The sequence below is a fragment of the Streptomyces sp. NPDC002536 genome (assembly GCF_053594995.1).
Window position 1 is genome coordinate 1 of the sequence record NZ_JBSFWU010000010.1, and the last position, 57671, is coordinate 57671.

Consider the following 57671-nt stretch of genomic DNA (forward strand, 5'->3'; position numbering starts at 1 on the left):
GCAGGCCCGTGGCGGTGGAGAGCCGGTTGCGCAGCTCGACGGCCGTCAGCGAGTCGAAGCCCAGGTCGTTGAACTCCCGCCGGACATCGATCGACTTGGCCGACGCATGCCCCAGCACCGCCGCGGCCTCGCCCCGCACGAGGTCGGTCATCAGACGCGTGCGCTCCTCCGGGCGTGCCTCGCGCAGCTTCTGGACGAGCGCCGCGGCGGCTTCGGCGCCGCCGGTGGAGCCGGCGGCCGCACGGCGACCGCCCTTGACCAGGCCCCGCAGCACCGGCGGCACGCTGCCGCGGTTCTGGGCACCGGTGGCGACCGGGCCGAGGGGGACGAGGTGGGTCGCGTCGGTCGCGGTGGCCGCGTCGAACAACGCCAGGCCCTGCTCGACGGTCAGCGGCGAGGCCCCGGAAGAGGTGATCCGCTGCACGTCCACGTCGGACAAGGTGGCGGTCATCCCGCCGCTCTGGGCCCAGGCGCCCCAGGCGAGGGACTGGGCGGCCAGACCCTGCGCCGCACGGTGCCGGGCCAGCGTGTCCAGGAAGACGTTGCCCGCAGCGTAGTTGCCCTGACCGGCGGTACCGAGAACACCCGAGACCGACGAGTACATGACGAACGCCGCCAGATCGAGCTCCTTGGTGGCCTCGTGCAGATGCCAGGCCGCATCCACCTTCGGACGCAGCACAGCCGACAACTGCTCAGGAGTCAGCGACGAGATCACGCCGTCGGCGAGGACTCCGGCCGTGTGGATCACGGCGGTCAGCGGGTGCTCCGCGGGAACCGAACCCACCGCCGCAGCCACCGCTTCACCGTCGGCCACGTCACAGGCGAGGACGTTCACCTCGGCACCCTGCTCGGCCAGTTCCGCACGCAGCTCGCCCACACCCGGCGCATCCGGACCGCTGCGGCTCACCAGCAACAGGTGCCGCATGCCGCGCTCGGCCACCAGATGCCGGGCCAGCTCGCTGCCCAGACCACCCGTACCACCGGTGATCAGGACCGTGCCCTCCGGGTCCCAGGCGCGCGGCAAGGTCAGCACGATCTTGCCGATGTGCTGGGCCCGGCTCATGTACCGGAACGCCTCCGGCGCCCGCCGCACGTCCCAGGTCGCCACCGGCAGCGTGTTCAACGCCTCGGCGGCGAAGAGCTCCAGCAGTTCGGTGAGCATCTCCTGCACCCGGTCCGGGCCCGCGTCGGCGAGGTCGAACGCGTGGTAGTGCACCGGTGCCGTGGACTCGGGGTCCCGGATGTCGGTCTTGCCCATCTCCAGGAAACAGCCACCGGCGGCGGTCAGCCGCAGCGAGGCGTCGACGAACTCGCCGGCGAGGGCGTTGAGGACGACGTCCACGCCGCGGCCGTCCGTGACGGCGAGGAAGCGCTGCTCGAACTCGGTGGTGCGGGACGAGGCGATGTGGTCGTCGGCAACGCCCAGTTCGCGCAGGGTGTCCCACTTGCCCTCACTGGCCGTGGCGAACACTTCGGCGCCCAGGTGCTTCGCCAGCTGGATCGCCGCCATGCCGACGCCACCGGCACCGGCGTGGATGAGGATCGACTGGCCCGGCCGCAGGCCGGCGAGGTCCTTCAGTGCGTAGAGCGCGGTCAGGAAGACCAGCGGCACGGACGCCGCGCGGGCGGCCGACCAGTCCTCGGGCATACGGGTCAGGAGTCGCTGGTCGGTCACGGCCACCGGGCCGTAGCCGCCGAAGACCATGCCCATCACCCGGTCGCCCGGGCGGAACCCGCTCACCCCTGGCCCGGTCCCGGTCACCACACCGGCCGCTTCGGCGCCCAGCAGTCCGGCTTCGCCCGGGTACATGCCCAGGGCGTTGAGCACGTCGCGGAAGTTCACACCGGCGGCCTCGACCTGAATACGGACCTGCCCCGGCGTGAGGGGCTCCAGGATCTCCGGGCAGGGCGCGAGTTCCAGGTTGTCCAGGCTGCCCTTGGCGGAGCTGTCCAGGCGCCACGGCACGTCGGCGGGCGGGAGCAGTCCTGCGCTGCTGCCCAGTTGGGCCAGTCGCGCTATGCGGACCTCGCCGTCGCGTACGACGAACTGGGCGTCCCCGGTCGCCAGCAGACCCGGCAGAACCCCCAGTACCTCCGCGAAGTCCGCGGTTTCGTCCTGCAGGTCGACCAGTGCGAACCGGCCCGGGTTCTCCGACTGCGCGGACCGCACCAGGCCCCACACCGCACCGGCAGCGACATCCCCCACCGGCTCACCCTCACGAGCCGACACGCCACCACGCGTCACGAACACCAGACGCGACCCGTCGGACTCCTCCCGACCGGTCCACTCCTGGACCAGGCCGAGCACCCGGGCCGTCAACTCATGGGCAGCCGCAGGGACATCACCATCGGCGCCGCCGGACACGAAGGCCACCACCAGATCCTCGTCACCCGAGAGATCCGCCAGCGACGCAACCGACGCACCCACGCCCAACTCGTCGGCGCCCAACGCCACACACCGCGACCCGGTGGACGCCACCTCGGCAGCCGCCACCCAGTCCAGCGACAACAGCGCACCGTTCTCCGCGGCACGCTGCGCCGCCGACTGGCCGGCTGCGGGGGCCTGGTAGGCCCGCATCACCATGGCCTCGGCGGAGAGCACGGGGGCGCCTTCGACGTCGACGGCCGCGATGGACACCGAGTCGTCACCGGTCCTCATCACCCGGGCCCGCACCACCGATGCGCCTCCGGCGTGCAGCGACACGCCTCGCCAGGCGAACGGCAGGAACTGGTCGCCCTCGGTGCCGACGCCGGCCATCCGGTGGGACTGGAGCACCGCGTCCAGCAGCGCCGGGTGGATCCCGAAGGACTCGGCGTCCTCCGCGACCAGGTCCGGCAGCGCGACCTCGATGCAGGCACCGCCCTCGCACTGCCAGACCGAGCGCAGCCCCTGGAAGGCGGGGCCGTAACCGGTCCCGTCGTAGAAGCCCTCCAGGTCGACGGCCACCGCATCCTGCGGCGGCCAGACCTGGGAGCCGAAGTCCCCGATCCGCTCCCCCGTGGTCAGCGTGCCGTGCGCGTGCTGCGCCCACGGCTGCTCGACGGCCCCGTCGGGGCGCGAGTACACCGAGAGGGAACGGGCGCCCGTCTCGTCGGCGGGCGCGATCAGCACCTGGACCTGGGCGGCACCCTCCTCCGTGAGCACCAGCGGGGTGAGCAGGAGGAATTCCTCGACCCGGTCGCAGCCGACCTGGTCGCCCGCGCGCAGCGCCAGCTCCAGGAAACCGGTCGCCGGGAAGAGCACGCTGCCGCCCATGACATGGTCGGCGAGCCACGGATGCGTCTGCAACGACAGCCTGCCCGTGAACACCACCTCGCCGGAGTCCGCGAGCGCGAGCGTCGCACCCAGCAACGGGTGCTCGGCGGGCCGGAGGCCCGCACCGGTGACGTCGCCCGACAGTGCGGCGGGCCGAGGCCAGTAACGCTCGTGCTGGAACGGGTAGGTCGGCAGATCGACGCGACGGGCACCCGTGCCGGCGAACCAGGCCTCCCAGTCGACCTCGACGCCGGCCACGTACAGGCGCGCGAGGGCGGTGAGCAGGGCCGTCTCCTCGGAACGGTCCTTGCGCAGAGCGGACACCGCGAGAGGGGCGCCGTCCAGGCTGTGCTGGGCCATCGCCGTCAGCACACCATCCGGACCCAACTCCAGGAACACCGTCGCGCCTTCGGCCTCCAGCGCACGCACACCGTCGGCGAACCGCACGGTCTCCCGCACATGCCGGACCCAGTACTCCACCGAGCACAGCAGCTCCGCGGAAGCGAGCTCACCTGTCACATTCGACACGACCGGAATCTGCGGGACGCCGAAGGACAAGCCCTCCACGACCCGGCGGAAGTCCGCCAGCATCGGCTCCATCAGCGACGAATGGAAGGCGTGACTCACCGACAGACGCTGCGTCTTGCGCCCCTCACCGGCCAGCTCCTCCGCAACGCGCAGCACCGCCGCCTCGTCACCGGCGATCACCACCGCCTGCGGGCCGTTGACCGCAGCAATCGACACACCGTCGACCAGCCGGCCGGCCACCTCGTCCTCGGCAGCCTGAACAGCCACCATCGCACCACCCGCGGGCAGGGCGTTCATCAGCCGCGCCCGCGCCGCCACCAGAGTGCAGGCGTCCTCCAGCGAGAACACCCCGGCCACATGAGCCGCAGCAATCTCACCGATCGAATGACCGGCAACGAAGTCCGGACGGATCCCCCACGACTCGGCCAGCCGGAACAGCGCCACCTCGACCGCGAACAGCGCAGGCTGCGTGAACCCCGTCTCGTTCAGCCGCACTTCATCGGTGTCGGTGAACAGCACCTCACGCAGCTCACCGTCGAAGTGCGCCAGCACCGCATCCAGCGCCTCGGCGAACACCGGGAACCGGCCGTACAACTCCCGGCCCATCCCCACCCGCTGCGCACCCTGACCCGAGAACAACACCGCCAGTTGGCGGCCGGTCTCCGCGCGGCCCCGGGCCGGCTCGGAGAGTTCGCCGTCGGGGCCCTGCGCCAGCAGCACCGCCCGGTGTTCGAACGTCGAACGGCCCGCGGCGAGCGAGTACCCCACGTCCACCGGTGACGACGTGCCCCGCAGTGCGGAGATCTGCTCGATCTGTGCCGCCAGCGCCTCCTCGGACCGGCCCGAGACCGGCCACGGCACCAGGCCGGGCGCCGGCTCCGAACCGGTCTCCGGCTCCTCGGCCGGGTCCGCCTGTTCCAGGATCACGTGGGCGTTGGTGCCGCTGATGCCGAACGACGACACGCCCGCCCGCCACGGCCGGTCGGCCTTCGGCCATTCCCGGGGCTCCGTCAGCAGTTCCACCGCACCGGCCGACCAGTCCACATGGGACGACGGCGCGTCGACGTGCAGGGTCTGCGGCAGCACGCCGTGCTGCATCGCCATGACGGTCTTGATGATCCCCGCCACACCGGCCGCGGCCTGGGTGTGGCCGAGGTTGGACTTCACCGACCCGAGCAGCAGCGGCTGTTCGCGGTCCTGGCCGTAGGTGGCCAGCAGCGCCTGGGCCTCGATCGGGTCGCCGAGCGGCGTCCCGGTGCCGTGGGCCTCGACGGCGTCCACGTCCGGGGCCGTCAGCCCGGCGCTGGCCAGGGCCTGCTGGATCACCCGCTGCTGGGACGGGCCGTTGGGGGCGGTGAAGCCGTTGGACGCGCCGTCCTGGTTGACGGCCGAGCCGCGGACGACGGCCAGGACGGGGTGTCCGTTGCGGCGGGCGTCGCTCAGGCGCTCGACGAGGAGGACGCCCACGCCCTCGGACCATCCAGTGCCGTCGGCGGCGTCGGAGAACGCCTTGCACCGGCCGTTCGCCGCCAGTCCGCCCTGCCGGCTGAACTCCATCAGGGAGCCGGGGGACGACATGACGTTGACTCCGCCGACCAGGGCCAGCGAGCACTCGCCGGACCGGAGGGCCTGGGCCGCCGTGTGCAGGGCCACGAGCGAGGCCGAGCACGCGGTGTCGACGGTCACCGCCGGGCCTTCCAGGCCCAGGGTGTAGGACAGCCGCCCGGAGGTGGCGCTGGCGGCGATTCCGGTGCCGATGTCACCGGTGGCGTCCGCCAGGGAACGCACGAGCAGGTAGGCGTAGTCCTGTCCGTTCGTGCCGACGTACACGCCGGTGCGGCTGCCGCGCAGGGACACCGGGTCGATGCCGGCCCGCTCGATCGCCTCCCAGGAGGTCTCCAGCAGCAGGCGCTGCTGGGGGTCCATGGTGAGGGACTCGCGCGGGGAGATCCCGAAGAAGTCCGCGTCGAAGTCCCCCACGCCGTCGAGGAAGCCTCCTTCCTGGCTGACGGCGTTGCCGCGCCGGTCGACCCCGGCGTCCCGGAGGGCGTCCAGGTCCCAGCCGCGGTCCGTGGGGAACGGGCCGATCGCGTCCTTGCCGGCGGCCAGGAGCTCCCACAGGTCCTCGGGCGAGTGCACGCCACCGGGGTACCGGCAGCTCATCGCCACGATCGCGATCGGCTCCGTGGCCGCGGCGACGAGCTTGCGGTTCTGCCGGCGCAGGTGCTCGGTTTCCTTGAGCGAGGCTCGCAGGGCTGCGACGACGGTTTCGCTGGATGTGGTCATGGTCCGTTCTTTCAGCGCTCTTGGTGGGAATTGCCGTCGAGTGCCGCCTGCACCAGGCCGGCGACGTCCATCGCGTCGATCGACTCGTCGTAGGCGTCCGCCTCCGTCGTGGTGGTGGCTTCGGCGTCGGACTCCGCGGTCCGGGCGGCCGCGAGCTTGAGCAGGGGGTCCAGCACGCCGATCTCGCGCAGCTGGGCCATGGAGACGGAGGCGAGCAGGGCCCTGATGCGGGACTGGTCGAGGCCTTCGGCGTCCGTCTCCTGCGGCCCGCCCTCCGGAACGAGGAGGCCGAGGACGTGGCCTGCCAGGTCGGCGGGGCTGGGGTGGTCGAAGACGAGCGTGGCCGTGAGGTTCAGTCCCGTCGCGGCGTTGAGCTGGTTGCGCAGCTCGACCGCGCTGAGGGAGTCGAAGCCCAGGTCCCGGAACGCCCGGTCGGAGCCGACGGCGTCGGCCGTGGGATGTCCCAGCACGGCGGCGGCCCGGGTGCGTACCAGGTCCAGTACGGCCGCGGAGCGCTGTGTGGGAGACAGGCCCGTCAGCCGCTCGCGCAGGGCGGTGCCGGAGGTCTCCTCGTCCGGGTGTCCGGACGGGCGGGACCCGGTGCCGACGGACTGCTCCGCGAGGAGCGCGCTGGGGCGCACCGCGGTGAAGTGCCGGGCGAACGCCTCGTGTTCGACGTCGACGACGACCTCGGTGGGCCGGCCGTCCATGACGGCCCGGCGCAGTGCCGTGACGGCGAGGTCGGGGTCGAGCGGCCGGAGTCCGGTGCGCCGGGCCGCCTCGGCGGCCCGTCCCCCGGCGGCCATGCCGCCGCCGTTCCAGGGGCCCCAGGCGATCGAGGTCGCCGCGAGGCCGTCGGCCCGGCGCTGTTCGGCGAGGGCGTCCAGGACGGCGTTGGCCGCGGCGTAGCCGGCCTGGCCGGGGTTGCCGACGGCGCCGGACGTCGAGGAGAACAGGGCGAACACGGCCAGGTCCAGCTCGCGGGTGAGGTCGTGCAGGGCCAGGGCCGAGGCGGCCTTGGCGTGGAAGACGGCCTCGAAGCGGTCCGGGGTGAGGCTGTCGAGCACGCCGTCGTCGAGCACGCCCGCGGTGTGGACGACACCGGTGAGGGGAGCCTCCGCCGGGATGTCCGCGAGGACTCCGGCGAGCGCTTCCCGGTCGGCCGCGTCGCACGCGGTGAGCGTGACCTGCGCGCCCAGGGCGGTGAGTTCGGCCCGCAGTTCGTCCGCTCCGGGCGCGTCCGCGCCGCGGCGGCTGAGGAGCAGCAGGTGCTGCGCGCCCGCACGGGCCAGCTCGCGTGCCACGTGGGCGCCGAGTGCCCCGGTGCCGCCGGTGATCAGGACGGTGCCGGTGGGGTTCCACTCCTGTGCGGTCCGCCCGGCCGGTACGGGCACCAGCCTGCGGCCGAGGACGGACGAGGGCCGGATCGCGATCTGGTCCTCGCCGCCGGGGGCCGCGAGGAAGGCGCCGAGGCGGGCGGCGGTCCGCTCGTCGAGCGTCCCGGGCAGGTCGATCAGTCCGCCCCAGCGCTGCGGGTGTTCCAGGGCGGCGACGCGTCCCAGTCCCCACACGGCGGCCTGGACGAGTCCGGGCAGCGGCTCGGAGGGCGTGGCCGCGACCGCGCCGCGGGTGACGCACCACAGGGGTGCGGCGATGTCCGCGTCGCCGAGGGCCTGGACCAGGGTGGCGGTGAGGGCCGGCCCGGCGGGGGCGGGTGCCTCCGCGAGGGCGAGCAGGGAGACCACCCCGGTGAACCCGTGTCCGTCGGCGGTCTGCTTGCGCAGCAGTTCCGCCAGCGCGGCCCGGTCGGGGCCGGCCGTTTCCAGGCGCACGGTGTCCGGGCCCAGGGCGGCGACGGCGTCGGCGACCCAGGGGTCGTCGGCGTGTCCCGCGGGGATCACGGCGAGCCAGGTGCCCGTCGGGGCCTTGGCGGACCCGAGGGTCAGCGGCTTCCAGGTGATCTGCTGCCGCCAGCTGTCGACGGTGCCCAGGACGTTGCGGCGGCGGCGCCAGTCCGCGAGTGCAGGCAGGACCTTGGACAGTGCTTCGCCGTCGACGTTCAGGGTCGACTCCAGCGAGGCGAAGTCCTCGCCCTCCACGGCCGACCAGAAGCCGTCGTCCTGGCCGTCGGCCGTACCGGGGACGGCGGCCGGCTGCGACTCCGGCCAGAACCTCTGGCGCCGGAACGGGTAGGTGGGCAGGTCGGTGTGGCGGGAGGTGGTCCCGTCGGTTCCCAGCACGGCGTGCCAGTGCGGGGTCAGTCCGCCGACGTGCAGCCGGGCGAGCGCGGTGACCACGGAGGCCTCCTCGCCGCGGTCCTTGCGCAGGGCCGGTACGGTCACCGCCTGCGCGGACAGGGCGTCGAGGGTGTCCTGGGCCATGGCGCACAGCGAGCCGTCGGGGCCGAGTTCGAGGAAGACGGACACGCCGCGCTCGGCGAGGGTGCGTATGCCGTCGCCGAAGCGGACGGCCTCGCGGACGTGGCGCACCCAGTAGTCCGGGGAGCACACCTGCTGCTCGGTGGCCGTCTCGCCGGTCAGGTTGGAGACGAGCGGGATCACCGGGGCGTCGTAGGCGATGCTCCGGGCGACCCGTCGGAAGTCCTCGAGCATGGCGTCCATGTGCAGAGAGTGAAATGCATGGCTGACCCGCAAACGCCTAGTCTTGCGTCCGTCGGCCGTGAACTTCTCCGCGAGGGCGAGGACGGCGCTCTCGTCACCGGAGAGGACCACCGACTCCGGGCCGTTGACCGCGGCGATCGACACGCCGTCGGTCAGGTGCGCCAGTGCCTCCTCCTCGGTGGCCCGGACGGCGACCATGGCGCCGCCTGCGGGCAGGGCGTTCATGAGCCGCGCCCGTGCGGCCACCAGCCGGCACGCGTCCTCCAGCGAGAACACTCCGGCCACGTGGGCCGCCGCGATCTCGCCGACGGAGTGTCCGGCGACGAAGTCCGGGCGGACGCCCCAGGATTCGGCGAGCCGGAACAGTGCCACCTCGATGGCGAACAGTGCGGGCTGGGTGAAGCCGGTTTCGTTCAGCCGGTCCGCGTCGCCGAACATGACGTCCCGCAGGGGGCGTTCCAGCTCGGTGTCCAGTTGCGCGGTCACGGCGTCGAGGGCCTCGGCGAACGCCGGGAAGCGTGCGGCGAGTTCCTGTCCCATCCCGACGCGCTGCGAGCCCTGGCCGGAGAACAGCACCGCCAGCTTGCCGCGGCGCGTCTCCGTGCTGCCCCGCACGACCTGCGGCGTGTCGAGGCCGTCGGCCAGTGCGGCCAGGCCTTCGAGCAGGTCGTCGCGGCCGCCGGCGAGAACCGCGGCCCGGTGGGTGAAGGCCGACCGGGTCGTGGCCGTGGACAGGGCGAGTCCGGCGACGGTGAGTCCGGGGTGTCCGGCCACGTAGGCGTGCAGCTGCCGGGCCTGGTCCTGCAGCGCGTCCGGCGCGGCGGCCGAGACGGGCACGGGCAGCAGGCCGCGGGACTCGTCCGCGGTGCCGGCCGCCGCGTCCGCGGTGCCGGCCGGTGCGGGCTGCTCGATGATGACGTGGGAGTTGGTGCCGCTGGCGCCGAAGGCGGAGATGCCCGCCCGGCGCGGGCGGCCGGTCTCCGGCCATGCGGCCGCGTCGGCCAGGAGCTCGACGGCACCCGCGGTCCAGTCGACGTGCGTGGAGGGCTCGTCGAGGTGCAGGGTCCTGGGCAGGACGCCGTGGCGCATCGCCATCACCATCTTGATCACACCGGCAACACCGGCGGCCGCCTGGGTGTGTCCGAGGTTGGACTTCAACGAGCCCAGCAGCAGCGGCCGTTCGCGGTCCTGGCCGTAGGTGGCCAGCAGGGCCTGGGCCTCGATCGGGTCGCCCAGGGTGGTGCCCGTGCCGTGGGCCTCCACGGCGTCCACGTCGGCCGGCGCCAGGCCGGCGTCGGCCAGGGCCCGCCGGATGACACGGCGCTGCGAGGGGCCGTTGGGGGCGGTGATGCCGTTGCTGGCACCGTCCTGGTTGATCGCCGAGCCGCGCAGGACGGCGAGGACCTCATGCCCGTTGCGGCGGGCGTCCGAGAGGCGCTCCAGGACGAGGACGCCCACGCCCTCGGACCAGCCGGTGCCGCCGGCCGAGGCCGAGAAGGCCCGGCAGCGGCCGTCGGGCGAGAGGGCTCCCATCTCCCCGAACTCGACGAAGTTCACCGGGGTGGACATCACCGTCACACCGCCGGTGAGCGCGACCGCGCACTCGCCGTTGCGCAGGGCCTGGGCGGCCAGGTGGAGTGCCACCAGCGAGGACGAGCAGGCCGTGTCGACGCTGACGGAGGGGCCTTCCAGGCCGAGGGAGTAGGACACCCGGCCGGAGAGCAGGCTGGCCGACTGTGCGGTCTGGGCGTGGCCGAACTGGCCCGCATCGGGCCGGTAGTCGCCCGAGCCGCCGCCGATGAACACGCCGGTGTCACCGCCGCGCAGCCCGGCCGGGTCGATGCCGGTGCGCTCCAGGGCCTCCCAGGCGGCCTGCAACAGGATGCGCTGCTGCGGGTCCATCACGGTCGCCTCGCGCGGCGAGATCCCGAAGAAGCCGGGGTCGAAGTCCGCCACGTCGTAGAGGAATCCGCCTCCCTCGGCGATGGTGCGGCCGCGGCCGTCCCGGTCGCCGTGCAGCAGCCGGTCCAGGTCCCAGCCCCGGTCGGTGGGGAAGCCTCCGATGGCGTCCCCACCCGCGGCCACCAGCTCCCACAGGTCCTCGGGCGAGCGGACCCCGCCCGGGTAGCGGCAGCTCATGCCGACGATCACGATGGGATCGTCGTCCGCGGCGGCACCCCGCATCCGGGGAGCGCCCGTGCGGGACTGCTCGTCGCCGTCCTCGCCCAGGAGTTCGGCCTGGAGGTGGCCGGCCAGCGTCTCGGCCGTCGGGTAGTCGAAGACGAGCGTGGCGGGCAGGGACAGGCCCGTTGCGGTGGCGAGCTGGTTGCGGAGGTCGACGGCGGTCAGCGAGTCGAAGCCGAGGTCCCTGAAGGCCTGTCCGGTCGGGACGGCGTCGACGTCGGCGAAGCCGAGCACCGAGGCCACCTCGCGGCGGACCATGGCCAGCAGCTCCTCGGTCCGCTCCGCGGCCGGGCGGGCCGCGAGCCGGGCCCGGAGTGCGGACGCGGAGCCCGCCGTCTCCTGCCCGGCGCCGCCGGAGCCCGCCAGGGTCTCGCGGACCTCGGGCAGGTCCGCGAAGAGGGCACTGCGGCGGGTGCGGGTGAAGGCGGGGACGAACCGGTCCCACTGCACGTCGGCGACCGTCACCGAGGCGACGTCGTCACCGACACAGCGGGCGAGCGCGGTCAGGGCCTGCCGGGAGTCCATCGTGGGCAGGCCGTTGGCCCGCAGGTGCGCGGCCAGGGAGTCGTCGGTACCGCCCGTCCAGGCACCCCACGCGACCGTCAGGGCACGCAGTCCGCGTGCACGGTACTGCAGGGCCAGGGCGTCCAGCAGGGCTCCGGCCGCGGCGTCCGCTCCCCTGCCGCTCGCACCCCAGGTGCCGGCGATCGAGGAGAAGAGGACGAACGCGTCCAGGGGCCGGTCGCCGACTGCCGCTTCGGCCACGGCCGCCAGGCTCTCGGCGTCCGCGTGCAGCGCGGCCAGGGCCGCGCCCGGCTCGTCGGAGGAGGGTGCACCGTCCGCACCGGCGTACACCACCGCGGTCAGCGGGTGCTCCGCCGCGATCGGGGCGAGCGCGCCCAGCAGCGCCTCACCGTCGGTCGGGGCGCAGGTGACGACGGTCAACCCGGCGCCCATCGCGTCGAGTTCGGCGCCCAGTTCCGCCGCGTCCGGTGCGGCTGCACCGGCCAGCAGGACGTGCCGGGCTCCGTTCTCGGCGAGCCAGCGGGCGATGTGCCCGCCGGAGCCGGGTGCTGCGCCGGCGACCAGGACGGTGCCGGACGGCTGCCACGACGCCGAGCGGGCGTCCGCCGTGGCGTGCACCAGCCTGCGCCCGAAGGCGCCGGACGGCCGCAGCGCCACCTGGTCCTCGTCCGTACCGGACAGCACGGCGCGGAACCGGTCGGCCGAGCGCCGGTCGAGCACGTGCGCCACGTCGACGAGGCCGCCCCAGCGCTCCGGGTGCTCCAGGGCCGCCACCCGGCCGAGCCCCCAGACCGTGGCCTGGGCGGTGTCGACCTCGGTTTCCGAGCGGCCCACGGACACGGCGCCGCGGGTGATGCACCACAGCGGGGCGTCGACACCGGCATCGGCCAGCGCCTGCACCGTCTCGTCCGGCCGTGCCGGGCCGACGGGGACGGTGCCGGCGCCCGAGACCGCGAGCAGCGAGACGACACCGGCGAACCCGGTTCCCTCTGCGGCGAGTTCGGCAAGGCGTCCGGTCAGTGCGTCCCGGTCGGTGGCGGGCATCTCGACGCGCACGGCGTCGTCGCCGAGAGCGGCGACCACGGCGGCGGTCCACTCGTCGTCGGCGCTTTCCGCCGGGACGAGCGCCAGCCACGGTCCGGTGAGGGTGCCCGACGCGGTCCCGGTGAGCGGCTTCCACGTCACGTGGTAGCGCCAGCCGTCGACGGCCGAGCGCTCGGCGCGCTTGCGGCGCCAGGTGGACAGGGCGGGGACGAGGGCCGACAACGCGGCGTCGTCCAGGTCGAGATCGGCCGACAGCGACTCGAGGTCCTCGCGCTCCACCGCGGCCCAGAACTCGGCGTCCACGGTGTCGTCCGGACCGGCCTGGCCGTGCCCTGCGGGCGCGGCCTCCGGCCAGAACCACTCCTGCTGGAAGGGGTAGGTGGGCAGGTCGGTACGGCGGGCGCCGGTGCCGGTGAAGAACCCGGCCCAGTCCACCTCGACCCCCGCGACGTGAAGCCGCGCGAGGGCGGTGAGCAGGGCGGTCTCCTCGGAGCGGTCCTTGCGCAGGGCGGACACGGCCACCGCGGCGCCGTCCAGGCTGTGCTGGGCCATCGCCGTCAGCACACCGTCCGGACCCAACTCCAGGAACACCGACGCGCCTTCGGCCTCCAGCGCACGCACACCATCGGCGAACCGCACCGTCTCCCGCACATGCCGGACCCAGTACTCCACCGAGCACAGCAGCTCTGCGGAAGCCAGTTCACCCGTCACGTTGGACACGACCGGAATCTGCGGGGCACCGAAGGACAGGCCTTCGACGACCCGGCGGAAGTCCGCCAGCATCGGCTCCATCAGCGACGAGTGGAAGGCGTGACTCACCGACAGGCGCTGCGTCTTGCGCCCCTCACCGGCCAGCTTCTCCGCGACGCGCAGCACTGCCGCCTCGTCACCGGCGAGGACGACTGCCTGCGGGCCGTTGACCGCCGCGATCGACACACCGTCGACCAGTCGGCCGGCCACCTCGTTCTCGGCAGCCTGAACAGCCACCATGGCGCCGCCCGCGGGCAGGGCGTTCATCAGCCGTGCCCGGGCCGCCACCAGAGTGCAGGCGTCCTCCAGCGAGAACACTCCGGCCACATGCGCCGCAGCAATCTCACCGATCGAATGCCCGGCGACGAAGTCCGGTCGGATGCCCCAGGATTCGGCCAGCCGGAACAGCGCCACCTCGATGGCGAACAGGGCGGGCTGGGTGAAGCCCGTCTCGTCCAGACCGTCCGCTTCGCCGGACATGACGGCGTGCAGCGGGCGTTCCAGTTCGGCGTCGAAGTGGGCCGCCACCGCGTCGAGGGCCTCGGCGAACACCGGGAAGCGGCCGTACAGTTCCCGGCCCATTCCCACGCGCTGCGAGCCCTGGCCCGAGAAGAGCACGGCGAGCTTGCCGGCGACCTCCGGGGCGGTGCCGCGGGCGAGTTCCGTCATCTGTTCGCCGTCGGCCAGCAGTACCGCCCGGTGGGCGAACGCGGCCCTGCCGGTGGCCAGGGAGTACCCCACGTCGGCCGACGACCGGCCGGACAGTGCGGAGAGCTGCTCCAGCTGTGCCGCCAGCGCGGCCTCGGACTTGCCCGACACCGGCCAGGGCGCCAGGCCCGGCACCGTGGCGGGCTCGTCCGCGACGGGCGCAGCCGCCGGTGCCTGCTCGATGATGACGTGGGCGTTCGTGCCGCTGACGCCGAAGGCGGAGACGCCGGCCCGGCGGGCGTGCCCGGTCTCCGGCCACGCCTGCTGCTCCGTGATGAGCGAGACGGCGCCGTCCGACCAGTCGACGTGTGCGGACGGGGCGTCCACGTGCAGAGTCTTGGGCAGTGCGCCGTGGCGCATCGCCAGGACCATCTTGATGACGCCGGCGACACCGGCGGCGGCCTGGGTGTGGCCCAGGTTCGACTTGACCGCTCCGAGGAGCAGCGGGAGCTGCCGCTCCTTGCCGTAGGCGGCGATGAGGGCCTGGGCCTCGATGGGGTCGCCGAGCCGGGTGCCGGTGCCGTGCGCCTCGACGACGTCGACGTCGGCGGGGGTGAGGTCGGCGTCGGTGAGGGCCCGGCGGATGACCCGCTGCTGCGCCCTGCCGTTGGGGGCGGTCAGGCCGTTCGAGGCGCCGTCCTGGTTGACGGCGGTGCCGCGGACGATGCCCCAGACGTCGTGGCCGTTGCGGCGGGCGTCGGAGAGGCGCTCCAGGACGAGCACGCCCACGCCCTCGGACCAGCTCGTGCCGTCGGCCGCGTCGGCGAAGGCCTTGCAGCGGCCGTCGGGGGCCAGCCCGCCCTGGACCGTGAACTCGGTGAAGGCGTCGGGGCTGGACATGACCGAGACGCCGCCGGCCAGGGCGAGGGTGCACTCGCCGCTGCGCAGGGACTGTGCGGCCATGTGCAGGGCGACGAGCGAGGACGAGCAGGCGGTGTCGACGGTGACGGCCGGGCCCTCGAAGCCGAAGGCGTAGGAGAGCCGGCCGGACATGACGCTGGCGGAGATTCCGGTGGCGACGTGGCCGCGGACGTCGGCGGTGCCCTGGCGCAGGAGGGTGACGTAGTCCTGGCCGTTGGTGCCGACGAAGACGCCGGTGCGGCTGCCGCGCAGGGTGGTGGCGTCGATTCCGGCGCGCTCGAAGACCTCCCAGGAGGTCTCCAGCAGCAGGCGCTGCTGGGGGTCCATGGCGAGGGCCTCGCGCGGCGAGATGCCGAAGAAGCCGGCGTCGAACAGGCCGACGCCTTCGAGGAATCCGCCCTCGACGGTCGCCGAGGCTCCCCGGGCGAGCCCGTCGAGGTCCCAGCCGCGGTCCGCGGGGAATCCGGAGATCGCGTCCTCGCCGCGGACCAGCAGCTGCCAGAGGTCCTCGGGCGACCGGACGCCGCCGGGGAAGCGGCAGTTCATGCCGACGATGGCGATCGGGTCGTCGTCCGCCGCCCGGCCGGCCGGGGCCGGGGCGGCCCGGTCGGCGTCGTCGGGCAGGGTGTCGAGGAGTTCGGCCAGCAGGAAGTCGGCGAGGGCGTGCGGGGTCGGGTAGTCGTAGACGAGCGTCGGGGGCAGCTTGAGCCCGGTCGTGGACGTCAGGGCGTTGCGCAGTTCGACGATGGTCAGCGAGTCGAAGCCGAGGTTGCTGAAGGCCTGGTCGGCGCCGATGGTCTCGGCGCCGGAGTGCCCGAGGACCGCGGCCACGTGTCCGCGCAGGAGGTCCAGGACGAACCGGGGGCGTGCGGAGGCGTTCAGCCCGGCGAGCTGCCGGCGCAGCGCCGGTTCCCGCAGGCCCGCCTCCGGTGCCCCGGCCGGCTCCGCGGAGCCGGTGCGGCGCAGTTCGGGCAGGTCGCCGACGGCGGGGTTGGGGCGCAGTGCGGTGAAGGCCTCCGCGTAGCGTGCCCAGTCGATGTCGGCGAGGGTCAGCACGGTGGCGTCGTGCTCGATCGCCCGCTGCATCGCGGCGAGGGCCCTGTCGGGTGCCATGGGGGCGAAGCCCCCGCGGCGGACGCGGCTCTCGACACCGGTCGCGTCGACGGCCATGCCGCTCTCGGCCCAGGGACCCCAGGCGAGGGAGGTCGCGGGCAGGCCCGCCGCGCGGCGGTGCTCGGCGAAGGCGTCGAGGAAGGCGTTGGCGGCGGCGTAGTTGCCCTGGCCGGGGGCGCCGAGGGTGCCCGCGACGGAGGAGAAGAGCACGAAGGCGGTCAGGTCGTGCCCGCGGGTCGCCTCGTGCAGGGCGAGCGTGGCGGTGACCTTGGCGTGCAGGACGGCGGTGAACTGCTCGGGGGTGAGGGTGTCGACGACGCCGTCGTCGACGGTGCCCGCGGTGTGGAACACGGCGGTGAGCGGGTGCTCCTCGGGGACCGCGGCCAGGACGGCGGCGAGCGCGTCGCGGTCGGCGGTGTCGCAGGCGGCGAGGGTCACGCGGGTGCCCGACTCCTCCAGTTCTGCGCGCAGTTCCGCGGCTCCCGGTGCGTCGGCGCCGCGCCGGCTGACCAGCAGCAGGTGCTCGGCGCCGCGTGCGGCGAGCCAGCGGGCGACGTGGCCGCCCAGGGCCCCGGTGCCGCCGGTGACGAGCACCGTGCCGGCGGGCCGGAACCCGTCGGGCGCGGGGGTCTCCCCGAGGGGGTGGTGCGCCAGGCGGCGGGCGAACGTCGCGGTGGCGCGCACGGCGAGCTGGTCCTCGCCGTCGCGTCCGGCGAGCGCGGTGGCCAGTCGGCGCAGGGTGGTGTCGGCGAGCTCGTCGGGGAGGTCGACGAGACCGCCCCAGCGCTCCGGGTGTTCCAGTGCGACGACCCTGCCCAGGCCCCAGACGGCGGCCTGGGCCGGCCGGGCGAGCTGCTCGGAGCGGCCGGCGGCCACCGCGGTGCGGGTCACGCACCACAGGGGCGCCTCGATGCCGGCGTCGCCCAGTGCCTGTACGGCCGTTGCCGTCAGCAGCAGGCCGGCGGGGACTCCGGGGGTGCCGTTCCCGTCCTCGTCGTCGAGCGCGAGCAGGGACAGGACGCCGGTGAACCGGTGTCCTTCCTCGGCCAGTTCGCGCAGGCGGCCGGTGAGGGCCTCGCGCTCCGCGGCGGCGACCTCGATGCGGACGGTGTCGGTGGCGAGGGCGTCGGTGACGGTGTCGGACCATGCCCGGTCGGCGGCGCCGGCCGGTGCGAGCACCAGCCAGGTGCCGGTCGGGGCGGCAGGGCCGGAGGCGGCCGTGCCGGTCAGGGGCTTCCAGGTGACCCGGTAGCGCCAGCCGTCGACGGTGGAGTGTTCCCGGCGCTTGCGGCGCCAGGAGGCCAGGGCCGGCACGACGGTGGTGAGGGTGTCGTCGTCCAGCTCCAGGGAGTTGCCCAGGGTGGAGAGGTCCGCGCGCTCGACGGCCGACCAGAACTCGGCGTCCGCCTCGTCCGCGGGGCCCGCCACGGCAGGGGCCGCCTCGACGGCCTCCGGCCAGTAGCGCTCGCGCTGGAAGGGGTAGGTCGGCAGCTCGGTGCGGCGGGCGCCGGTACCGGCGAACACGGCGGTCCAGTCGACCCGTACGCCGTGCACGTGGAGCCGGGCGAGGGCGGTGGTGAGGGCCGGGTCCTCGGGGTGGTTGCGGCGCAGGGCCGGGATCGCGGCGGCGCCGCCGTCCTCGTCGACGGTCGCGCGGACGGCGCCGGAGAGCACGGCGTCCGGGCCGAGTTCGAAGAAGGTGCTCACGCCGGACTCGGTGAGCCGGCGCACGGCGTCGGCGAAGCGGACGGTGGCGCGGACCTGCCCGGTCCAGTACTCCGGCGAGCAGAGCGCGTCGGCCGGGGCGAGTTCGCCGGTGACGGTGGACACCAGCGGCAGCGTGGGCGCGTGGTAGGTGACGCCGGCGGCGACGCGGGCGAAGTCCTCCAGCATCGCGTCCATGTGGGGCGAGTGGAAGGCGTGGCTGACGCGCAGTCGCTGGGTGCGCCGGCCCTGCTCCTCGAAGCGGGCCGCGACGGCGAGCACCGCGTCCTCGTCGCCCGCGACGACCAGGGACGTCGGGGTGTTGAGGGCGGCGACGGAGACGCGTCCGTCGTACTCGGCGAGCAGGGGCAGCACTTCGTCCTCGGCCGCCTCGACGGCGGCCATGGCGCCGCCCGCGGGCAGGGCGGCCATCAGGCGGCCGCGTGCCGCGACGAGGGTGCAGGCGTCGTCCAGGGAGAGGACTCCGGCCGCGTGCGCGGCGGCGAACTCGCCGATGGAGTGCCCGGCGACGTAGTCGGGGCGCAGGCCCCAGGACTCGGCGAGCCGGAACAGGGCCACTTCGAGGGCGAAGAGGGCCGGCTGGGTGTAGCCGGTGTCGTCGAGCAGTGCGGCCTCGGGGGTGTCCGGTGCGGCGAAGAGGATGTCGCGCAGCGGGCGGTCGAGTTCGCGGTCGAAGCGGGCCAGTACGGCGTCCAGTGCCTCGGCGTAGACGGGGTGGCGTTCGTAGAGTTCGCGTCCCATCCCGGGGCGCTGGCTGCCCTGGCCGGTGAAGAGGAAGGCCAGGCGGCCGCGGCCGCGGCTGCCGGTGAGCAGGCTGCCGTCGGGGGTTCCGTCGCGCAGGGCGGTCAGGGCGCGGGTGAGCGCTTCCTGATCGTCGGTGCCCTCGGTGACGACGGCCGCGCGGTGCTCCAGGGCCGCCCGGGAGGTGGCGAGGGAGAACGCGAGGTCGGTGAGCGGCAGTTCGGGGTGGCCGGCGAGGTGGGTCAGGAGCCGGCCGGCCTGGGCGCGCAGGCCTGCTTCGGTGTGGCCGGACAGGGTCAGGGCCACGGCTCCGGCCGGGCGGGCCGGGGCCTCGGCCGGGTCCGTCCCGTCCGTCACGGCCCGCTGTTCCGGGGCCTGTTCGAGGACGGTGTGGACGTTGGTGCCGCTGAGTCCGAAGGAGGAGACGGCCGCGCGGCGCGGGTGTCCGGTCTCCGGCCAGGCCGTCGGCTCGGTGAGCAGGCGGATGGCGCCGGAGCTCCAGTCGACGTGCGTGGAGGGCTGGTCGATGTGCAGGCTCTGCGGGACGGCCTCGTGGCGCAGGGCCATGACCATCTTGATGATGCTGGCGACGCCGGACGCCATCTGGGTGTGGCCGATGTTGGACTTCACCGAGCCGAGCAGCAGCGGGTGTTCGGCGTCGCGGCCCTGGCCGTAGGTGGCCAGCAGGGCCTGCGCCTCGATCGGGTCGCCGAGGGCGGTGCCGGTGCCGTGTCCGTCGACGACGTCGACCTCGGCGCCGGTCACGCCGGCGTTGGCGAGGGCCTGGCGGATGACGCGCTGCTGGGACGGGCCGTTGGGGGCGGTCAGGCCGTTGGAGGCGCCGTCCTGGTTGACGGCGGAGCCGCGGATCACGGCCAGGACCTCGTGCCCGTTGCGCAGGGCGTCGGAGAGCCGCTCGACGAGGACGAGGCCGACGCCCTCGGCCAGGCTCATGCCGTCGGCGGCTTCGGAGTAGGCCTTGCAGCGGCCGTCGGCCGCCATCGCCCGCTGCTGGCTGAAGCCGATGAACGGGAACGGCGTGGACATGATGCTGACGCCGCCGGCGAGGGCGAGGGAGCTCTCGCCGTTGCGCAGGGACTGGCAGGCCAGGTGCAGGGCGACGAGGGAGGAGGAGCAGGCGGTGTCGAGCGAGACGGCCGGGCCCTCGAAGCCGTAGGTGTAGGACAGGCGGCCGGACAGGACGCTGGAGATGGTGCCGGTGATGGCGTGTCCCTCGCTGCCCGCCGGGGTCGCGGCGTTGGCGGCGTAGTCCTGGTAGCTGGCGCCGATGAAGGTGCCGGTGCTGCTGCCGCGCAGGGCGGCGGGGTCGATGCCGGCGCGCTCCATCGCCTCCCAGGAGGTCTCCAGCAGCAGGCGCTGCTGGGGGTCCATGGCCAGCGCCTCGCGGGGCGAGATGCCGAAGAAGGAGGCGTCGAAGTCGGCGGCGTCGTGGAGGAAGCCGCCCCGGGTCGAGTAGGTGCGGCCCGGCCGGTCGGGGTCGGGGTCGTAGAGGCCCTCGGTGTCCCAGCCGCGGTCGGTGGGCCACTCGCCGGTGACGTCGCCGCCCTCGGCGACGATCCGCCACAGGTCCTCCGGGGAGGCGATGCCGCCCGGGTAGCGGCAGCTCATGCCGATGATGGCGATGGGCTCGTCGTCGGCGGGGGCCGCGGCGGCGTGCACCGCGACGGCCGCCCCGGTGCCGGCGCCGGCGAGCGCGTCGCGCAGATGGGCCACGAGCGCGAGCGGGTTGGGGTAGTCGAAGACCATGGTGCTCGGCAGGGCGAGCCCGGTGACGGCGGCGATCCGGTTGCGCAGGTCGACGGCGGTCAGCGAGTCGAAGCCCACGTCGCGGAAGGCCCGTTCCTCGGACAGCACGTCCGGGGAGGCGTGGCCGAGCGCGGTGGCCGCCTCGGTGCGCACCAGGTCCAGCAGGAGACGGTCCTGCTCGGCCGGGGCCAGTCCGAGCAGCCGGGAGGCGAACTCGCTGCCGGAGGACTGGACTTCGGCGGACTCCTCCTCCAGCTGCCGGACCTCGGGCAAGTCGGCGAAGAGCGGGGCGGGCCGCGCGGAGGTGAAGACCGGGTGGTAACGCTCCCAGTCCACGTCGGCGATCGCGAGCACCGTCTCGTCGGCGTCGAGCGCCTGCCGCAGCCCGGTGAGGGCCAGTTGGGGCTCCATGAAGACGAGTCCGCTGCGGCGGATCTGGCCGGGGTCGACGCGGCCGAGCTTCAGGTCGTCGGCCCAGATGCCCCAGGAGACGGCCGTGGCGCGGGCGCCCCGGGCACGGCGGTGCTCGGCGAGGGCGTTGAGGTAGGCGTTGCCGGCGACGTAGGCGGCGTGCGCCCCGCTGCCCCACATGCCCGCGGCGGAGGAGTACAGGACGAAGGCGTCGAGCTCGTCGTCGTCGAGGAGTTCGTCGAGGTGCCGGGCGCCGGTGACCTTGGCGTCGACGACGTTGGCGAAGCCGTCGAGGGTCGTCTCGGCGAGCGGGGCGAGCTCGATGGTGACGGCGGTGTGCACGACCGTGCGCACGGTGCGGCCGTCGTCCTTGAGCGCCTGGAGCATGCCGGCGACCGCGTCGCGGTCGGTCAGGTCGCAGGCGACGGCGGTGGCTTCGCAGCCCAGCTCGGCGAGTTCCCGGACGAGTTCCGCCGCGCCGGGTGCCGCCGGGCCGCGGCGGCTGGTCAGCACGATGTGCTCGGCGCCCTGGCCGGCGAGCCAGCGGGCCAGGTGCGGGGCCAGGGTGCCGGTGCCGCCGGTGACGAGGGTGGTGCCGCGGGGCGTCCAGGGGCGGGCCGGGGCGGCGTCCGCGGAGGCGGCGCGCACGATGCGGCGGATGTGGACGCCCGAGGCGCGGACGGCGAGCTGGTCCTCGCCGGTGCGGCCGGTGAGGACGGCGGCCAGGCGCTCGGCGGCACGCCGGTCGAGCTGCTCGGGCAGGTCGACGACGCCGCCCCAGCGCTGCGGGTGTTCGAGGGCGGCCGTCCAGCCGAGGCCGTGGATCTGGGCCTGGGCGGGCCGGGTCAGCCGGTCCGCGCGGCCGGTGGAGACCGCGCCGCGGGTCAGGCACCACAGGGGTGCGTCGATGCCGGTGTCGCCCAGTGCCTGGACGAGCGAGACGGTCAGGGCGAGCCCGGTGGTGAGCGCCGGGTGGTCGGCGTTCTGCTCCTCGGCCGCGGCCAGCAGGGACACCACTCCCGTGAGGTCCTCCAGGCCGTCGAGCGCGGTCAGCCGCGCGGCCAGTGCCGTGCGGTCCGTGCAGGTGTCGTCCAGGACGAGCGTGCGCGGGGCGGCGCCGTGGGCGGCGAGGGCGTCCGTGACGTCGTCGACGGCGATGCCCTCGGCGGTGACGACGAGCCAGGTGCCCGTCAGGGCCGCGGCGGGCAGGCCGGTCAGCGGCTTCCACGTGGCGTGGTAGCGCCAGGAGTCCACGGTCGACAGGTCGCGGCGGCGCTTGCGCCAGTGCGACAGCGCCGGGAGCACCGGGGCCAGGGAGGTGCGGTCCAGGTGCAGGCTGGAGGCGAGGGAGTCGACGTCCTCCTCCTCGACCGCGGTCCAGAACTCCGCGTCCGCGGGGTCCATTTCGTGGCGGTCCTGGGCCGCTGCGGGGATGGCCCACAGGTGTTCGCGCTGGAAGGCGTAGGTGGGCAGCGGCACCCGGCGGGCCCCGGTGCCGGCGAAGACGCGGGACCAGTCGGCGCCCGCGCCCCGGACGAAGGCCTCGGCGAGCGAGGTCAGGAAGCGGTCGGTGCCTCCGGCATCGCGCCGGAGCGTGCCGAGCACCGCGGCCCGGGCCTCCGCCGACTCGGCCGTCTCCTGGATGCCCATGGCGAGCACGGGGTGGGAGCTGACCTCGATGAAGAAGCGGTGGTTCTGCGCGAGGAGTTCGCGCACGGCGGGCTCGAAGCGGACGGTTCCACGGAGGTTGGTGTACCAGTAGTCGGCGTCGAGGCCGGTGGTGTCCAGCCAGTCGCCGGTGACGGTGGAGAAGAAGGGCACCTGCGCGGGCCGCGGGCGGACCGGCGCGAGGACGCTGCGCAGTTCGTCCCGCAGCAGCTCCACCTGTGCGGAGTGCGAGGCGTAGTCGACGGCGATGCGCCGGACGCGGACCTCCTCGGCCGTCAGCTCGGCCAGGAGGGCCTCCAGCGGCCCGGTGGCACCCGAGACGACCACGGAGCGGGGTCCGTTGACGGCGGCGACGGACAGGCCCTCGTACGCGGCGACGCGCTCCTCGACCTCGGCCACGGGCAGCGGGACCGACATCATGCCGCCGGATCCGGCCAGCACCCGGGCGATGGCCTGGCTGCGCAGCGCCACGACGCGGGCGGCGTCCTCCAGCGACAGGGCGCCGGAGACGGCGGCCGCGGCGATCTCGCCCTGCGAGTGGCCGACGACGGCGTCGGGCGTGATGCCGTGGGAGCGCCACAGTTCGGCCAGCGAGACCATGACGGCGAACGAGGCGGGCTGGACGACGTCGACGCGGTCCAGGGTGGGCGCACCCTCGGCCTGGCGCAGCACGTCGAGCAGCGACCAGTCGGTGAACTCCGAGAGGGCGACCGCGCATTCGCGCAGGCGCTCGGCGAAGACCGGGGACTCCTCCAGCAGCCGCGCCCCCATGCCGGCCCACTGGGAGCCCTGGCCGGGGAAGACGAACACGGTCCTGCCGTCGGTGTCGGCGGTGCCCTGGACGACGCCCGGGGCCGACTGCCCCTCGCCGAGGGCCCGGAGGGCCGCCGCCTGCTCCTCGCCGCCGGTGCCGACGACGACGGCGCGGTGGTCGAAGAGTGCGCGCGCGGCCACCAGGCTGTGGCCGGTGTCGAGGGCGCCGGACGGCTGCTCGCCGTCGAGGCGGGCCGCGAGGTTCGCGGCCTGGGCGCGCAGGGCGCCCGGGGTCCGTGCGGACAGCACCCAGGGGATGGCGCCGCCGGCCGGGGGCACCGGCCCGGTCTCCGGCGCGGGGGCCGTCTCCTGAGGCCGGGGGGCCTCTTCGAGGACCGTGTGGGCGTTGGTTCCGCTGATGCCGAAGGAGGAGACCGCGCAGCGGCGCGGGCGCTCGCCCTCGGGCCAGTCGGCGCGGTCGGTCAGCAGCGAGACCGTGCCGGAGCTCCAGTCCACGTGGCTGGAGGGGGTGTCGGCGTGCAGGGTGCGCGGCAGTTCGCCGTTGCGCAGCGCCATGACCATCTTGATGACGCCGGCGACGCCGGACGCCGACTGCGCGTGGCCGATGTTGGACTTCACCGAGCCCAGCAGCAGCGGCCGTTCGGGGTCGCGGCCCTGGCCGTAGGTGGCCAGCAGGGCCTGCGCCTCGATGGGGTCGCCGAGGGCGGTGCCGGTGCCGTGCGCCTCGACGGCGTCGATGTCCGCCGGGGTCAGCCCGGAGTCGGCGAGGGCCTGGCGGATGACGCGCTGCTGGGACGGGCCGTTGGGTGCGGACAGGCCGTTGGAGGCGCCGTCCTGGTTGATGGCCGAGCCGCGCACGACGGCGAGGACCTCGTGCCCGTTGCGCTGCGCGTCGGAGAGCCGCTCCAGGACGAGGATGCCGACGCCCTCGGCGAGCGTCATGCCGTCGGCGCCCTCGGCGAACGCCTTGCAGCGGCCGTCGCCCGCGAGGGCCCGCTGGCGGCTGAAGGCGACGAAGGAGCTGGGGTTGGTCATCACGGTCGCGCCGCCGGCCAGGGCCAGCGAGCTCTCGCCGTTGCGCAGCGACTGGCAGGCCAGGTGCATGGCGACGAGGGACGAGGAGCAGGCGGTGTCGACGGTGACGGCCGGTCCTTCGAGGCCGAAGAGGTAGGCCAGGCGCCCGGAGAGCACGCTGGGGCTGGTGCCGGTCACCAGGTGGCCGGCGGAGGGGTCGTCGACGCCGAGCCCGTACTCCTGGTAGGTGGAGCCGATGAAGGTCCCGGTGGCGGTGGAGTGGACCGTCGCGGGGTCGATGCCGGCCTGCTCGAAGGCCTCCCAGGTGGTCTCCAGCAGCAGCCGCTGCTGGGGGTCCATCGAGAGGGCCTCGCGCGGCGAGATGCCGAAGAAGCCGGCGTCGAACTCGCCCGCGTCGTGCAGGAATCCGCCCTGGGTGGAGTACGTGGTGCCGGGGTTGTCCGGGTCCGGGTGGTACAGGCCGTCGGTGGCCCAGCCGCGGTTGACGGGGAAGTCGGAGATGGCGTCGACGCCGTCGGAGACGAGCTCCCAGAGCTGCTCCGGGGAGCGGACGCCGCCGGGGTAGCGGCAGCTCATGCCGATGATGGCGATGGGCTCGTCGAAGCCGCCCGCCGAAGGTACGGCCACGGCCTGCGCCGACTCGGCGCCGCTGCCCAGGAGTTCGGCGCGCAGGTGGCGCGCGAGGGCGGCGGGGGTCGGGTAGTCGAAGACCAGCGTGGCGGGCAGGGACAGGCCGGTGAGCGCGGCCAGTCGCTTGCGCAGTTCCACGGCGGTCAGCGAGTCGAAGCCGGCCTCGCGGAAGGCCCGCCGCTCGGCGATGCCGTCGGCGGAGGTGTGGCCGAGGACGACGGCCGCCTCGGCGCGCACCAGGTCGGCGAGCAGGCGCTCCTGCTCGTCCTCGCCGAGGCCCTGCAGGCGCGCGGCGAACTCCGGTACGGCGCTCTCGCCGCCGGCCTGCTCCAGGGCGCGCACGCCCGGCAGTTCGTCGAAGAGGACGCTGGGGCGCGAGGAGGTGAAGACGGGGTGGTAGCGGTCCCAGTCGATGTCGGCGACGGTGACGGTGACGTCCTGCTGGACGACCGCGCGGCGCAGTTCGGCGATGGCGGTCGCGGGGGCGAGGAAGCGCAGCCCCGTCCGCAGCAGCTGCTCGGCGACGGCCTCGTGGGTGGCCATGCCGAGCTCGCCCCAGGGGCCCCAGGCCACCGAGGTCGCGGCCAGGCCGCGGGCCCGCCGGTGTTCTGCGAGGGCGTCGAGGTAGGCGTTGGCGGCGCCGTAGGCGCTCTGCCCGGCACTGCCCCACACACCGGCGATCGAGGAGACCAGGACGAAGAAGTCGAGGTCGTGGCCGTCGAGGAGGGCGTCGAGGTGGGCCGCGCCGAGCATCTTCGCGGCCATGGCGTCCGCGGCGGCGTCCAGCGGGGTCTCGCTGAGAGCAGCCGCCTGGCCGACGCCTGCCGCGTGCACGACGCCGGTCAGCGGGTGCTCGTCCGGCACGGAGGCCAGCAGCGCGGCGAGCGCGTCACGGTCCGCGGTGTCGCAGGCGGCGACAGTGACCCGGGCGCCCAACTCCTGGAGTTCGGCCGACAGTTCGGCCGCACCGGGGGCGTCGGGGCCGCGGCGGCTGGTGAGGACGAGGTGCTCGGCGCCGCTGCGGGCGAGCCAGCGGGCGACCTCGGCACCGAGCGCTCCGGTGCCGCCGGTGACGAGCACGGTGCCGCGCGCGGTGAAGGCGTCGGCCGCGGGCAGTTCGGCGAGCGGGTGGCCCACGAGGCGTCGGCCGAGTGCACCGCCCGCACGGATCGCGACCTGGTCCTCGCCGCCCCGGCCGGCGAGGAGGCTGACGAGCTGCTGGGTGGCGGGCGCGTCGAGGACGGGCGGCAGGTCGATCAGGCCGCTCCACAGTTGCGGGTGTTCCAGGGCGGCGACACGGCCGAGGCCCCAGACCGCCGCCTGGAGGGGGTTGGCGAGCGGGTCGGCGGCGCCGGTGGTGACCGCGCCGCGGGTCAGGGCCCACACGGGAGCGGCGAGACCGGTGTCGGCGAGCGCCTGGATCAGGACGATGCTCAGCGCGAGCCCGGTGGGCAGCTCGGCGTCCGGCCGGTGACCGGGCTCGTCGGCGAGGGGAAGCAGGGACAGCACGCCGGAGAAGGTCCGCTCCACACCGCCCATCTCTTCGAGGCGGGCGGCGAGTTCGGTGCGTTCGCGGCAGGAGGCGTCCAGCACGAGCGTCTCGAACTGGGCTCCGTGACCGCGCAGCGCGTCCAGGATCTCGTCGCTGTCGGTCCCTTCGGCGGCCACGACCAGCCAGGTGCCGTCCAGGACGGGAGCGGCGGCCGCCCGGACCGGGCGCCAGGCGACGCGGTAGCGGGTGGAGTCCAGCAGCGCCTTCTCCTGCCGCAGCTGACGCCACGACGACAGGGCGGGCAACAGCGCGTAGAGAGAGGCGTGTTGTTCGTCGCGCAGACCGAGGATCCCGGCGAGCCCTGCGGCATCGCCGCGCTCGACGGCGCTCCACAGCTCGGCGTCCGCCGGGTCGGGGGCGGCCTGCGTGCCGGTGGCCTGGACGGCCTCGGGCCAGTAGCGCTCGTGCTGGAAGGCATACGTGGGCAGGTCCACGGTGCGCGCGCCGGTGCCGGCGAAGTACGCGGGCCAGTCCACGGCCGTGCCGCGGACGTGCAGACGGGCGAGCGCGGTGGCGACGGACTGCTCCTCGCCACGGTCGGCGCGCAGCAGCGGGACGAAGTCCGCGTCCGTCCCGTCGCCCAGGGTGGCCTGGGCGGGGGCCGACAGCACGCTGTCGGGGCCGAGTTCGAGGAAGGTGCCGGCACCGTGTGCGTGAGCGGCACGTATACCGTCGGCGAAACGGACGGTGCCGCGCGCGTGGGCGACCCAGTAGTCCGCGGAGCGGAGCTCCTCGTCCGTGGCCGGACGGCCGGTGAGGTCGGAGACGACGGTGAGGGACGGCGCTGCGTAGGCGATCCCGGCGGCGACCTCGCGGAACTCGTCGAGCATGGGGTCCATGAGCGGCGAGTGGAACGCGTGGCTGACGCTCAGCCGCTTGGTCTTGCGGCCCAGGGCGGCGAAGTGGGCGGCGATCTCCTCGGCGGCGGCCTCGTCACCGGAGACGACGACGGCGGTGGGGCCGTTGACGGCGGCGAGGGAGACCTCCTGCTCGCGTCCTGCGAGCAGCGGGGTCACTTCCTCCTCCGTGGCCTGGAGGGAGATCATCGCGCCGGCGGCGGGCAGGGCCTGCATCAGCCGCGCCCGCGCGGCGACCAGACGGGCCGCGTCCGGCAGCGAGAGGACACCTGCGACATGGGCGGCGGCGATCTCGCCGACCGAGTGGCCGAGCAGCACGTCGGGGCGGATCCCCCAGGTGCGCAGCAGACGGTAGAGCGCGACCTCGACGGCGAACAGGGCCGGCTGGGTCCACTCGGTGCGCTCCAGCAGCTCCGCCTCGGGGCTGCCGGCCGGCGCGAGGAGGACGTCCTTCAGGGGACGGTCCAGGTGCGGGTCGAAGGCGGCGGCCACCTCGTCGAGGGCCGCGGCGAACGCCGGGAAGCGCGCGTGGAGTTCACGGCCCGCACCGGGGCGCTGGCTGCCCTGTCCGGCGAACAGCACGGCGAGCCTGCCCGCGCCGCCGGTCTCGCCCTCGGTGAGCGCGGGGTCCGGCCGGTCGGCGGCCAACGCGGCGAGTGCGCGCAGCAGTTCGTCGCGGTCGCCGGTGACGACGGCCCGCTGGTCGAAGGCCGAGCGGGTGGTGGCGAGGGACAGGCCGATGCCGGCCGGGTCGAAGCCGGGGCGCTCGTCGAGGAAGGACCGCAGACGGGCGGCCTGGTCCCGGAGCGCCGCCCGGCTCTTGCCGGACAGGACCCACGGCACGACGGCCGGTACGAGCTGCGGCTGTTCCTGCTCGTCGCGCGGGCCGGCGTCGGCCGGGGCCGCTTCGAGGACGACGTGCGCGTTCGTGCCGCTGAAGCCGAAGGCGGAGACACCGGCACGGCGCGGCCGGTCGGCCTGCGGCCAGGAGGTCTCCTCGGCGAGCAGGCGCACCGCTCCGGCGTCCCACTCCACGTGCGAGGACGGCACGTCGGCGTGCAGCGTGCGGGGCAGCACGCCCTTGTCCATGGCCATGACCATCTTGATGACGCCGGCCACGCCGGCCGCCGCCTGGGTGTGGCCGATGTTGGACTTCACCGAGCCCAGCAGCAGCGGGTGTTCGGCATCGCGGTCCTGGCCGTAGGTGGCCAGCAGGGCCTGGGCCTCGATCGGGTCGCCGAGCGTGGTGCCGGTGCCGTGCGCCTCGACCGCGTCGACGTCCGTGACGGACAGGCCGGCGCCGGCCAGCGCCTGCCGGATCACCCGCTGCTGGGACAGGCCGTTGGGGGCGGTCAGCCCGTTGGACGCACCGTCCTGGTTGACGGCCGAGCCCCGGACGACGGCCAGGACCCGGTGTCCGTTGCGGCGGGCGTCGGAGAGCCGTTCGAGGACGAGGACGCCCACGCCCTCGGACCAGCCGACGCCGTCGGCGCTGTCGGAGAAGGCCTTGCAGCGGCCGTCCTGGGACAGGCCGCGCTGCCGGGAGAACTCGATGAGGGCGCCGGGCGTCGACATCACCGTGACACCGCCGGCCAGGGCCAGCGAGCACTCCCCCGTGCGCAGGGCCTGCATCGCCCAGTGCATGGCGACGAGCGAGGACGAGCACGCCGTGTCGACGGTGACGGCGGGGCCCTCCAGGCCGAGGGTGTAGGACACGCGCCCGGAGGCGATGCTCGGAGAGGTGCCGCTGCCCTGGTGGCCCTCGAACTGCCCGCCGGCGAGCGTCTGCGCGTAGTCGTTGTACATGACGCCGGCGAACACGCCGGTCCGGCTGCCCCGCAGGGACACCGGGTCGATGCCGGCCCGCTCGATCGCCTCCCAGGACGCCTCCAGCAGCAGCCGCTGCTGCGAGTCGGTGGCCAGGGCCTCGCGGGGGCTCATGCCGAAGAACGCGGGGTCGAACTCGGGCGCGTCGTGCAGGAATCCGCCGAAGCGGCTGTAGGAGGTGCCGAGGCGGTCCGGGTCCGGGTCGTAGAGCGCCTCCAGGTCCCAGCCGCGGTCGGTGGGCAGGCCCGAGATGGCGTCGGTGCCCTCGCTGACCAGCCGCCACAGGTCCTCGGGCGAGGCGACGCCGCCCGGGTAGCGGCAGCTCATGCCGACGATGACGACGGGGTCCTGGTCGGTGGCGGCGAGCGGGGCGGCCGCGGTGACGGCGGCCTCGGAGCCCATGAGTTCGCCGAGGACGTGCGCGGCGAGGGCGCTGACGGTCGGGTAGTCGAAGACCACCGTGGCGGCGGTGCGCAGGCCGGTGACCGCGCGGAGCCGGTTGCGCAGCTCCACGGCGGTCAGGGAGTCGAAGCCCAGGTCGCGGAACGGGCGTTGCGCGTCGATCTCGGCGGCACCGGAGTGGCCGAGCACGGCGGCCACCTGACCGGCCACGAGGTCGCGCACGACCTCGGTGCGGTCGGCCTCCTCCAGCCGGGAGAGCTGCTGGACGAGGCTGACGGCCGTCTCCGAGCCGGCGACCACCGAGCGGCGGGCCGGGGTGCGGACGAGGCCGCGCATCAGCGCCGGCACCTCGCCCTGTACTCGCAGGACGGACAGGTCGAGGCGGACCGGCAGCAGGACGCCGGCCGCGGTGGCGACCGCGGCGTCGAAGAGCGCGACGCCCTGTTCCTCGGTGAGCGCGGGCGTGCCCATGCGCTCCAGGCGCTCCAGGTCGGCCCCGGTCAGCCCGCCGGTCATGCCGCCGGTGGGCGCCCACGGGCCCCAGCCCAGGGAGAGGCCCGCCAGCCCGTCGGCGCGGCGCAGCTGGGCGACGGCGTCGACGAAGGCGTTCGCGGCGGCGTAGTTGCCCTGGCCCGCTGCGCCCACGGTGCCGGAGAGGGAGGAGAAGACGACGAAGGCGGCCAGGTCCAGCCCGCGGGTGGCCTCGTGGAGGTGCCACACGGCGTCGGCCTTGGGCCGCAGCACCGTGCTGATCCGCTCGGGGGTCAGCGACTCGATCAGGCCGTCGTCGAGCGTGCCGGCGCTGTGCACGACGGCGGTGACGGGGTGCTCGGCGGGTACGGCGGCCAGCAGTCGCTCGACGGCGGAGCGGTCGGCGAGGTCGCAGGCCTCGACGGTCACCTGCGCGCCGTGCCCGGCCAGTTCGGCGACGAGCTCGTCGGCGCCCTCGGCGGCGGCGCCCCGGCGGCTGACGAGCAGCAGGTGCCGCACGCCGCGCTCGGCGACCAGGTGCCGGGCCAGCACGCGGCCCAGGCCGCCGGTGGCGCCGGTGAGCACCACGGTGCCCTCGGGGTTCCACTGCACGTCGGCCTGCGGCGCCTGGGCGCGGGCGAGCCGGGCGGCGAGGACGGTGTCACCGCGGAGGGCGGTCTGCGGCTCGTCCGCGGCGAGAGCCCGGGCGAGCTGCGGTGCGTCGGACGTGTCGGGGCCGAGGTCCACCAGGCCGAAGCGGCCGGGGTGTTCGGCCTGTGCGGCACGCACCAGGCCCCAGACGGCGGCGGCAGCCGGGTCCGGCGTCTCCCGCCCGTCGGCGGTGACCGCACCGCGGGTGACGAACACCAGGCGGGAGGCGGCGTACCGCTCGTTCTCCAGCCAGGACTTCAGCTGCTCCAGGACCTCGGCGGTGCGGGCGTGCGCAGCGGCGACCGGGTCGTCGTCGGTGGTACCGGCGACGGGGGCGAGCACGACGTCGGGCACCTCGGCGGCCCCGGCGTCCAGGCCGGACAGGGCCGTGACCGCGAGGTCCGGCGTCCCGGCGAGGCCGAAGAGGTCGTGGCCGAGGACGGCCACGGTCGAGGGCACCGTCCCGGCGGACTCCCGCAGCGGGGTCCAGCGCAGCTCGAACAGGGCCTCGCGGCCGAGGGAGGCGGCGGCGCCCAGCCGCTCGTCCGGCACCGCGCGCAGGACGAGCGAGCCGACGGAGGCCACGAGGGTGCCCTCGGTGTCGGCGACGGCGATCGCCACCGCGTCCTCGTCGGTGCGGGTCAGCTTCACGCGGACGGTCGTCGCCCCGCTCGCGTGCAGGGACACGTCCTGCCACGAGAAGGGCAGGCCGCCGCGGGCCTCCTCGCCGAGGCCGGCGAAGGCCGAGGCGTGCAACGTGGCGTCCAGCAGGGCCGGGTGGATGCCGAAGGAACCGGTGTCGGAGGTGCCGGTCTCCGGCAGCGTCACCTCGGCGTAGACGTCGTCACCGGCGGTCCAGGCCGCGCGCAGGCCCTGGAACAGCGGGCCGTACCCGAAGCCGCCCTCGGCGATGCGGTCGTAGAAGCCGTCGAGGTCGACGGGCTGTGCGCCGGCGGGGGGCCAGACGGCGGCGTCGAAGGCGGCGCGGTGCTCGCCGGCGACGAGCGTGCCGGCGGCGTGCTGCGCCCAGGGGAGCTCCTCGGGCCCGTCGGGGCGGGAGTGGATGCTCAGGGTGCGGCGGCCGGACTCGTCCGGGCTGCCGACCCACACCTGCACCTGCACTCCGCCCTCGGCGGGCAGGACCAGGGGCGCGGCGAGGGTGAGTTCCTCGATGCGGTCGCAGCCGGTCTCGTCCCCGGCGCGGACGGCCAGTTCCAGGAAGGCTGTGCCCGGGAGCAGCACCGTGCCGCGCACAGCGTGGTCGGCCAGCCAGGGGTGGGTGCGCAGCGACAGCCGGCCGGTCAGCAGCAGGCCGTCGGAGTTGGCGACCGACACGGCCGCGGCCAGCAGCGGGTGGCGGGCGGCGCCCAGGCCGGCGGCGCGGACGTCGCCGCCCTGTGCGGCCACGCCCTTGGCCCAGTACCGGCGGTGCTGGAAGGCGTAGGTGGGCAGGTCCGTGCGGCGGGCGCCGGTGCCGTCGAAGTAGGCCTTCCACTGGACGGCCACGCCGCGCAGGTGCAGGTCGGTCAGCGCGGTGGTGAGCGTCTCGGCCTCGGGGCGGCCCGGCCGCAGCACGGCGAGCGTGGCGGGGGCGTTCTCGGAGGTGTCGTCGAGGCAGGCCTGGGCCATGGCGGAGAGGACGCCGTCGGGGCCCAGTTCGAGGAAGGTGCCGACGCCGTGGCCGCTCAGCCAGGACACGGTGTCGGCGAACCGGACGGCGTGACGGGCGTGGTCCGCCCAGTAGTCCGCGGAGGTCAGCTGCTCGACGGTGGCGAGGGTGCCGGTCAGGCCGGAGACGACGGGGAGGACGGGCGCCTGCGGCGCGAGGCCGGAGACGACGGTGCGGAACTCCTCGAGCATGGGTTCCATGAGCGGGGAGTGGAAGGCGTGCGAGACCTGGAGCTGCTTGGTCTTGCGGCCCAGCCCGGTGAAGTGCCGGGCGACGGCGGCGACATCGTCCGCCGTGCCGGCGACGACGACGGCGTCGGGTCCGTTGACCGCGGCGATCGAGACCCGGTCCTGCAGGTTCTCCAGCAGGGGCAGGACCTCGTCCTCCGCCGCCTGCAGCGCGACCATGACGCCGCCGGCGGGCAGCGCCTGCATGAGCCGGCCGCGTGCGAGCACCAGGGCCGCGGCGTCGGCCGCCGAGAAGACCCCGGCCACGTGCGCGGCCGCGATCTCGCCGATGGAGTGTCCGGTGACGAAGTCCGGCTTGATGCCGAGGGATTCGGCCAGCCGGTACAGCGCGACCTCGATCGCGAACAGGGCGGGCTGCGCGTAGCCGGTCTCGTTGAGCAGCTCGGCCTCGGGCGTGCCCTCGGCGGCGAACAGCACGTCCTTCAGGGGCCGTTCGAGGCCCTCGTCGAAGTGGGCGAGCAGCTCGTCGAGCGCGGCGGCGAAGACGGGGAAACGGGCGTGGAGTTCACGTCCCATGCCGGGCCGCTGGGAGCCCTGGCCCGCGAAGAGGAAGGCGAGCCTGGAGCGACTCTGCACGGTGCCCTGGGCCAGGCCCGGAGCCGGTTCGCCGGCGGCCAGCGCGGTCAGCGCGGCGAGGGCCTGGTCACGGTCGGCGGTGGTGAACGCGGCGCGGTGCTCGAAGCCGGAGCGGGCGGTGGCCAGGGAGTGGGCCACGTCCACGGGGGCGAGGGCGGGGCGGGAGGCGAGGAGGTCCAGCAGCCGGTCGGCCTGGGCGCGCAGGGCCTCCCGGGTCCGGCCGGAGACCAGCCACGGGACGGCGCCGGCGGCGATGGGCTCGGCGACGACGGCCGTTTCGCCCGTGCCCTCGTCCGTGTCCTCGCCCGCGGCTTCGGGGGCCCGCTCGGCCGGGGCCTCCTCGATGATCGTGTGCGCGTTGGTGCCGCTGAGCCCGAAGGAGGAGATGCCGGCCCGGCGCGGTTCCGCGCCCTGCGGCCAGGGGGTCTGCTCGGTCAGCAGGCGCACGGCGCCCGCCGTCCAGTCCACGTGCGAGGACGGCGCGTCGACGTGCAGTGTGCGGGGCAGGATGCCGTGCCGCATGGCCAGCACCATCTTGATGACGCCGGCCATGCCGGCCGCCGCCTGGGTGTGCCCGAGGTTGGACTTGACGGAGCCCAGCAGCAGCGGGTGGTCCTCGGCGCGGTTGCGGCCGTAGGTCGCGATCAGCGCCTGGGCCTCGACCGGGTCGCCCAGGGTGGTGGCCGTGCCGTGGGCCTCGACGACGTCGACCTCGTCGGCCGAGAGCCGTGCGTTGACCAGCGCCTGCTCGATCACCCGTTGCTGGGAGGGGCCGTTGGGCGCGGTCAGGCCGTTGGAGGCGCCGTCCTGGTTGACGGCGGAGCCCCGGATGACGGCCAGGACCTCGTGCCCGTTGCGGCGGGCCTCGGAGAGCCGTTCCAGGACCAGCACGCCCGCGCCCTCGGCCCAGCCGGTGCCGTCGGCGGAGTCGGCGAAGGAGCGGCAGCGCCCGTCGGCGGACAGCCCGCCCTGACGGCTGAACTCCACGAAGGTCGTGGGTGCGGACATCACCGTGACGCCCGCGGCCAGCGCCAGGGAGCACTCGCCCTGGCGCAGGGAGTGGGCGGCCAGGTGCAGGGCCACCAGGGACGACGAGCAGGCGGTGTCGACCGTCACCGCCGGGCCCACGGCCCCGAAGAAGTAGGAGAGCCGGCCCGACAGGACGCTGGTGGCGGTGCCCGTCAGGGTGAAGCCCTGGGCGTCGTCGTCCGGGCCCACCCGGTACTCCTGGGGCATGGCCCCGACGAAGACGCCCGTCCTGGTGCCCCGGACCGCGGCCGGGTCGATGCCGGCCCGCTCGAAGGCCTCCCAGGAGGACTCCAGCAGCACCCGCTGCTGGGGGTCCATCGCCAGGGCCTCGCGCGGGGAGATCCCGAAGAATCCGGCGTCGAACTCGGCCGCGTCGTGCAGGAATCCGCCGGAGAACCTGCCGGCGTCCTCCGCCAGCAGCTCCCAGCCGCGGTCGGCGGGGGTCCCCGTGATGCCGTCCTCGCCCGCGACGAGCATGGACCAGAGTTCCTCGGGGGTCGTCACACCCCCGGGGAAGCGGCAGCTCATGCCCACGATCGCAATGGGCTCGCGGGCTGCAGCCTCCAGTTCGCCCACCCGCTGCCGGGAACGCCGCAGATCGGCGCTCGCCCGCTTCAGGTAGTCGCGGAGCTTCTGTTCCTTGTCCATCTTCGCCACGTTCAACTCAACCCATCTCAAGACCGACGGACAGCAGAGGATTTCGATGTGGACATCCGGCACTCGGGATGGCTGTTCCACAGCGACTGAGTCATCAGGAGGCCCCGCACGGGGCACTGCTCGATTTCCCGCACGCCACGCGCCCAGTGTGGTCGGGCGTGGCCACGGAATTCCCTAGAGTCGGCCGACTCCGGGGTCCGCAGCGGGTGTGAGCAGGTGTTTCTCCGGCGAGCCCTACCAGCTCGCCGCGGCGAGCAGCTCGCCGTGGTCACGCACGCGGCCGGCCTGCTGGAGGTCGGACTCGACCATCATCCGCATCAGTTCCTCGAAGCCGACCTCCGGCTCCCAGTCCAGCTCCCGGCGGGCGTTGCCGGAGTCGGCGCACAGCGTCTCGACCTCGGCGGGCCGCACGAGCGCGGGGTCCACCACGACGTGCTCCTCCCAGTCCAGGCCGACGGCCTCGAAGGCGATGCGGGCCGCATCGCGCACCGAGTGCATCTGGCCGGTGCCCACGACGTAGTCCCCCGGCCGGTCCTGCTGCAGCATCAGGTGCATCGCGCGGACGTAGTCTCCCGCGAAGCCCCAGTCGCGCACCGCGTCGAGGTTGCCGAGCATGAGCTTGTCCTGCAGGCCCAGCTTGATCTGTGCGACCGCGAGGGAGATCTTCCGGGTCACGAACTCCGCGCCGCGGCGGGGCGATTCGTGGTTGAAGAGGATCCCCGACACCCCGAACACCCCGTAGGACTCGCGGTAGTTCTGGGTGATGTAGTGGCCGTAGGCCTTGGCCACGCCGTAGGGGCTGCGCGGGTGGAAGGGGGTCCGCTCGCTCTGCGGCGACTCCACCACCTTTCCGAACATCTCCGAGGAGGATGCCTGGTAGAAGCGGATCTGGCCCTGGCCGTCGCCGCCTGCTCCGCTTCCGGACTTGCCCAGCCCGCTCACCATCCGGATCGCCTCCAGCATGCGCAGCACGCCGGTGCCGTTCACCTCGGTGACGAGCTCCGGCTGCTGCCACGACATGGGCACGAAGGAGACGGCCCCGAGGTTGTACACCTCGTCCGGCTGCACGAGGTCGACGGCCGTGACCAGGCTTCCCTGGTCCATCAAGTCACCATGCACGAAGGACAGGTCGGGTATCAGCTTGGCCACACGGTCCTTCCGCGGGTTGGCCTGGCCCCGGTTCAGGCCCCACACCTCGTAGCCCTCGGCGAGCAGATGCTCGGCGAGGTACGAGCCGTCCTGCCCGGTGATCCCGGTGATCAGCGCACGCTTGGACATTCGGTCCCCTTTCACTGCCACGGACAAAGCCGGTCGAGGGCCAAAAGTCCTCACCCAGCATTCAGCAGGGTCACCGAATCACGAGGTGGCCTAAGGAATTTCCGAGACTTCGGGCGCGGACGTCCGATGCGCCGTCAGGCAGGAGCGGGAAGAGTGGCACGCAACGGGGTACCGCCCGCCGTTCCGGTCACCGAGGCCGGCACCTGCGGGGTGAGGGTGTTCCAGGTGATGTCGACGGTGGTCCCGACGGCGCTGTCCGGGCCGGTGTCGGGGGTGATGTGCAGATGCGCGGTGACCGCACCCCGGGCCCGGTCCCACGTGGCGGTGCCGCCGACGGCGGCGTCGCCCGCCCAGCGCACGTCGGTGAAGCCGAAGCACGCCCGGGTGTCTCCGGTGACGGTCCAGGTGCCGCCGCGCAGGCCGGTGTCGCGGCCGCCGGTCAGATAGCCGCTGCGGGCGATCGCGTCGCCCACCACCGCGGCGCCGGAGGCAGCCGCCCGTAACGCATCGGCATCGGCCCGGTTGCCGGGCGCCGGGGTGGCCGGAACGGTGTCGGCGAGCCGGGCGGGGTAGGCGGCGAGGACGGGGATGGCCGGGGTGTGCCGGGTGCAGGAGGTGTTCAGGCGCGCCAGGGCGGTGGGTGCGCGGAGGAACTGGCGGTACAGGGACTGGCCGCACGCCTCCGGGCCCGGCCGGGGTCGGTCGATCATGGCGGTGATGTGGGTGAGATCGGGCACGGTCACGAACCGGGCGGAAGGCCCCAGTTGGGCCGCGACATGCCGGCCGCCGACGGCGGGGGTGAGCGAGTCGAGGTCGCCGCCGAGGACGAGGACGGGCAGCGTCGGGGGCACCCGGGGCGGCCGGGCGGTGACGGGGAGACGGGCGCGCTGCGGAGCGGGCCAGTCGAGGCAGCCGTCGTAGGTGTTGGTGTAGGCGTTGACGGTCGTCCACTCGGCAGCGGTGAAGGGAGCGAAGGTGGCATCGGGCTGAGCGGCGACACGGCTCCGGAACCGGCGGGCGCGCCGGTCGGCCGGGTCACTCATGAAAAACAGCTGTGGGTAGTCGGTGCAGGCCGCCGCGAAGTACAGGGCCTCGGAGAAGGCGGGAGGCGGCAGGTTGGTGCCGTCGAACGCGATGGTCTGTTCGGCCAGACGGAGCAGCGGAGCGGTGTCTCCGTGGCCGAGATAGGCCTGGGCGGCAGCCTGCAGGCCGCGGTAGACGGCCGGGTCGGACCCTGCATCGTTGATCAGGTCGACCAGGGTGGTCACGGTGACCGTGATAGCGGCGGGCTGTCCGTCCAGGCCGGTGGTGCTGCCGGTGAGCGGCGTCGCGCGCAGGCGGGCCGCGAGAGCGGAAAGGGTGCGCCAGGCGTCGGCGGATCCGTGCGCGGCGCAGGCCGGGGAACGCCGGCAGGCGAGGGCGAAGGCCCTGCGGGCGGTGGTGACTCCGCTGGTGTACCAGGGATCGAGGCCGAAGACTTCGTAGGTGGAGTCCAGGGTGAGCGAACGGAGCAGGGACGGGTGACGGGTCGCGAAGACCTGGGCGAACCAGCTTCCGTAGGAGTCCCCGTACAAGTCGACACCGGTCAGATGCAGTTGGGACAGCAGATCGGCGAGATCCTGCGCGGCATCGGCGGTCCCGAACAGCTCCGAGGCATGGATCCAGCCGCCGTCGGGGCGCTGCCAGGTGTGATCGAGGCGCTCACCGCAGACGCCCACGGTGCGGGCGAAACCGGGCCCGGAAGTGCGGCCGTTGTAGTGCTCCAGCTCGGGACAGCTCAGGACCTGGGAGTGACCGGTACCGCGCAGGTCGACCATGAGCAGGTTGCGATGCGCCCGGAGCGGCCCCAGCAGCTCCAGATACGCCGTACGCGAGTACGTGGTCGCCCAGCCGGGGCCGCCGTCGACCACGACCGCGGTGCCCTGGGACCGCCCGGCGGCCGGCACCCACTCGAAGCCGATGCCCAGAGCCGGGCCGCCTGGGGTACCGCGGTCCAGCGGCACCCGAGCCGTGCCGCACCAACTGGCCGGCTGCTGGCCGCACGGGCCGAGCTCAAGGGACCCGAGCCGGAGCACAGGGCCCGGCGGGTACGCCCCGGCGGATATCGTCCCCGTCACGACGAGGACCACCAGCACCAGGACGGCGACAGCGCTGCGGCGGGACGTGACGGTCATACCGCCCTCCTGTACGAGGCACTACGCGGTGAGGTTCCGGTCCGGCCCACCAACTCATGCGGTTCGGTGGGCACTCAGCAGTTTTGTGCATGTACGGTGCTGCTGCCAGTGCAGCAATCCGGAACGGCGGAGGAGCAACGGATGCCCAAGGTTCTGATCCTCACCGGTGACGCCGCCGAGGACCTGGAGGTCTTCTACCCCTACCAGCGGCTGCGGGAGGAAGGGTACGACGTCGACATCGCCGCCCCGTCCGTGAAAACACTGCAGTTCGTGGTGCACGACTTCACGGCGGGCTTCGACACCTATACGGAGAAAGCGGGGCACACCTGGCCCGCCGACATCGCGTTCGCCGACGTCGACCCGGCCGGGTACGCGGCACTGGTCGTCCCCGGCGGCCGGGCCCCGGAATACCTGCGCCTGGATGCCGACGTACAGCGGATCGTCCGGCACTTCTTCGCCACCGACAAGCCCGTCGCCCATATCTGCCACGGCGCCCTCGTCCTCACCGCATCAGGCGTTCTCCAAGGCCGCCGCACCACCGCCTACCCCGCCTGCGCCCCCGACGTAGAGCAGGCCGGCGCCACGTTCACCGACGCGGAAACCGTCGTCGACCGCAACCTCGTCTCCGCCCGCGCCTGGCCCGACCACCCCGCCTGGATGCGCGCCTTCATCGACCTGCTGCGCAAGGACGCACCCGTCATGCACCCATGACACCGCGGGAATTCACGCATAGCGCTCGAAGAGAGCCAGCATGTAGCCCTCAAGTCGGCCTGCCAGCAGGGCAGGAGTGAGATCCGAACGGCCCAGTTCGCGCCAGGGCACCGCGACCTTCTCGGCGTCCGGGGCGAAGGCCAGCGCATCGAGAAGCCGCCAGTACAGGTGCGCCGCATTCTCGCCTGCGAGCCGTCCCCCTGCAGCGACGTAGCGGTCCGCGAAGGTCATGCCCATGGGGACGCCGTGGAGCAGGGCCAGGGCCGTCGAGCAGTGGGCCACGTCCAGGTCGGCCGGGCCCCACGAGGTCTCCACCCAGTCGACGACGCCGCTGATACGGACCTCGTCGGCGTCACCGTCGCCGTCGCCGTCGAACAGGACGTTGCCCGGGTGGAAGTCCCGGTGCAGGAAGCAGGGATCGTAGGCGGGAGGAGCCTGCCGGATGACGTCGACAGCCCGCTGCCACAGCTCCGGCCGCATCGTGGACTCCGGCAGCGCCACCCGCTCCGGGGAGGTCCAGGGCTGCCACGTCCGCGGCCTCGTGTCCGCGGTCACCTCGACCCGGTGGACGCGCAGCAGTTGGGCGGCCAGCAGATCGGCACGGTGCCCGGCATCGTGATCGTCCACGCGGACGGTCCCGGGCAGCAGCGACATCAGCAAGGACGGATGGTCGCAGCAGGCCGCCGTCGCGTCCACGTCCACGAGCGCGGCCGCGGGCACGTCCGTCTCACCGAGCAGGCGCAGGACCGCAGCCTCGCGTGACAACAGGCCCTCCGCGTGCCGGACATAGAAGGGCTTGACGAAGGACCGCAGCACCAGGGAACGCCGCCCGTCCGGCCCCGAGATGCCCAGACGCCGCATTTCCGAGGTCCAGCCGCCGCGCAGACGCGCGACATCCTCTATGCGCTCCCCGGCAGCGAGTGTCTTCGCCACCCATGACCGCGTCCCAAGATCGTCATCAGCACGCCCCACGCCCTCGCCTTTGATCATGAAGGGAGGCTATCGACACGCCAAGAGGTGCGCGCCGACGGCACCCGAGGCCCGCGCAACGACGGCCGGCCAACCGGTGGCGATTCTGGCAGGTCCCGGTGGGTCAGGCCCTGGCGCGTGGCGGCTTCACTCGCAGTAGACCCGCATCTTGGAGCCGGGGTCGTCGAGGTCGATGATCACGTCGTCGAGGTGCTCGATGAGGTCTTCGAGCTGCTGCGGCTTGAGCTCGGCGAGGTCGATGGGCACGCCGGCCTTGTCCAGCTCCGCGTTGACCTTGGTGACGGCTACCGGCGGGAGGAGGGCGGTGAGCCGGACGCCGGCGCGCAGCAGCTGCAGCGGGATGCGGATGTTCATCCGGCTGGCGCCGCCGCCGGTGTCGTCCTCGGCGTCCATCACCACGCGCAGGTACTTGGGGCGGGCCTTCGTGCGGGACGTCGCTCCCAGCGGCGCCTCGGGCTGCTCGCGCTGAAGAGCCTCGATCAGCCGCTCGGCCTCGTCCGCGGTGATCTTTCCCTCGGCCAGCATCTCCAGGATCTGGCGGCGCTGCTCATTCATGGTGTGCTCCTGCTTCTCTCAAGTCATCTGACGCTGACCAGCAGGGCCGCCGCCGGCACGACAGGGATGTACAGCCGCACCCGGCGGCCGTTGGACTGGCGCACGCGCACCGTCACCAGCTGCGGGATCATCGCCCCTCCAGCTCGGCCAGGGCATCCTCAGTGCTGATCTCTCCCCGGCGCAGGCGGTCGACGACGTCGGCGGCACCGGTGGGCGCCGGGTCGACGTCGACGAAGTCGAGCTGCTCGGCGATCCGCTTCAGGCGGGACTTGATCGTCGGGTAGCTCACCCCGAAGACCCGCTCCATCTCCTTGATGGAGCCGTGCGCCCGAACGAACGCGGCGACGAACACCTGGTCGTCGATGCTCAGTTGGGCCAGCTGCGACGGCTCGAACTGCCCCTCGATCGCGACGCCGCTGTCGGCGAGGCGGACTCGCTCGACCACAAACGGCCGACCGCGCGTCAGGTCCGTCAGATCCTGCCAGTCCACCGTCGGCTCCCCACTCTCGGCGACATATTCATACTTCATGTCTGCCTTGACATTTTCAAGGAGTCAACTCACAAACTTTGAGATTCTTAATCTCGGGACCTTGGTGTCGATGCCGTAGCGGCTGCACTGAAGTCCGAAGTCGCCGGCACACGCCCACGGGTTGATCGAACGGTCATCTCAGCGTGGCGTCGTTGCCGTCCCGCGCGCAGGGCTTCCAGGAGCCGGCCGGGAAGCGACATCCAAGGGTTCTGGTTCACTGAGGCGTTCGATGGTGGCGATCGCGGCGCGTACACCCGTCGGCGGCAGCGCAGCCGGCCCGGGACGAACGGCACCGCCGGGATCGAGGACCCCTACCGGCGCGCCAGCCCGTGGCGGTCGGCCCAGGCGTTGATCGCTGCGCCAGTTCCTCGGGGCGGTCCTCCGGGGAGTGGTGGCCGGCGAGGCCGTGGTGGGAGACTTCCAGGCCCGCGATGTTCTCCGCGCACCAGGCCACCGTCCCCCGGTCGGTCATCGCGCCCGGGCCCGGCTCGAACGCGGCGAGCAGCTTGGGGACTTCGGGACTGGCGGCCAGCCAGGCGTCGTAGTGCTCGACGCGGGCCACGACATCGGCGGGCTCGCCGTCCAGCGGCATCATGCGCGTCCACGCCAGCACCGGGCGGCGGCTCTGCGGGGTCGGGAAGGGGCGGCGGTAGACCTCCAGGTCGGCAGGGTCGAGCGGCGTGGCGAGCGTGTCCGGGAGCCCCTCGATGAACAGCGACTTCTCCAGGATCATTTCCTCGCCCACCCCGGGGGTGCGCAGCAGGGTGAACAACTCCCGGCCCGCCGCCGGGAACTCGTCGCCGACCAGTGGCTTGGTGATCGTCTCGGTGAAAGCGAGGCCGCGGACGCGGCCCGGGAGACGGGCGGCGCGGTCGAAGGCGAGCGCGCCGCCCCAGTCGTGGCCGACGAGGACGGCCTCGGCAAGGCCGAGGGCGTCGAACCAGGCGTCGAGGTAGCGGGCGTGGTCGTCGAAGGAGTAGGCCAGGTCGGGCTTGCCGGAGTTGCCCATGCCGATGAGGTCGGGGGCCAGAAGGCGGCGGCCGGGCGCGTCCACTCCCGGCAGGACGTTCCGCCACAGGTGGGAGGAGGTGGGGTTGCCGTGGAGGAAGACGAACGGCAGCCCGTCGGGGTCGCCGGACTCGCGGTAGTAGAGGGTGGAGTCGAGGACGGGGAGGGTGGGCATCGCGGTGTCACTTCGCTTTCCGTATGGGGGATTCAGAGGTTGAGGTTCAGGACGCGGTCGACGGCGATTTCGATGACGACCAGGTCCAGCGGGGCGGGCGGGGCCGCGCGGTAGCGGGCGGTGTAGCGGCGGACGGCCTCGGCCAGGCGCTCGGGGTCGTCGGTGACGGTGGCCCGGCCTTCGAGGGTGACCCAGCGGAAGCCGTCCGTCTGGCAGAGCGCGACACGGGCCGCCGGGCCGCCCGCGGCCACGTTCCGGGCCTTGCGGGTCCCCTCGCGGGTGGTCACCCGGGCCAGGACCGGGCCCGGGTCGAAGGTGAAGCGGACGGGGGTGACGTGCGGGGTGCGGTCGGGGCGGAGAGTGGTGAGGGTGGCCGTGCGGGGGCGGGCGAGGAACGCCCGTGTGCCGGCCGGGAGTTCGACTGTCGTCCGGCTCACTTCTTCTTCACGCCCTCGTTCCAGATCAGCTTGGCGATGTTCGGTTTCACGGCCGTGGTGATGACGCCCATGGCCGTGCGGACGTATCGCCGCTCCTCCAGCTCGCGCAGCATGCTCGCGGCCAGGTCGGCACGGGCGGTGAAGACGCCGTCGGCGCTGGTCTCGGCGGTGTGGTAGGCCGTGACGGCGGGGTGGTCGAAGAGGCCGGAGGGCCGGACCAGGGTCCAGTCGAGGTCCGTCTGACGGATCAGGGCCTCCATGCGGCGCATGTCCTCGTGGAGGGTGCGGCCGAGGCGTCGGTTCACCAGCGGGTCGAGCACATGGTTGAAGAAGTGGGCTCCGGTGGGGCGCCAGTGCGGGTCGGCGATACTGGAGCTGACGGCGAGCAGCCGCTTGACGCCGTGGCGGGCCATGGCCCCGGTGATGGCCATGACGCTCGCCGAGTAAGTGGTGATGATGTCCTTGCTGAAGCGCGCGCCCAGCGCGGAGAGGACGGCGTCGGTGCCGTCGATCACGGCGGCGACGGCCGACGGGTCGGTGGCGTCGGCGACGGCCACGGCGAGGCCGGGCCGCTCGGCGAGGGAGCCGGCGCGGCGGGTTACGGCGACGACCTCGTGGCCGGCGGCGAGGGCCTGATCGGTGAGACGGCGGCCGGTCGGTCCGTTGGCGCCGAAGACTGCAATACGCATGATGTCGGGTCATCCCTTCGTGTGGTTCGTGGAACGCCCTTGACTGTGCCGACCACCCAACGCAGGCTCAACGCTGATGAATAACGACGCCCCTGCCCCCGCCCGCACCCGGGGCCGCCCCCGCGGCAACCCGCCGACCCGCGAGTCGATCGTCTCAGCGGCCCGCGCGCTGTTCCTGGAGCACGGCTACCGGCGCACCACCGTGCGCACGGTGGCCGGGGCTGCCGGGGTCGACCCGGCGCTGATCGCGTACCACTTCGGCTCGAAGAAGGGCCTGTTCGCAGAGGTGATGCAGTTCCAGTGCGCCAACGCGCTGGCGGTGGACGCCGTCCTCGGCGGCGACCGGGCCACCCTCCCCGACCGCCTGATCGACGCGGTCACGGACCTGTGGGAGGACGCCGACTTCCGGCAGCTCACCGGCCAGGGCGACGAGGCCGCCGAGGTGATCCGCGAGTACCTGGAACACGAGCTGCTGGCCCGGCTTGTTGAATTTCTCGGCGGCCGGGACGCGACCGCCCGCGCCACGGCCGTGGTGACGATCCTCGGCGGCCTCATCTACACCCGCTACCTCAACCCCCTCCCCACCCCCGCCGCCCTCACCCCCTCTGAGACCCGCCACATCCTCACCCCGGCGCTGCGCGCGGCACTGACCCCGAGGCCACGCACCGCGGCAACCGCCAGCGCAGGCCGTCGGGGCTGACCGGCCTCCGGTGGCGGCACCGTCCGTCCCGTCCGGAAGGGGCCCTCGGTGGCGAACCTGGTCTACAAGCGGGTCTCGACCGACCAGCAGTCGACCGCCCGGCAGAACCTCGTCCTGGACGAGGCCGGGATCGAGGACCCGGTCGTCTTCGAGGAGCAGGCCGGTACCTCTAGGGCCTGTCCGATGGGCCCGTGCTGACCCATCGGACAGGCCCTAGCCGCCTCCATCCGCTCCAGCGGCCGAAGTTCAGCGAGCTGCTGACGTACGCGCGGCCGGGCGACACTGTGCACATCTCCGGGATGTTCCGTCTCGTGCGCGGCACCGGCCACATCCTCGACGTGCTCGACGTCCTCCACCGCGACCAGGTCGCGCTGCGCATCCACGACGGCGCGTTCTCCGCGATGGACCTCACCGCACGCCACCCGCGCACCGGAGAGCTGCTGTCCACCGTGAAGTTCATGGTGCAGACCCTCGCCGCCGCCGGCGAACTCCAACGCGACCTCCAGCGCGAACTGACCTACGACGGGCTGCGTGCCGCCGAGGCCAAGGGCAGCAGGGGCGGTCGCCGCCCTGCCGTCCCGGCCGCGCAGACCGACACCGTCCGCACCTCCTACCTGGAGGGCCGCTCGATCGCCGCCCTCGCCCGCGACCACGGCGTCAGCCGCGGCGCCATCCGCACGGCCGTCGCCGACCTCATGCCCGACCACACCGCCATCGAGCAGGAGGACGTCCCGGCCCCGGAGCTGCCGGTCACTCTCGACATGCCAGGCAAGGTCGCCCGACTTCCTGCGTGCGGTCGAACTGGAGCCCGCCGAGCGGGACTCGCTCGACCAGGGAGTGACCGTACGGCGCGGCCAGGGCTACACGCTGCGCGTCCGCGCCGCGCCCGCGGTCCACCGCCGACTCCTCGCCCACTGCCAACCCCTCGACGGCGCCCAGGGCGTCCCGGTGATCCCGGCACAGCGCAAGGCCCGCCGCGAGTACGCCAACCGCGTCAACGCCCTTGGCAGCGGCATCTGAGGGGGAGCGGGGAGTACCCGCAGGTCAGGGACTACTCCGTTGTTTTTTCGGCGAGTACTGCTGGGACCCCCTACATCGCGGCAGTCCGCGCAATCCGCGCCCGGTGGGCGCCACTTGCAGACGAGCCATGGAGGCCGGCACCACCGCCTCACACTGAAGAGAGCATGAACTCAAGGCAAACAGGGCGCGTACGGATCGGCCGGAGAGGGGAACGATGGCCCCGGGGCTGGGTCCGCCGCCGTCCGGCGGATGGATGACGGTCCGTAGGAGGTCCTGAAGGATGGACGCACAGCCGCTCGCGCCACCCGAGGTGGACGGGGCGAGGAACGGCGCGATCACCACACACGCCGGCGCGACACGACTCGTCGTACGGGTCGGCCCGTACGCGGACATGTCCGCCGGGGACGAGGTGCGCCTGCGCTGGGACACCGGAAGCCTGCGCACCTCACGGGTCGACACCCGGCTCGTCGCCACCTCCGCGGTGGGCGCAAGCACCCTCTTCCACCTCCCCTGGCCCGCGCCGGGCAGGGTCCGGGTCAGCTACGTCGTCGGTCACACCGACGGCCGGTGGAGCGTGTCCGAGCACATGACCGTCACCATCACGGCACGACGGGCAGCGGGTCGACGATGAGTGCGCCGACCGGCTTGCCCTCGTCGCGTGCGAACGCCGCGAGCACCGCGATGTCGGGCTGCGTGCCGGTCTAGGGGTGCGGCCCCGGTGTCAGTTGGGGCAGGCGCCGGGGCCGCGGCTGTGGGGGTGGCGTCGCAGGGCGTGGTCACACCGTCGGCCGCTGCGGCCGCGAACGCCGCACCGCGCGCCATCAGTCCCCATCCGGTCCTCAGTGACAACCCCGTGGAAGCTGCCCCGGGAGGAAGCTTCGGCACTATCGCAGCATGTCCGGCCGGTGAGGTCGCCACCGGTGGCGGCGGCAAGGCGTCCCAGCCCTACGCCATCCGCGTCAGCGACTCCTACCTCGGCGAGCCCAACGCCTGGGTCTGGAACGGAACGAACATCGGCAACCAGACCGTGAAGGTGTGGGCTCAAGTCATGTGCAGCCGTCCCTAAGGGGTTGACGAACCAGAAGGACGCTTCCGGAAACCGGACCACCGCGGATGTGTTGCCTTCCAGGCCGGAACTGCCGTTGGCGAGGCACAGTCGGCACGGGCATGGTGCGGTTGTCCGCCCGAGGAATCACCGCCGCCATGGAGGTGCCATGACCACCGTCCCGCGTACCGGCATCGACATCATCTCCCGCCGAGTCATGCCGCCCGGCAGCCACCTCGTACTCACGGCCCGCCTCCGGGTGACCACCAACCACCCCGAGGAGAACGTGGACCTGACCGGACAACTGCACCGGCTGGTGACCGAAACCGGCATCACCGAAGGAACCGTGCACCTGTACTGCGGGCACACCACCTGCGGCCTCCTCGTCAACGAGCCCGAAGCCGGCCTGGAGGACGACGCCGGCCGGGCTCTCGAACGTCTCCTGCCGCACAGCGATCACCACCCCTATGCGCATGGCGAGCACCGCGGACCCGAAGAACGGTCCCATCACGGCGAACGGGACAACGGCCACTCCCACCTGCGCGCCATGCTCGCCACTCACCCCGAACTGCACATCCCCATCACCAACGGCACGCTCTACCTCGGCCGTTGGCAGGCGGTCATGCTGGCCGAGCACGACGGTCCCCGCACCCGCGAACTCCTCCTCCGCGTCCACGACGACCTGGTATGTCCCGCCTGACTGCACTGCACGCCGAACGGCTCGCCCTACGACAGGATCACTCCCGGCTCGACATCTGCGACCCCGCTTCGCGCGATCAGATGCTGCGGCCCGTCCCGCACCTCACCCAGCACCCCGCCAACGCCCCGGTCGTGAATCGCGTCCAGATCGTGCTGCAGCACCGACTCGGCAGAGCCGGTGAACGGCTGAGCGGCAATCGCAGGGTGTGACGCCCCGCTACGAAAGGGGTGGCTCCCGGCCGTCAGACCATGGACTGAACACGTCGCACGCCTGTAGCACCACGGTCGTATACGGGTCGGATCGCGTCATGGAGCCGGTCGGGGAACATCCGCGCGTTCGCCCCCTTGTCGGGAAGTCAACGATGCGCTGAAATGCGTGAGCTTGTCGGGACGAGCGTTCCAGAAGCACGCACGTGTCCGGCAACGGAACACGTGGGCTCTGGCATGCCTCCTGGCGTCTCATCCAGACGAAAGGATGTCGATGTTCAGCTGGCGGAAACCGCAGCTGGCAGGCGTCACTCTGGCTGCCGCATCCATGGCCCTGACCTTCGGGACCACTGCGAACGGCGCCGAGTTGACTCCTGCACCGACTGCTCAGGCGCTCTCCGACAACGGAGCGCCGCAACCTGTGATCGTGGTCCTCAAGGACCAGATATCCAACGCCCCGGCCGATGCCGGCCACTTGGCAGCGCGGAAACGGGAGGCCACGTCCGCGCAGGCCCCGCTGCTGGCGAAGGTCAAGGCCGGCGGCGGTACGCATGTCAAGAGTTTCGTGGTCGGCAACGCCTTCTCCGCCACGGTCGGTCCGGCGCTGCGCGCAGCCCTGGCGGCCGACCCGGCCGTCGCCTCGGTCGTCCCGGACGAGACGGTGAAGGTGAGCCCGCCGAGCACCACCGCACCGGGCGCACCGGGCGCACCAGGCGCTCCGGGCAGTCCCAAGGGGCCGAAGGCCGTCGCTCCCCACGCCAAGGGCGACGGCAACGGCAACGGCCAGAACCCGTACGCGATTTGCCCCAGTGACCCCTCGAAGCCGCTGCTGGAGCCCGAGGCGCTGTACTCGACGCACGTCGAGAGCACCCCCGGCAACCCCGGAGCCCACCAGATCGCCACCGGCAAGGGCGTCAAGGTCGCCTACATAGCCGACGGCCTGGACCCCGACAACCCGGACTTCATACGCCCCGACGGCACACACGCGGTCGTCGACCACCAGGACTTCACGGGCGACGGCTGGGACGCGCCGAGCGGTGCCGCGGAGGCCTTCGGCGACGCCTCGGCGATGGTCGCGCAGGGCCGGGAGAGCTACGACCTGTCGAAGTTCGTCAATCCCACCCATCCGCTGCCCGCCGGGTGCACCATCCGCATCAAGGGCTTCGCGCCCGATGCCTCGCTGGTGGCACTCAAGGCCGGTGGCCTGACCTCGCTCCCCAACTCGGCGATTCTGCAGTCCATCGACTACGCCGTCTCGGTCGCCCACGTCGATGTGCTCAACGAGTCGTTCGGCAGCAACGTCACCCCGGACAGCGGTGCGCACGACACCATCACGCTGTTCAACGACGCGGCGGTCGCGGCCGGTGTGACGGTGACCGTCTCCAGCGGTGATGCCGGCATCAACGGCACCATCGGCACTCCGGCCACCGACCCGCATGTGATCTCCACGGGTGCTTCGACGGACAACCGGAGCTATCTGCAGACCGGTTACGCGGCCTCGCAGTTCTCCAACGGCACCTGGTCGGACAACCGGATATCCGCGCTGTCCTCCGGCGGTTTCACCCAGGCCGGCCGCACCGTGGACCTGGTCGCGCCCGGTGAGGCGGACTGGGCGCTGTGCTCGCCCAAGATCAGCGTGTTCACCGAGTGCACCAACTACAACGGCACCGGCAGCGCGATCCAGCCGTTCGGCGGCACCAGCCAGTCCGCCCCGCTGACCGCCGGAGCGGCGGCCCTGGTGATCCAGGCCTACCGGGACGGCCACCACGGCCAGTCGCCGGCTCCCGCGCTGGTCAAGGCACTCCTGACCGGTACCGCCCAGGACCTCGGCCTGCCCGCCCAGGAGCAGGGCGCCGGCCTGCTGGACGCACGGGCCGCCGTGGAGGCCGCCCGTGGCTACCACAGCTCCTCGGGCGCCCAGCAGAGCAACACCGTTGCCGTCACCACCGGCCAGCTGGACATCTCCGGCAAGCCGGGCTCCGGCCACACCGCCGACGTCACCGTGGTCAACACCGGCCACACCGCCCAGACGGTGACCGGTGCCACCCGCACCTTCGCGCCGCTGGCCAACTCCCGGCAGACGGTGGCGCTGGACTCCTCCGCCGACCCGAAGTTCGCCTATGCGACGAACGGTGCGACGTGGGTGCACCACGAGGTGAAGTTCACCGTGCCGCAGGGCGCCGACCGGCTCGCCGCGTCGATCGCCTGGCAGGGCAAGCCGCAGCAGTCCGGCGCCAACACCGTGACCCCGGTGGTCCGGATGACGCTGCTGGACCCGTCGGGCAGGCTGGAGACCAACACCCGTCCGCAGGGCGGCCCTGTCTCCGCCAACTTCGGCATCGTGGACGTACCGCACCCGGTCGCGGGTACATGGACGGCGGTCCTCTACACCCCCGAGGGCAGCAACGGCTTCACCGGTCCGGTGCTGCTGGACACCGCCACCCAGCGCGCGGTGCCGGACGGTGCGGTCGGCCCGAAGGTGACCAGGCTGGCGCCGGGACAGAGCACCACGCTGCACGTGCACCTCACCACGCCGAAGACCGGCGGGGACAGCGCCGAGTCGGTCACCGTGGCCAGTTCGAACGGCCGCACCACCAGTGTTCCGGTGATCCTGCGCAGCCTGGTCCCGCTCTCCGGCGAGGGCGGCAGCTTCACCGGCACGATCACCGGCGGCAACGCCCGTGACGTCTCGCCCGCGCAGTCCTTCACCTACGCCTTCGACGTGACCGGGGGCCACCGCGACATCCGCGCCGGGGTGACGCTCAGCGACCCGAACGTGCTGGTGCAGGGCGCGCTGATCAGCCCCGACGGGACGCCCATCGACATCGAGAGCAACGCACTGCTCAACGCCTCCGGTGCCATCACGGGCACCACGAAGGGCGTGTCGGCCACCGCGATCCATCCGGTGGCGGGGCGCTGGCGGTTCGTGCTGAACGTCCTCAACCCGGTCAGCGGCGCCGAGTCGGCCCAGCCGTTCCAGGGCACCGTCGGCCTCGACCAGGACCGGGCGACCGTCACCGGCCTGCCCCACAGCACCGGAACCAAGCTGGCGGCCGACAAGCCCACCACGCTGCAGGTGGCCTACACCAACAACACCGCGGCCACGCAGATGATCCACGCCGACGGCCGTCTCACCGACACGATGGTGGACGTCCCGCTGGTGCCGCAGGGCACCTCGGCCACCGTCGCACTGCCGCTGCACCCGAGCTCGATCACCCCGAGCTTCCTGGTGCCGCCGGGCACCGACCGGTTGACCGCGGTCGCGGCCTCCTCGACGCCCGCGCAGCTGGAGTTGAGCGGCACCGCGGGGTCGCCGGACGTGTTCGGCGACCTCAAGGAGGCGCAGGACGGTTCGGCCGTCTCGGTCGTCAAGGACTTCGGCAGCGCCCGGCAGCCGGTGGTCCCGGGCTTCTGGAGCAGCTACGTGCAGCAGATCGGCCCGTTCCCGGCCGCCGGCGCTCCCGAGGGCACGTCGACCATCACCGCCGACGCCCACACCCTGGCGTTCGACCCGGCGCTGGCGTCCAGCACCAACGACCCGTTCACGGCCGCGGTGAACGCCTCGGCCCCGGCGCTCGCCCCGGTCACCGTCCAGCCGGGCGCCACCGGTTCGCTCCAGGTCACCATCACCCCGCACGGCGAGAAAGGCAGCACCGTGCACGGTGTGCTGTACCTGGTGACCGCGCCGAGCGCGATCACCACCGCCAACAACCAGCTGGGCACCACCGGTTCGGTGCTGGCGGCGGTCCCGTACAGCTACACCATCGACTGACGTGCGTCGTTGAACGAGCCGAGGCCGCCCCGGAGTCGGGGCGGCCTCGGCTGCTTTCCCGTCGCACCGAAGCTCAACTGAGGCTAGCCTTACCTGAGTGAGTGGGGAGGGCCCTGCGGAACACGGCCAAGGAGTGAACATGGGAAACCTCAGCGGAAAGGTCGCGCTGGTCACCGGCAGCAGCCGGGGCATCGGGCGAGGCATCGTCGAACGCCTGGCCCGGGACGGCGCTCTGGTGGCCGTGCACTACGGCAGTAACGAGGCGGCGGCCGAGGAAACCGCCGCGACCATCACCGAGGCCGGTGGCCGGGCGTTCGTCGTGGGCGCCGAACTGGGCGTTCCCGACGACGTGGACACACTCATGGCCGGACTGGAGGCCGGACTGCGCGCACACGGGGAACCGGCGATCGACATCCTGGTTCACAACGCGGGGCTCAACCTCATGGGGCGACCGATCGAGGTTCTCACCCCCGAGGAGTTCGACCGGATGATCGCGGTCAACGTCAAAGCACCGTTCTTCCTCACCCAGCGGCTGCTGCCACGGCTGCGCGACGGTGGCCGGATCATCAACATCTCGTCCGTCTCCACCCGTATCGCCTCCCTCCACGGCATCGGATATCCGCTCACCAAGGGCGCACTCGAAGTGTTCAGCCACACCCTGGCCAAGCACCTCGGCCCCCGCGGCATCACCGTGAACTCCGTCGCCGTCGGATACACCCGCACCGACATGACCGCCGAAGCGCTGGCCGACCCGGCGAACCTGGAGCGCAACATCGGCCTGACCGCCCTCGGCCGGATCGGCCAAGTCCCGGACATCGCCGACGCGGTCGCCTTCCTGGCCTCCGACGACGCCCGCTGGATCACCGGCACCAAGATCGACGTCACCGGCGGCGTCAACCTGTAGCGGCCTGCCCCGCGGCCCCCGGCGGCGCCTCGGGCCGGTCGTCGGCCCGCAGGTCGGGAGGCAATGGTGCCGGGCTCAGGTGCGGCAGGACGCTGAGGGCGATATCGACCAGGCTGGCCTGCTGCTGCGGTGTGAGGTGGTCCAGCAGATAGCGTCGGACGCCGTTCACGTGGACGGGGGCAGCAGCACGCAGCGCCGCGGCCCCCGTGTCGGTGAGGACGGCGTGGGTGCGACGGGGGTCGTCCGCGTCGTCCGCCCGCACCACCAGGCCACGCTCCTGCATGCGGCGGATCTGGTGGGAGACCCGGCTCTTGGACCACTGGGCCTCGGCGCCCAGTTCGCTCAGGCCCAGCCGCCGACCGGGGGCCTCGGAGAGCAGGACGAGCACGGTGTAGTCGGCGCTCGACAGGCCCACCTTGCGCAGGTCCTGGCTCAGCCGCGCCTCCAGCATCTCGCTCATCGCGACGTAGCCGCGCCAGGCGCGGGCCTCGTCCCGGTCCAGCCAGTTCGGTTCATCCACGTCGGCCAACCTTAACGAGTGGGCCGGACCGGACCGGGACGCGGGTGCGGGCGTACAGGCCCTTCAGCACGTGATGTCGAAAGTGCCCTTGAGATCCAGGCGCTGCTCGGCACCATCCTGCTCGAACTCGATGACGGCCGTCACCGTCTTCTTGTTCCAGTCCTGCACCTGCTCGACGGTCGTGCCGTCGGCCTCGGTCCACGTCAGCCGGTAGACGCCCGGGGACTGCTCACGGTGCTCGACCTTCACCGTGCCCTCGGCCGGGTCCTGGCCGGCGAGCACCTTCCAGTGGGCGGTGTCCGCGCCCTCGAAGCGCAGCTCGAACTTGTAGCCGTTGTCGTAGGAGATGCGCAGGGTCTTGTCGGCGAAGTCCGGCACGGCGGTCCGAGCCGCGGCGGCGCGGACGGGCGCGCGTCCTGCGCCTGCCGGGGCGTCCGCCTGGGCCACGACCGGGGTGAGCGTCAGCATCGCGGTGGACAGTGCGGCGGTCGCCCCGAGGCCGAGGGCCATGCGGCGGTGCTTGCGGTTCACGGGTGTCCCCTTCTGTTGGGTTGACGTGTCAACCCTGACGCTACGGACTGCATGGTTGACATGTCAACCATGCAGGTCATGGAGTCCGCCGACCGGGACGACCTCTGCCGCACCGCCCCTGTTCTTACACGCCATTGCCGTCGCTCTGCCGTGCCTGCAAAGTGCGCCCGGCAGTGTTGTGCCCGCACCCGAGGAACACCGGGGAGAGGGCATCCCGGTCGCCGTGCACATCGGCTGGGGCACGCTGGCCGTACGGGATCAGGGACCGGGCATCGCGCCGAGCGAGCGGCACGCCGTCTTCGACCGCTTCCACCGCGGCCCCCGGACTCAGGCGACGCCCGGCTCCGGCCTCGGTCTGGCCATCGTGCACGACATCATCACGGCCGATGCCGGAACCGCCTTCGCCACCACCGCGCACGACGGCGGCGCGGAGGTCGGCTTCCGCCTCCCGCCGCACGGCCAGGACGGGCCGAACAGTCCGACGGCACGCAGGCGTTCACGGAGAGCACCGTGAACCGGCGCGGCCTGGCGTGGGCCCCTCCCCCGCCGTCCGCACCCCAGTACTCTTGGGACATGTCCCACGCCATCCGTGTTCGCTTCGCCCCCTCGCCCACGGGCATGTTCCATGTGGGCGGCGCCCGTTCCGCCCTGTTCAACTGGGCTCTCGCACGACAGCAGCAGGGCGCGTTCGTTCTGCGGATCGAGGACACGGATGCCGAACGCAACCGCCCCGAGTGGGTGAACGGCATCATCAACGCCTTGACGGCGATCGGCATCAGCAAGGACGACCCCGCCTTCGAAGGGCCGAACTTCCAGTCGCACCACGCCGAAGCACAGCGCGAGTCCGCCCTGCGGTTGCACGCCGAGGGCAAGGCCTACTACTGCGACTGCCGGCGCGAGGACCTGGTCGACCGGACCGGATCGCAGCACCTCGGGTACGACGGCTTCTGCCGCGAGCGGGGCCTGGAGTACCGGGAGGGCCGCGCGTTGCGTTTCCGCACTCCGGACGACGGGGCGACGGTCGTCGACGACGTCGTCCGCGGGCGGACGGAGTTCCCCAACGCGTCGCTCGAGGACTTCGTGATCGCACGGGGCGACGGGTCGCCGGTCTTCGTGCTGGCCAACGCCGTGGACGACATCCGCGAGGGCATCACGCACGTCGTCCGCGGCGAGGAGCACCTGTCCAACACCCCGAAGCAGCAGCTCCTGTGGAACGCCCTGGGAGCCGGTCCGCCCGTGTGGGCGCACCTTCCCGTGATCGTCAACGAGAAGCGGCAGAAGCTGTCCAAGCGCCGTGACAAGGTGGCGCTGGAGGACTACCTCGCCGAGGGCTACCTGCCGGAGGCGATGGTCAACTACCTGATGCTCCTTGGCTGGGGACCGGGCGACGACGTGGAGATCCGGCCCTACGAGGAGCTGGAGAAGCTGTTCCGCCTGGAGGACGTGACCAAGGGCTCGGCGTTCTTCGACGTGAAGAAGCTGTCCGCCTTCAACGGCGAGTACCTCCGCGCGCTGCCGCCGGAGCGGTTCGTCGCCGAGTGCCGCCGGTGGCTTCGGGCACCGTATGCGCCGTGGGCTCCCGAGCAGTTCGACGAGTCGGTGTTCGCGGCCGTGGCCGGCCTGGCGCAGACGCGGCTGACGGTGCTGTCGGAGATCACGAAGTACGTGGACTGGCTGTTCCTGGAGACCCCGCCGCAGGACGAGGCATCGTGGGCCAAAGCCATGAAGACAGGGGCACGCGAGGTGCTGATGTCGGTGCGCAGCCGGTGGAGTTCGTGCGACTGGACAGCCGACGGGCTCAAGGCGGGACTGGAGGCCGCGGCGACGGAGCACGGCCTGAAGCTGGGCAAGGCACAGGCTCCGGTGCGCGTCGCCGTGACCGGCCGTACGGTGGGTCTGCCGCTGTTCGAATCGGTGGCGGTTCTGGGGCGCGAGCGGACTCTCGCTCGGATCGATGCGGCGGTGGAGCGGTTGCCCGAGGTGGCCTGAGCGCTCGAAGCCCGGCCTGCCTGTAGGCCGTGTCCGGCGGATCTTCGTCGCGCGGCACCGCAGCGCCCCGTAAGGGGCGCGGGACTGTTACTCCCCCAGCTACCGCTGGGAGGTACCCCCAACGGCTCCGCCGCGTGGGCGCGACCAGCCACGACGCGCCCGCAGCCGAGGTCCCCCAGCTACCGCTGGGGGTGCCCCCAGGGGCTTCGCCCCGGACCCCGGAGGTAGTGCGTCGGCTGCAGGCCGTCGGTGGCTGGTCGCGCCCACGCGGCGGAGCCGCATATGTCAACAGCCCCGCACCCCTTACGGGGCGCACAGCACCCACGAGCGAAGATCCGCCGGACAGGCCCCCGCACGAGCGGCAGACTGTCCCCATGATCGCATCCGACCCCAAAGCCGACCTTCGCGCCTACCTGCAGTCCGCCCGCGATGCCCTGCTGTGGAAGCTCGAAGGGCTTTCGGAGTACGACATCCGCCGCCCGCTGACACCGACCGGAACCAACCTCCTGGGCCTGGTGAAACACGTGGCTGGCGTGGAACTGGGCTACCTCGGCGACACGTTCGGACGGCCGTCCGCCGAGCCGTTGCCCTGGCTCGAGGACGGCGCCGAGCCCAACGCGGACCTGTGGGTCACCGCCGACGAGTCGCGCGAGCACATCGTGGAGCTCTACCGCCGCGCGTGGGCGCACGCGGACGCGACGATCGACGCGCTGGCACTGGACACGATCGGCAAGGTGCCGTGGTGGCCCGACGGCAGGGACGAGGTGACGCTGCATCATGCCGTGGTGCGCGTGATTGCCGACACGCACCGGCACGCGGGGCACGCCGATATCGTCCGGGAGCTCATAGACGGTGCCGTCGGGATGAGCAAGGGCAACGACAGCATGGCGCCGGGCGACTCGGCGTGGTGGGAGAACCATCGAAACCGACTGGAGCGTGCGGCCCGGGAAGCCGGCCGGGACGCGTAGCGGTATCAAGCGGTCGTCTCGGCCGAGTCCCGCTTCCACTCCTGGGCGAGGAGCCCGAGCAGCACCTCGTCCAGGAACTCGCCCATCACCCAGGCCGCGGAGCGCAGCACGCCTTCGCGGACGAAGCCGTTGCGCTCGGCGGAGCGCAGCATCGCGGCGTTGTCCGACAGCGTCTCGATCTGCAGCCGCTGCAGGCCTCGCACGATGAAACCGTAGTGGCACAGCACCGCGACCGCGTCGGTGCCGTAGCCCTTGCCGCGGGCGGACGGCAGCAGCCCCAGCCCGATGTGCGCGGACCGGTTGTGGGTGTCTATGCGCCACAGTGTCGCGTCGCCGAGCAGCGTGCCGCCTTCCAGCTCCACCACGGAGAACCGGACGGTCCGCTGGTCCGTTTCGTCCACCACGAGCCGCTGGTCCTTCGAGCCGGGCATGACCGGCCGCCACGGTCCGCCTTCGGCCCGCGAGGAGTTGACCACGTCGTCGTAGAGCCCGGTCCGCAGGATCGGGACGTCGTCCTCGTGCCGGGCCCTGAGCCCGACCTTGCTGCCTCTTAGCATGCGAGCTTCCTATCCGGCCGGACCGGCCGGCGGCAAACCAATATGCGGTCGCCTCCTCAGCCGGCCGCGACGGTCGCCTTCGCTTCGCCGGGCCGGGTGGCAGGGGTCTCGCGCGTTGTGCGGAGGCCCTTCAGGAGGATCACCAGGGCTGCTGTGACGGCCGTACCGGACGCGACGGCCAGCAGGTAGAGCAGCGGCTGGCCGATCAGCGGGACCACGAAGATGCCGCCGTGCGGGGCGCGCAGGCTGCAGCCGAAGGCCATGGACAGAGCGCCGGTGACCGCACCGCCCGCCATCGCGGAGGGGATGACCCGCAGGGGGTCGGCGGCGGCGAAGGGGATCGCGCCCTCGGTGATGAAGGAGGCGCCGAGCACCCAGGCCGCCTTGCCGTTCTCCCGCTCGGTCCTGGTGAAGAGCCGGCCGCGCACGGTCGTGGCCAGCGCCATCGCCAGCGGCGGGACCATGCCGGCCGCCATGACCGCGGCCATCACCTTCAGGCTGCCCTCGTTGGGGTGGGCAAGGCCGCCGACGGCGAATGCGTAGGCGACCTTGTTCAACGGGCCGCCGAGGTCGAAGCACATCATCAGGCCGAGGACGGCGCCCAGGATGATCGCGTTGGCACCGGAGAGGCCGGACAGCCAGTCGGTCAAGGCCTTCTGGAGCGCGGCGACCGGCTTGCCGACCACCAGGAACATCAGGAAGCCGACGACGGCCGAGGAGACCAGCGGGATCACGACGACCGGCATGATGCCGCGCAGCACCGGGGGGATGCCGACCCGCTGGATCGCCATCACCACCGCGCCCGCCAGGAGACCGGCGATCAGGCCGCCGAGGAAGCCAGCGTTGATGGTGAGCGCGACGGCGCCGCCGACGAAGCCCGGGACCAAACCGGGCCGGTCGGCCATGCCGTACGCGATGAACCCGGCCAGGACCGGGACGAGGAAGCCGAACGCGACACCGCCGACCTGGAAGAACAGGGCCGCCCAGCTCGTGGACTCCGTCCAGACGAAGTGCTCGGCGACGGACGGCGCCTTGTCGATCGTGTAGCCGCCGATGGCGAAGGCGAGGGCGATGAGCAGACCGCCGGCGGCGACGAACGGCACCATGTAACTGACGCCGGTCATCAGCCACTTGCGCAGCCGGGTGCCGAAGCCGTCGGCCTCGTCGCTGTCCTTGTCCATCGGTGCGGTGGTGCGCGCCGGGGCACTCGCGTCGCCGCGCCCGGCCTTCTCGCGTACCTCGGTGATGAGTTCGGCGGGGCGGTTGATACCCGTCTTCACCCCGACGTCGACGATCGGTTTGCCGGCGAACCGCTCCTTCTCCCGTACCTCGACGTCGTGCGCGAGGATCACGCCGTCCGCGTCCGCGACGACCTGCGGGTCGAGCCGCTTGAACCCGGCCGAGCCCTGTGTCTCGACGCTCACCACGACGCCGGCGGCCTTGCCCGCCTTCTCCAGCGACTCGGCGGCCATATAGGTGTGCGCGATGCCGGTGGGGCAGGAGGTGACGGCGACGATGCGGAAGGGGAGCGTGGCGGGGGCCGGCTCCGGTACCGGTGTCGCCGGTTCGCCACCGCGGATCAGGGCGGCGGCCCGCCCCGGCTCGGTCGCCGAGCGCAGCGCGCCGGTGAACGCCTCGTCCATCAAG

Annotated in this window: 27 protein-coding genes and 2 pseudogenes (1 of these 29 running past the window's edge); 14 read left to right on the top strand and 15 right to left on the bottom strand. The window is 73.1% G+C overall.

Going from position 1 to position 57671, the window contains the following annotated elements; all coding sequences use genetic code 11:
* The 4 genes from ACWD4B_RS05980 to ACWD4B_RS05995 all read right to left on the bottom strand — a co-directional run.
* On the bottom strand, positions 1–6085 hold a 6085-nt coding region (locus tag ACWD4B_RS05980), incomplete at its 3' end, for an SDR family NAD(P)-dependent oxidoreductase (RefSeq protein ID WP_451419678.1).
* Positions 6082–34557: a type I polyketide synthase gene (locus ACWD4B_RS05985; RefSeq protein WP_451419617.1), complete on the bottom strand. Its 28476-nt coding sequence runs from the start codon at positions 34555–34557 to the stop codon at positions 6082–6084. The genes ACWD4B_RS05980 and ACWD4B_RS05985, both read right to left, overlap by 4 nt.
* Positions 34558–34800: 243 nt before the next feature.
* Positions 34801–35844: a GDP-mannose 4,6-dehydratase gene (locus ACWD4B_RS05990; RefSeq protein WP_390779370.1), complete on the bottom strand. Its 1044-nt coding sequence runs from the start codon at positions 35842–35844 to the stop codon at positions 34801–34803.
* 134 nt (positions 35845–35978) lie between these two features.
* Complete coding sequence (locus ACWD4B_RS05995) at positions 35979–38018, bottom strand: alpha/beta hydrolase (protein WP_451419618.1); 2040 nt, start codon at positions 38016–38018, stop codon at positions 35979–35981.
* Between the two features lie 141 nt (positions 38019–38159).
* Between ACWD4B_RS05995 and ACWD4B_RS06000 the strand changes: the two genes are divergently transcribed.
* Positions 38160–38729, top strand: a complete 570-nt coding sequence (locus ACWD4B_RS06000; protein ID WP_451419619.1) for a DJ-1/PfpI family protein — start codon at positions 38160–38162, stop codon at positions 38727–38729.
* A 12-nt stretch (positions 38730–38741) separates the two neighbouring features.
* Here the strand turns inward: ACWD4B_RS06000 and ACWD4B_RS06005 are convergent, their stop codons facing one another.
* The 6 genes and pseudogenes from ACWD4B_RS06005 to ACWD4B_RS06030 all read right to left on the bottom strand — a co-directional run bounded on the left by ACWD4B_RS06005 (position 38742) and on the right by ACWD4B_RS06030 (position 43112).
* The gene (locus ACWD4B_RS06005; RefSeq protein WP_451419620.1) at positions 38742–39719 is read right to left on the bottom strand and encodes a phosphotransferase family protein; all 978 of its coding nucleotides are present in this window, start codon (positions 39717–39719) and stop codon (positions 38742–38744) included.
* A 126-nt stretch (positions 39720–39845) separates the two neighbouring features.
* Positions 39846–40274: an SHOCT-like domain-containing protein gene (locus tag ACWD4B_RS06010; protein ID WP_451419621.1), complete on the bottom strand. Its 429-nt coding sequence runs from the start codon at positions 40272–40274 to the stop codon at positions 39846–39848.
* Between the two features lie 127 nt (positions 40275–40401).
* Positions 40402–40803, bottom strand: coding sequence for a DUF2089 domain-containing protein (locus ACWD4B_RS06015; RefSeq protein ID WP_451419622.1), 402 nt, complete (start codon positions 40801–40803; stop codon positions 40402–40404).
* Between the two features lie 311 nt (positions 40804–41114).
* Positions 41115–41986 (bottom strand): annotated as a pseudogene (locus tag ACWD4B_RS06020) (haloalkane dehalogenase).
* A 32-nt stretch (positions 41987–42018) separates the two neighbouring features.
* Positions 42019–42423, bottom strand: a complete 405-nt coding sequence (locus ACWD4B_RS06025; protein WP_451419623.1) for a pyridoxamine 5'-phosphate oxidase family protein — start codon at positions 42421–42423, stop codon at positions 42019–42021.
* Positions 42420–43112, bottom strand: a complete 693-nt coding sequence (locus ACWD4B_RS06030; RefSeq protein ID WP_451419624.1) for an NAD(P)-dependent oxidoreductase — start codon at positions 43110–43112, stop codon at positions 42420–42422. Before ACWD4B_RS06030 ends, ACWD4B_RS06025 begins: the two co-directional genes overlap by 4 nt.
* Before the next feature lie 76 nt (positions 43113–43188).
* Here ACWD4B_RS06030 and ACWD4B_RS06035 point away from each other — a divergent pair, with 76 nt between their 5' ends.
* The 3 genes and pseudogenes from ACWD4B_RS06035 to ACWD4B_RS06045 all read left to right on the top strand — a co-directional run.
* A complete protein-coding gene (locus ACWD4B_RS06035; protein WP_451419625.1) occupies positions 43189–43812 on the top strand; it encodes a TetR/AcrR family transcriptional regulator in 624 nt (207 codons plus the stop codon).
* A 48-nt stretch (positions 43813–43860) separates the two neighbouring features.
* The gene (locus ACWD4B_RS06040; RefSeq protein ID WP_451419626.1) at positions 43861–44010 is read left to right on the top strand and encodes a hypothetical protein; all 150 of its coding nucleotides are present in this window, start codon (positions 43861–43863) and stop codon (positions 44008–44010) included.
* Positions 44011–44096: 86 nt separating this feature from the next.
* Positions 44097–44306, top strand: a pseudogene (locus ACWD4B_RS06045) (hypothetical protein); the annotation flags it as partial.
* Between the two features lie 116 nt (positions 44307–44422).
* Here the strand turns inward: ACWD4B_RS06045 and ACWD4B_RS06050 are convergent.
* Positions 44423–44575 carry a hypothetical protein gene (locus ACWD4B_RS06050; RefSeq protein ID WP_451419680.1) on the bottom strand — a complete coding sequence of 51 codons (153 nt, stop codon included), beginning with the start codon at positions 44573–44575 and terminating at the stop codon, positions 44423–44425.
* A gap of 74 nt (positions 44576–44649) precedes the next feature.
* On the opposite strand from ACWD4B_RS06050, the gene ACWD4B_RS06055 reads away from it, so the two are divergent.
* From ACWD4B_RS06055 to ACWD4B_RS06085, 7 genes are all read left to right on the top strand, one after another.
* Positions 44650–44832 carry a hypothetical protein gene (locus ACWD4B_RS06055; RefSeq protein ID WP_451419681.1) on the top strand — a complete coding sequence of 61 codons (183 nt, stop codon included), beginning with the start codon at positions 44650–44652 and terminating at the stop codon, positions 44830–44832.
* A 280-nt stretch (positions 44833–45112) separates the two neighbouring features.
* Positions 45113–45463, top strand: coding sequence for a hypothetical protein (locus ACWD4B_RS06060; RefSeq protein ID WP_451419627.1), 351 nt, complete (start codon positions 45113–45115; stop codon positions 45461–45463).
* A 222-nt stretch (positions 45464–45685) separates the two neighbouring features.
* The gene (locus ACWD4B_RS06065) at positions 45686–45898 is read left to right on the top strand and encodes a hypothetical protein (protein ID WP_451419628.1); all 213 of its coding nucleotides are present in this window, start codon (positions 45686–45688) and stop codon (positions 45896–45898) included.
* Between the two features lie 148 nt (positions 45899–46046).
* A complete protein-coding gene (locus ACWD4B_RS06070) occupies positions 46047–46577 on the top strand; it encodes a secondary thiamine-phosphate synthase enzyme YjbQ (RefSeq protein WP_451419629.1) in 531 nt (176 codons plus the stop codon).
* A complete protein-coding gene (locus ACWD4B_RS06075) occupies positions 46565–46786 on the top strand; it encodes a hypothetical protein (protein ID WP_451419630.1) in 222 nt (73 codons plus the stop codon). Before ACWD4B_RS06070 ends, ACWD4B_RS06075 begins: the two co-directional genes overlap by 13 nt.
* 271 nt (positions 46787–47057) lie before the next feature.
* Positions 47058–50555, top strand: a complete 3498-nt coding sequence (locus tag ACWD4B_RS06080; protein ID WP_451419631.1) for a S8 family serine peptidase — start codon at positions 47058–47060, stop codon at positions 50553–50555.
* 139 nt (positions 50556–50694) lie between these two features.
* Complete coding sequence (locus tag ACWD4B_RS06085) at positions 50695–51459, top strand: SDR family oxidoreductase (protein ID WP_451419632.1); 765 nt, start codon at positions 50695–50697, stop codon at positions 51457–51459.
* Here ACWD4B_RS06085 and ACWD4B_RS06090 read toward each other — a convergent pair.
* Both ACWD4B_RS06090 and ACWD4B_RS06095 read right to left on the bottom strand, forming a co-directional pair.
* Positions 51449–51979, bottom strand: coding sequence for a MarR family winged helix-turn-helix transcriptional regulator (locus ACWD4B_RS06090; protein WP_451419633.1), 531 nt, complete (start codon positions 51977–51979; stop codon positions 51449–51451). The two genes, ACWD4B_RS06085 and ACWD4B_RS06090, sit on opposite strands and share 11 nt — an antisense overlap.
* A 63-nt stretch (positions 51980–52042) precedes the next feature.
* The gene (locus tag ACWD4B_RS06095; protein WP_451419634.1) at positions 52043–52510 is read right to left on the bottom strand and encodes a phenolic acid decarboxylase; all 468 of its coding nucleotides are present in this window, start codon (positions 52508–52510) and stop codon (positions 52043–52045) included.
* A gap of 178 nt (positions 52511–52688) precedes the next feature.
* On the opposite strand from ACWD4B_RS06095, the gene ACWD4B_RS06100 reads away from it, so the two are divergent.
* From ACWD4B_RS06100 to ACWD4B_RS06110, 3 genes are all read left to right on the top strand, one after another.
* Complete coding sequence (locus ACWD4B_RS06100) at positions 52689–53024, top strand: sensor histidine kinase (RefSeq protein WP_451419635.1); 336 nt, start codon at positions 52689–52691, stop codon at positions 53022–53024.
* Between the two features lie 104 nt (positions 53025–53128).
* On the top strand, positions 53129–54499 hold the full coding sequence (gene gltX, locus ACWD4B_RS06105; RefSeq protein ID WP_451419679.1) for a glutamate--tRNA ligase: 1371 nt from the start codon (positions 53129–53131) through the stop codon (positions 54497–54499).
* Between the two features lie 374 nt (positions 54500–54873).
* Positions 54874–55467 carry a DinB family protein gene (locus ACWD4B_RS06110; protein WP_451419636.1) on the top strand — a complete coding sequence of 198 codons (594 nt, stop codon included), beginning with the start codon at positions 54874–54876 and terminating at the stop codon, positions 55465–55467.
* Between the two features lie 5 nt (positions 55468–55472).
* Here ACWD4B_RS06110 and ACWD4B_RS06115 read toward each other — a convergent pair whose 3' ends face one another.
* Together ACWD4B_RS06115 and ACWD4B_RS06120 are read right to left on the bottom strand one after the other, a co-directional pair.
* A complete protein-coding gene (locus tag ACWD4B_RS06115) occupies positions 55473–56024 on the bottom strand; it encodes a GNAT family N-acetyltransferase (protein WP_451419637.1) in 552 nt (183 codons plus the stop codon).
* A 56-nt stretch (positions 56025–56080) separates the two neighbouring features.
* Positions 56081–57671: the 3' portion of a PTS fructose transporter subunit IIABC gene (locus ACWD4B_RS06120; protein WP_451419638.1), read on the bottom strand. 359 nt of this gene lie beyond the right edge of the window; 1591 of the gene's 1950 nt are visible here — the last part of the coding sequence; its start codon lies off the right edge, out of view; it ends in the stop codon at positions 56081–56083.

Coding starts and splice junctions, on each gene's coding strand:
- ACWD4B_RS06110 (WP_451419636.1), top strand. CDS start 54,874: ATGATCGCATCCGACCCCAAAGCCGACCTTCGCGCCTACCTGCAGTCC.
- ACWD4B_RS06035 (WP_451419625.1), top strand. CDS start 43,189: ATGAATAACGACGCCCCTGCCCCCGCCCGCACCCGGGGCCGCCCCCGC.
- ACWD4B_RS05985 (WP_451419617.1), bottom strand. CDS start 34,557: ATGGACAAGGAACAGAAGCTCCGCGACTACCTGAAGCGGGCGAGCGCC.
- ACWD4B_RS06060 (WP_451419627.1), top strand. CDS start 45,113: ATGGACGCACAGCCGCTCGCGCCACCCGAGGTGGACGGGGCGAGGAAC.
- ACWD4B_RS06085 (WP_451419632.1), top strand. CDS start 50,695: ATGGGAAACCTCAGCGGAAAGGTCGCGCTGGTCACCGGCAGCAGCCGG.
- ACWD4B_RS05990 (WP_390779370.1), bottom strand. CDS start 35,844: ATGTCCAAGCGTGCGCTGATCACCGGGATCACCGGGCAGGACGGCTCG.
- ACWD4B_RS06115 (WP_451419637.1), bottom strand. CDS start 56,024: ATGCTAAGAGGCAGCAAGGTCGGGCTCAGGGCCCGGCACGAGGACGAC.
- ACWD4B_RS06015 (WP_451419622.1), bottom strand. CDS start 40,803: ATGAAGTATGAATATGTCGCCGAGAGTGGGGAGCCGACGGTGGACTGG.
- ACWD4B_RS06030 (WP_451419624.1), bottom strand. CDS start 43,112: ATGCGTATTGCAGTCTTCGGCGCCAACGGACCGACCGGCCGCCGTCTC.
- ACWD4B_RS05995 (WP_451419618.1), bottom strand. CDS start 38,018: ATGACCGTCACGTCCCGCCGCAGCGCTGTCGCCGTCCTGGTGCTGGTG.
- ACWD4B_RS06070 (WP_451419629.1), top strand. CDS start 46,047: ATGACCACCGTCCCGCGTACCGGCATCGACATCATCTCCCGCCGAGTC.
- ACWD4B_RS06010 (WP_451419621.1), bottom strand. CDS start 40,274: ATGAATGAGCAGCGCCGCCAGATCCTGGAGATGCTGGCCGAGGGAAAG.
- ACWD4B_RS06000 (WP_451419619.1), top strand. CDS start 38,160: ATGCCCAAGGTTCTGATCCTCACCGGTGACGCCGCCGAGGACCTGGAG.
- gltX (WP_451419679.1), top strand. CDS start 53,129: ATGTTCCATGTGGGCGGCGCCCGTTCCGCCCTGTTCAACTGGGCTCTC.
- ACWD4B_RS06075 (WP_451419630.1), top strand. CDS start 46,565: ATGTCCCGCCTGACTGCACTGCACGCCGAACGGCTCGCCCTACGACAG.
- ACWD4B_RS06080 (WP_451419631.1), top strand. CDS start 47,058: ATGTTCAGCTGGCGGAAACCGCAGCTGGCAGGCGTCACTCTGGCTGCC.
- ACWD4B_RS06005 (WP_451419620.1), bottom strand. CDS start 39,719: ATGATCAAAGGCGAGGGCGTGGGGCGTGCTGATGACGATCTTGGGACG.
- ACWD4B_RS06050 (WP_451419680.1), bottom strand. CDS start 44,575: ATGTCGAGAGTGACCGGCAGCTCCGGGGCCGGGACGTCCTCCTGCTCG.